This is a genomic window from Bradyrhizobium sp. CCGB20 (assembly GCF_024199855.1).
GTDB lineage: Bacteria > Pseudomonadota > Alphaproteobacteria > Rhizobiales > Xanthobacteraceae > Bradyrhizobium.
In genome coordinates, this window is the sequence record NZ_JANADN010000001.1 from 4,891,064 (window position 1) to 4,947,191 (window position 56,128).

General features: G+C 64.9%; 53 protein-coding genes (2 of these 53 cut by a window edge). 26 read left to right on the top strand and 27 right to left on the bottom strand.

Going from position 1 to position 56,128, the window contains the following annotated elements; translation table 11 throughout:
• Together NLM15_RS22560 and NLM15_RS22565 are read left to right on the top strand one after the other, a co-directional pair.
• A protein-coding gene (locus NLM15_RS22560; protein ID WP_254119527.1) for a TOMM precursor leader peptide-binding protein crosses the window boundary here: on the top strand, positions 1 to 72 show its 3' end. It extends 2,175 nt beyond the left edge of the window; 72 of the gene's 2,247 nt are visible here — the last part of the coding sequence; its start codon lies off the left edge, out of view; its stop codon occupies positions 70 to 72.
• 95 nt (positions 73 to 167) lie between these two features.
• Positions 168 to 1,544 carry a SagB family peptide dehydrogenase gene (locus tag NLM15_RS22565; protein WP_254124344.1) on the top strand — a complete coding sequence of 459 codons (1,377 nt, stop codon included), beginning with the start codon at positions 168 to 170 and terminating at the stop codon, positions 1,542 to 1,544.
• 46 nt (positions 1,545 to 1,590) lie between these two features.
• Here NLM15_RS22565 and NLM15_RS22570 read toward each other — a convergent pair whose 3' ends face one another.
• The 9 genes from NLM15_RS22570 to pncA all read right to left on the bottom strand — a co-directional run bounded on the left by NLM15_RS22570 (position 1,591) and on the right by pncA (position 12,241).
• On the bottom strand, positions 1,591 to 2,451 hold the full coding sequence (locus tag NLM15_RS22570) for an ABC transporter permease (protein WP_254119529.1): 861 nt from the start codon (positions 2,449 to 2,451) through the stop codon (positions 1,591 to 1,593).
• Entirely contained in the window at positions 2,448 to 3,377 is a 930-nt protein-coding gene (locus NLM15_RS22575) for an ABC transporter permease (protein WP_254119531.1), read from the bottom strand. Before NLM15_RS22575 ends, NLM15_RS22570 begins: the two co-directional genes overlap by 4 nt.
• Positions 3,377 to 4,369 (bottom strand): ABC transporter ATP-binding protein, encoded by a 993-nt coding sequence (locus tag NLM15_RS22580; protein WP_254119533.1) that lies wholly within the window; start codon positions 4,367 to 4,369, stop codon positions 3,377 to 3,379. Before NLM15_RS22580 ends, NLM15_RS22575 begins: the two co-directional genes overlap by 1 nt.
• A complete protein-coding gene (locus NLM15_RS22585) occupies positions 4,366 to 5,352 on the bottom strand; it encodes an ABC transporter ATP-binding protein (RefSeq protein WP_254119535.1) in 987 nt (328 codons plus the stop codon). The genes NLM15_RS22580 and NLM15_RS22585 overlap by 4 nt, the downstream gene beginning before the upstream one ends.
• The gene (locus NLM15_RS22590) at positions 5,353 to 6,990 is read right to left on the bottom strand and encodes an ABC transporter substrate-binding protein (RefSeq protein WP_254119537.1); all 1,638 of its coding nucleotides are present in this window, start codon (positions 6,988 to 6,990) and stop codon (positions 5,353 to 5,355) included.
• A 30-nt stretch (positions 6,991 to 7,020) separates the two neighbouring features.
• Entirely contained in the window at positions 7,021 to 7,836 is an 816-nt protein-coding gene (locus NLM15_RS22595; RefSeq protein WP_254119539.1) for a sugar phosphate isomerase/epimerase, read from the bottom strand.
• 471 nt (positions 7,837 to 8,307) lie between these two features.
• Positions 8,308 to 10,341 carry an NAD(+) synthase gene (locus tag NLM15_RS22600; protein WP_254119540.1) on the bottom strand — a complete coding sequence of 678 codons (2,034 nt, stop codon included), beginning with the start codon at positions 10,339 to 10,341 and terminating at the stop codon, positions 8,308 to 8,310.
• 141 nt (positions 10,342 to 10,482) lie between these two features.
• Positions 10,483 to 11,598, bottom strand: coding sequence for an alpha/beta fold hydrolase (locus NLM15_RS22605; protein ID WP_254119542.1), 1,116 nt, complete (start codon positions 11,596 to 11,598; stop codon positions 10,483 to 10,485).
• A gap of 16 nt (positions 11,599 to 11,614) precedes the next feature.
• Positions 11,615 to 12,241: a bifunctional nicotinamidase/pyrazinamidase gene (gene pncA, locus NLM15_RS22610; protein WP_254119544.1), complete on the bottom strand. Its 627-nt coding sequence runs from the start codon at positions 12,239 to 12,241 to the stop codon at positions 11,615 to 11,617.
• Between the two features lie 258 nt (positions 12,242 to 12,499).
• On the opposite strand from pncA, the gene glk reads away from it, so the two are divergent.
• The 3 genes from glk to NLM15_RS22625 all read left to right on the top strand — a co-directional run bounded on the left by glk (position 12,500) and on the right by NLM15_RS22625 (position 14,135).
• Positions 12,500 to 13,486, top strand: coding sequence for a glucokinase (gene glk / locus NLM15_RS22615; RefSeq protein ID WP_254124346.1), 987 nt, complete (start codon positions 12,500 to 12,502; stop codon positions 13,484 to 13,486).
• Positions 13,487 to 13,629: 143 nt separating this feature from the next.
• Positions 13,630 to 13,833, top strand: a complete 204-nt coding sequence (locus NLM15_RS22620) for a hypothetical protein (RefSeq protein WP_254119546.1) — start codon at positions 13,630 to 13,632, stop codon at positions 13,831 to 13,833.
• A 146-nt stretch (positions 13,834 to 13,979) separates the two neighbouring features.
• Positions 13,980 to 14,135 carry a hypothetical protein gene (locus tag NLM15_RS22625; RefSeq protein WP_254119548.1) on the top strand — a complete coding sequence of 52 codons (156 nt, stop codon included), beginning with the start codon at positions 13,980 to 13,982 and terminating at the stop codon, positions 14,133 to 14,135.
• An 80-nt stretch (positions 14,136 to 14,215) separates the two neighbouring features.
• Here NLM15_RS22625 and NLM15_RS22630 read toward each other — a convergent pair whose 3' ends face one another.
• The gene (locus NLM15_RS22630; protein ID WP_254119550.1) at positions 14,216 to 14,593 is read right to left on the bottom strand and encodes a response regulator; all 378 of its coding nucleotides are present in this window, start codon (positions 14,591 to 14,593) and stop codon (positions 14,216 to 14,218) included.
• A gap of 111 nt (positions 14,594 to 14,704) precedes the next feature.
• A complete protein-coding gene (locus NLM15_RS22635; protein ID WP_254119552.1) occupies positions 14,705 to 15,508 on the bottom strand; it encodes a Spy/CpxP family protein refolding chaperone in 804 nt (267 codons plus the stop codon).
• 482 nt (positions 15,509 to 15,990) lie between these two features.
• Between NLM15_RS22635 and NLM15_RS22640 the strand changes: the two genes are divergently transcribed.
• The 6 genes from NLM15_RS22640 to NLM15_RS22665 all read left to right on the top strand — a co-directional run bounded on the left by NLM15_RS22640 (position 15,991) and on the right by NLM15_RS22665 (position 22,222).
• Positions 15,991 to 17,331, top strand: coding sequence for an ABC transporter substrate-binding protein (locus NLM15_RS22640; protein ID WP_254119554.1), 1,341 nt, complete (start codon positions 15,991 to 15,993; stop codon positions 17,329 to 17,331).
• 153 nt (positions 17,332 to 17,484) lie between these two features.
• A complete protein-coding gene (locus tag NLM15_RS22645; protein WP_254119556.1) occupies positions 17,485 to 18,423 on the top strand; it encodes a carbohydrate ABC transporter permease in 939 nt (312 codons plus the stop codon).
• A complete protein-coding gene (locus NLM15_RS22650; RefSeq protein WP_254119558.1) occupies positions 18,423 to 19,334 on the top strand; it encodes a carbohydrate ABC transporter permease in 912 nt (303 codons plus the stop codon). The genes NLM15_RS22645 and NLM15_RS22650 overlap by 1 nt, the downstream gene beginning before the upstream one ends.
• A 17-nt stretch (positions 19,335 to 19,351) precedes the next feature.
• On the top strand, positions 19,352 to 20,452 hold the full coding sequence (locus NLM15_RS22655; RefSeq protein WP_254119560.1) for an ABC transporter ATP-binding protein: 1,101 nt from the start codon (positions 19,352 to 19,354) through the stop codon (positions 20,450 to 20,452).
• 34 nt (positions 20,453 to 20,486) lie between these two features.
• The gene (locus NLM15_RS22660; RefSeq protein WP_254119562.1) at positions 20,487 to 21,476 is read left to right on the top strand and encodes a hydroxyacid dehydrogenase; all 990 of its coding nucleotides are present in this window, start codon (positions 20,487 to 20,489) and stop codon (positions 21,474 to 21,476) included.
• A gap of 257 nt (positions 21,477 to 21,733) precedes the next feature.
• Positions 21,734 to 22,222 (top strand): hypothetical protein, encoded by a 489-nt coding sequence (locus NLM15_RS22665; protein ID WP_254119564.1) that lies wholly within the window; start codon positions 21,734 to 21,736, stop codon positions 22,220 to 22,222.
• Here NLM15_RS22665 and NLM15_RS22670 read toward each other — a convergent pair whose 3' ends face one another.
• Positions 22,223 to 22,720: a DUF1993 family protein gene (locus tag NLM15_RS22670; RefSeq protein ID WP_254124348.1), complete on the bottom strand. Its 498-nt coding sequence runs from the start codon at positions 22,718 to 22,720 to the stop codon at positions 22,223 to 22,225.
• A gap of 113 nt (positions 22,721 to 22,833) precedes the next feature.
• On the opposite strand from NLM15_RS22670, the gene NLM15_RS22675 reads away from it, so the two are divergent.
• From NLM15_RS22675 to NLM15_RS22685, 3 genes are all read left to right on the top strand, one after another.
• Positions 22,834 to 23,616: a transporter substrate-binding domain-containing protein gene (locus tag NLM15_RS22675; RefSeq protein WP_254119566.1), complete on the top strand. Its 783-nt coding sequence runs from the start codon at positions 22,834 to 22,836 to the stop codon at positions 23,614 to 23,616.
• Between the two features lie 272 nt (positions 23,617 to 23,888).
• Positions 23,889 to 24,770: a DUF2147 domain-containing protein gene (locus tag NLM15_RS22680; RefSeq protein WP_254119568.1), complete on the top strand. Its 882-nt coding sequence runs from the start codon at positions 23,889 to 23,891 to the stop codon at positions 24,768 to 24,770.
• 180 nt (positions 24,771 to 24,950) lie between these two features.
• Positions 24,951 to 25,307, top strand: coding sequence for a hypothetical protein (locus tag NLM15_RS22685; RefSeq protein WP_254119570.1), 357 nt, complete (start codon positions 24,951 to 24,953; stop codon positions 25,305 to 25,307).
• Between the two features lie 61 nt (positions 25,308 to 25,368).
• Here the strand turns inward: NLM15_RS22685 and NLM15_RS22690 are convergent, their stop codons facing one another.
• Entirely contained in the window at positions 25,369 to 25,773 is a 405-nt protein-coding gene (locus tag NLM15_RS22690; RefSeq protein WP_254119572.1) for a cupin domain-containing protein, read from the bottom strand.
• Between the two features lie 23 nt (positions 25,774 to 25,796).
• On the bottom strand, positions 25,797 to 26,495 hold the full coding sequence (locus NLM15_RS22695; protein WP_008129640.1) for a ribonuclease activity regulator RraA: 699 nt from the start codon (positions 26,493 to 26,495) through the stop codon (positions 25,797 to 25,799).
• 250 nt (positions 26,496 to 26,745) lie between these two features.
• Between NLM15_RS22695 and pxpB the strand changes: the two genes are divergently transcribed.
• The 3 genes from pxpB to NLM15_RS22710 are packed head-to-tail and all read left to right on the top strand — an operon-like array spanning position 26,746 to position 29,312.
• A complete protein-coding gene (gene pxpB / locus NLM15_RS22700) occupies positions 26,746 to 27,477 on the top strand; it encodes a 5-oxoprolinase subunit PxpB (protein ID WP_254119574.1) in 732 nt (243 codons plus the stop codon).
• Entirely contained in the window at positions 27,474 to 28,511 is a 1,038-nt protein-coding gene (locus NLM15_RS22705; RefSeq protein WP_254119576.1) for a biotin-dependent carboxyltransferase family protein, read from the top strand. Before pxpB ends, NLM15_RS22705 begins: the two co-directional genes overlap by 4 nt.
• A 33-nt stretch (positions 28,512 to 28,544) precedes the next feature.
• On the top strand, positions 28,545 to 29,312 hold the full coding sequence (locus NLM15_RS22710) for a LamB/YcsF family protein (protein ID WP_254119578.1): 768 nt from the start codon (positions 28,545 to 28,547) through the stop codon (positions 29,310 to 29,312).
• A 130-nt stretch (positions 29,313 to 29,442) separates the two neighbouring features.
• On the opposite strand, the gene NLM15_RS22715 is transcribed toward NLM15_RS22710, so the two are convergent.
• The 5 genes from NLM15_RS22715 to NLM15_RS22735 form a co-directional block, all read right to left on the bottom strand.
• Positions 29,443 to 29,595 carry a hypothetical protein gene (locus NLM15_RS22715; RefSeq protein ID WP_167561251.1) on the bottom strand — a complete coding sequence of 51 codons (153 nt, stop codon included), beginning with the start codon at positions 29,593 to 29,595 and terminating at the stop codon, positions 29,443 to 29,445.
• Between the two features lie 300 nt (positions 29,596 to 29,895).
• The gene (locus NLM15_RS22720) at positions 29,896 to 31,503 is read right to left on the bottom strand and encodes a sulfite reductase subunit alpha (RefSeq protein ID WP_254119579.1); all 1,608 of its coding nucleotides are present in this window, start codon (positions 31,501 to 31,503) and stop codon (positions 29,896 to 29,898) included.
• On the bottom strand, positions 31,500 to 33,281 hold the full coding sequence (locus tag NLM15_RS22725; protein WP_254119580.1) for a NirA family protein: 1,782 nt from the start codon (positions 33,279 to 33,281) through the stop codon (positions 31,500 to 31,502). Before NLM15_RS22725 ends, NLM15_RS22720 begins: the two co-directional genes overlap by 4 nt.
• Positions 33,282 to 33,617: 336 nt before the next feature.
• Positions 33,618 to 34,781 (bottom strand): CmpA/NrtA family ABC transporter substrate-binding protein, encoded by a 1,164-nt coding sequence (locus tag NLM15_RS22730; RefSeq protein ID WP_254119581.1) that lies wholly within the window; start codon positions 34,779 to 34,781, stop codon positions 33,618 to 33,620.
• Positions 34,778 to 35,368: an ANTAR domain-containing response regulator gene (locus NLM15_RS22735; protein WP_254119582.1), complete on the bottom strand. Its 591-nt coding sequence runs from the start codon at positions 35,366 to 35,368 to the stop codon at positions 34,778 to 34,780. The genes NLM15_RS22730 and NLM15_RS22735 overlap by 4 nt, the downstream gene beginning before the upstream one ends.
• A 111-nt stretch (positions 35,369 to 35,479) precedes the next feature.
• On the opposite strand from NLM15_RS22735, the gene rimO reads away from it, so the two are divergent.
• Positions 35,480 to 36,805, top strand: a complete 1,326-nt coding sequence (gene rimO, locus NLM15_RS22740; protein WP_254119583.1) for a 30S ribosomal protein S12 methylthiotransferase RimO — start codon at positions 35,480 to 35,482, stop codon at positions 36,803 to 36,805.
• A 36-nt stretch (positions 36,806 to 36,841) separates the two neighbouring features.
• Here rimO and NLM15_RS22745 read toward each other — a convergent pair whose 3' ends face one another.
• On the bottom strand, positions 36,842 to 37,783 hold the full coding sequence (locus tag NLM15_RS22745; RefSeq protein WP_254119584.1) for a hypothetical protein: 942 nt from the start codon (positions 37,781 to 37,783) through the stop codon (positions 36,842 to 36,844).
• Positions 37,784 to 38,083: 300 nt separating this feature from the next.
• On the opposite strand from NLM15_RS22745, the gene NLM15_RS22750 reads away from it, so the two are divergent.
• Both NLM15_RS22750 and NLM15_RS22755 read left to right on the top strand, forming a co-directional pair.
• Positions 38,084 to 38,725 (top strand): hypothetical protein, encoded by a 642-nt coding sequence (locus NLM15_RS22750; RefSeq protein ID WP_254119585.1) that lies wholly within the window; start codon positions 38,084 to 38,086, stop codon positions 38,723 to 38,725.
• Positions 38,726 to 38,996: 271 nt separating this feature from the next.
• Complete coding sequence (locus tag NLM15_RS22755) at positions 38,997 to 40,187, top strand: acetylornithine transaminase (RefSeq protein WP_254119586.1); 1,191 nt, start codon at positions 38,997 to 38,999, stop codon at positions 40,185 to 40,187.
• 55 nt (positions 40,188 to 40,242) lie between these two features.
• On the opposite strand, the gene NLM15_RS22760 is transcribed toward NLM15_RS22755, so the two are convergent.
• From NLM15_RS22760 to pcsA, 3 genes are all read right to left on the bottom strand, one after another.
• Positions 40,243 to 41,217: a quinone oxidoreductase gene (locus NLM15_RS22760; RefSeq protein ID WP_254119587.1), complete on the bottom strand. Its 975-nt coding sequence runs from the start codon at positions 41,215 to 41,217 to the stop codon at positions 40,243 to 40,245.
• A gap of 75 nt (positions 41,218 to 41,292) precedes the next feature.
• The gene (locus NLM15_RS22765; RefSeq protein ID WP_254119588.1) at positions 41,293 to 42,027 is read right to left on the bottom strand and encodes a TerC family protein; all 735 of its coding nucleotides are present in this window, start codon (positions 42,025 to 42,027) and stop codon (positions 41,293 to 41,295) included.
• Positions 42,024 to 42,791 carry a phosphatidylcholine synthase gene (gene pcsA, locus NLM15_RS22770; protein ID WP_254119589.1) on the bottom strand — a complete coding sequence of 256 codons (768 nt, stop codon included), beginning with the start codon at positions 42,789 to 42,791 and terminating at the stop codon, positions 42,024 to 42,026. The genes NLM15_RS22765 and pcsA overlap by 4 nt, the downstream gene beginning before the upstream one ends.
• An 87-nt stretch (positions 42,792 to 42,878) precedes the next feature.
• Between pcsA and NLM15_RS22775 the strand changes: the two genes are divergently transcribed.
• Entirely contained in the window at positions 42,879 to 44,063 is a 1,185-nt protein-coding gene (locus NLM15_RS22775) for a UbiH/UbiF family hydroxylase (RefSeq protein WP_254119590.1), read from the top strand.
• Positions 44,064 to 44,082: 19 nt separating this feature from the next.
• On the opposite strand, the gene NLM15_RS22780 is transcribed toward NLM15_RS22775, so the two are convergent.
• The gene (locus NLM15_RS22780; protein WP_254119591.1) at positions 44,083 to 45,036 is read right to left on the bottom strand and encodes an AEC family transporter; all 954 of its coding nucleotides are present in this window, start codon (positions 45,034 to 45,036) and stop codon (positions 44,083 to 44,085) included.
• Between the two features lie 106 nt (positions 45,037 to 45,142).
• Between NLM15_RS22780 and hspQ the strand changes: the two genes are divergently transcribed.
• Positions 45,143 to 45,475: a heat shock protein HspQ gene (hspQ, locus tag NLM15_RS22785; protein ID WP_254119592.1), complete on the top strand. Its 333-nt coding sequence runs from the start codon at positions 45,143 to 45,145 to the stop codon at positions 45,473 to 45,475.
• A 79-nt stretch (positions 45,476 to 45,554) separates the two neighbouring features.
• Here the strand turns inward: hspQ and NLM15_RS22790 are convergent, their stop codons facing one another.
• Positions 45,555 to 46,382 carry an invasion associated locus B family protein gene (locus NLM15_RS22790; RefSeq protein WP_254119593.1) on the bottom strand — a complete coding sequence of 276 codons (828 nt, stop codon included), beginning with the start codon at positions 46,380 to 46,382 and terminating at the stop codon, positions 45,555 to 45,557.
• A gap of 262 nt (positions 46,383 to 46,644) precedes the next feature.
• Here NLM15_RS22790 and NLM15_RS22795 point away from each other — a divergent pair, with 262 nt between their 5' ends.
• The 4 genes from NLM15_RS22795 (at position 46,645) to NLM15_RS22810 (ending at position 52,212) form a co-directional block, all read left to right on the top strand.
• Positions 46,645 to 48,507: an extracellular solute-binding protein gene (locus NLM15_RS22795; RefSeq protein WP_254124350.1), complete on the top strand. Its 1,863-nt coding sequence runs from the start codon at positions 46,645 to 46,647 to the stop codon at positions 48,505 to 48,507.
• A 4-nt stretch (positions 48,508 to 48,511) separates the two neighbouring features.
• A complete protein-coding gene (locus tag NLM15_RS22800; RefSeq protein ID WP_254119594.1) occupies positions 48,512 to 50,014 on the top strand; it encodes a class I adenylate-forming enzyme family protein in 1,503 nt (500 codons plus the stop codon).
• Positions 50,015 to 50,098: 84 nt separating this feature from the next.
• Positions 50,099 to 51,322, top strand: a complete 1,224-nt coding sequence (locus NLM15_RS22805) for a GGDEF domain-containing protein (protein WP_254119595.1) — start codon at positions 50,099 to 50,101, stop codon at positions 51,320 to 51,322.
• A 149-nt stretch (positions 51,323 to 51,471) separates the two neighbouring features.
• A complete protein-coding gene (locus NLM15_RS22810; RefSeq protein WP_254119596.1) occupies positions 51,472 to 52,212 on the top strand; it encodes a hypothetical protein in 741 nt (246 codons plus the stop codon).
• A 65-nt stretch (positions 52,213 to 52,277) separates the two neighbouring features.
• On the opposite strand, the gene NLM15_RS22815 is transcribed toward NLM15_RS22810, so the two are convergent.
• On the bottom strand, positions 52,278 to 53,420 hold the full coding sequence (locus NLM15_RS22815; RefSeq protein WP_254124359.1) for an acyl-CoA desaturase: 1,143 nt from the start codon (positions 53,418 to 53,420) through the stop codon (positions 52,278 to 52,280).
• Positions 53,421 to 53,715: 295 nt separating this feature from the next.
• Positions 53,716 to 56,128, bottom strand: partial view of a transcription-repair coupling factor gene (gene mfd, locus NLM15_RS22820; RefSeq protein ID WP_254119598.1) — the 3' portion only. Its footprint extends 1,106 nt past the window's final position; the window shows 2,413 of its 3,519 coding nt (coding positions 1,107-3,519); the start codon falls outside the window, past its right edge — the gene reads right to left on this strand; the stop codon is at positions 53,716 to 53,718.

Genomic DNA, 56,128 nt, shown 5'->3' on the forward strand with positions numbered 1-56,128 from the left:
CCGGTGAAGCTCGGATTGCTGGACGGGCCGCGACTGGAAAGCGATTTGACTGCATTCCTTCCACACACCTGAGGGGCTACTCTTTCGTGCGTGCTCCCAGGAAAAAGCCGACCAGGAAGATCGCGCCGGATCTTGCTGCCCGATTGAGCCATCGCTTCTCCCTCCAGATGCAGCCGGACGGAAACATCGCCGCCACTTTTGGCGACTATTCCGTCAACCTCGGACAATTCAGCGCGGCCGCGATGGACCGCGCGCGACTTCTGAGCACCGGTCTTCCGATCGCTTCGTTTGCAGGCAAGAGCATCCTCGCCAGGGAAATCGACGCTCTGGTGCATCGCCTGGCCCGGCAGGGGCTTCTGGAATACCGCCTCTCCTCCTCGCGTGATGAGCGGGACCTCGTGGTCATCGAGCCTCAAGTCCCCGACTACTGGCCGCGACGCGCGAAGCTGGGCAGCCGTGATACCGTCGTGTTGTCGCGCTTTGCCTATCTGCGCCGGCGCGGCAATGAGATGGTGCTGGAATCGCCACGCGCCGGCGCGCTGTTCCGGATTGGCGATCCCGCCATCGCCGCCACCCTTGCTGCGCTGTCACAGCCTCAGAGGATCGGCAAGCTCGACCGGAAGACACTCTCCTCCAACCTCCTTCTGCTCGAGCTGTTGCTGGAAAGCCAGATTCTGCTCAAGCTCGATGCGAAAGGCGGCGACGGCCTGCGAGTAGATGAAGGCGACGGCAATCTCGTTCTCTGGGATTTCCACGATCTGGTCTTTCACACGCGGAGCACGGAGGGCCGGCAAGCCAATCCGGTCGGCGCCGCTTTCAGCTATGCGAGCGTCGTTCCGCCGCTGCCTGCGGTGCGTCCGCCCTGGCCAGGCAGCAAGATCGACCTGCGCACATTCTCCCCCTCGGAGCCGAACTCTCTCTTTCCGAAGCTGTTGCGCGAACGCCATTCAACACGGGATTTCGACGACAAGAATCCGGTCACGCTCCGCGAACTCGCGCAATTTCTCGACACCACCGCGCGCGTTGTGTCCGAATGGAAGAGCGAACCGTATTTTGACGGCGGTCCGGAGGTCACATACAGCACGAGGCCTTATCCCTCTGCGGGCAGCGCGTACGAGCTGGAATTGTACCTGGCGGTCTCGAACTGCGAAGGGCTCGCGCGCGGACTCTACCACTACGACGCAGGCGGGCACGCGCTGGTCGCGATCCGCGCCACCGACCAACAACTCCAGGCGCTCTCGGTGGCAGCTCAGTTCGCCATGGACGCGCCCGGTGAGCCGCAAATCCTGATCACGATCGCGGCGCGCTTTGGGCGGGTCTCCTGGAAATACAGCTCAATTGCATATGCGCTGATCCTGAAGGATGTCGGCAGCCTGATTCAGACGTTTTATCTGGCTGCGACCGATATGGGCCTTGGTGGCTGCGCCATCGGGACCACCGACATCGATCTGTTCGCGAAGATGACGGAGCTGGAATTACATATCGAGGGCCCGGTCGGTCAATTCGCGCTCGGGCGCGGCAGGAAGCCGGAGGTCCTAGGCTAGAATCGGCGTCTGAGGGCAAATCGGCGCACGCATCGAGCCCGTCGCGCTATTGCAGCGTCGGATCGAGCCGGTCGCGCAGCCAGTCGCCGATCACGGAGACAGCGAGCGTGGTCACCACGATGGTGGTGGCCGGCGCCAGCATGATCCAGGGCGCCCGGGTCAGATATTCGCGGCCGTAGCCGACCATGTTGCCAAGGCTGGTCATGGGCGGCTGCACGCCGAGGCCGAGGAAGGACAGCCCCGACTCCATCAGGATCACCTCGGGGAAGACCAGCGTCGTCGAGACGATCAGGGTCGAGGCGATGTTGGGCAGGATGTGACGCAAGTAGATCCGCGAAGGCGTCGCGCCGAGCTGGCGGACCGCTGCGGCGTAGCCTTGCGCATTGGCGGAGATGGCGAGGCCACGCGCGATGCGGGCATAGCGCTCCCAGCCGAACAGCCCCATCAGGCCGATCAGCAGCGGCAGCGAATTGCCGAAGAAGGCGAGCACCGCGAGTGCCATGATCAGGAACGGCATGCTGGCCTGGAAGTCCGTCAGCATCAGCACGAGCTGCTCGACGGCGCCGCGGAAATGCGCAGCGAGGAAACCGAGCGTTGTGCCGACGATGGCGGAGATCGCCGTCGCGCCGAACGCGATCAAGAGCGAGATGCGGATGGAGACGAGAAGCCGCGACAGCACGTCGCGGCCGAGCTCGTCGGTCCCGAGCCAGTGCGCGACATTGCCGGGCGCAGAAAGCCGATTGCGCAGGTCGAGCTGGGTGTAGCCGTAGGGCGCGATCTTTTCGGCGAAAGCCGCGATCACCAGCATCGCGACGATCCAGCCGATCGCCAGTGCGACCGAGATCGGAATCGCCGGAAGGCTGATCCTGCGGCGGACGGCGGCGTCCTTCAGCGTCGCGTCGGTCATGCATGCGCTCCCTTCGCGCGCAGGCGCGGATCGAGGAAGCCGTAGAGGAAGTCGACGATGAGGTTCGATGTCACCATGGTCATCGCGACGAGCAGCAGGATGCATTGCACCACGGCGAGGTCGCGGTTGGCGACGGCAACGACCAGCAGGCGCCCTACTCCCGGCCAGGCGAACACGCTCTCGACCACGACCGCGCCCGCGATCAGCGTGCCCACCATGAAGCCCAGGATGGTGACGGTCGGGATCGCCGCGTTCGGAAGCGCATGCGAGGTGACAACTTTGCGCCACGGCACGCCCTTGGCGGAAGCCGTGCGGATATAAGGCTGGCCCAGCACCTCCAGCATCGCGCTGCGGGTGAAGCGCGCCAGCACCGCGGCGCCGCCAAGGCTCAACGTTGCGATCGGCAGGATGGCGTGACGCCAGCTGTCCTGCCCGCCCGACGGCAGCCAGCCGAGCTGCACGGCGAAGACCAGCACGAGCAGCAGCGCGAGCACAAAACTCGGCACGGTGAAGCCGGCAACCGCCGTCATCATCACGGCGCGATCAATCCCGGAGCCCCGGTGCAGCGCCGCGTAGATGCCGGCGGGAATGCCGAGCGCGACCTTGAAGGCGAACGCCGGCAGCGTCAGCGCCAGCGTCGCCGGAATCCGCTCCAGCACGAGCTCGATCGCAGGCCGCCCGTCACGCATGGAACGGCCGAGCTCGCCCTTTGCGATGGCGCCGAAGTAGTCGAGGTACTGGAACCAGATGGGGTCATCGAGGCCCCAGGCCTTGCGGAAGGCGGCGAGAACCTCCGGCGGCGCTTCCGGTCCCAAGATCATCAGCGCGGGATCTCCGGAGAGGCGCAGCACCACGAACGCGAAGGTGACGACAAGCACGATCGTCAGCGCCGCGCGTCCGATCCGAATGGCGAAATAGCGTCCCATCACGCCGCGTCCCGGGTTTCGACCTTCGGTCCGGTCACGAGGTGGCAGGCGACCTGCCTGTCGCCGCCGACGGCCGACAGCGCCGGCACCTCGCTCGCGCAGCGCGCGATCGCGCGCGGGCAGCGCGGATGGAAGGCGCAGCCCTTGGGGCGAGCCGCCGGGTTCGGCGGGTCGCCTGCCAGCACGATGCGACCGGCGCTGCGACGGCCCGGTGCCGGCGAAGCCGAGACCAGCGCCTGCGTGTACGGGTGTTCCGGGCGCGCGAAGAGATCGTCTGCGCTGCCGATCTCGACGATGCGGCCGAGATACATCACGGCGACGACATTGCTGATCTGCCGGACGACGCGGAGATCGTGGCTGATGAACAGCAGCGTGAGCCCAAGCTGCGCCTGGAGATCGCAAAGCAGGTTCACCACCTGCGCCTGGATCGAGACGTCGAGCGCGCTGACCGGCTCGTCGCAGACCAGGAAATCCGGCTTCGTCGCGAGCGCCCGCGCCAGCACGATGCGCTGGCGCTGCCCACCCGAGAGCGCGCCCGGATAGCGCGCGCCATGTGCCGGCGTCAGCTCGACCGCGCGCAGCAATTCGCGGACACGGTCCTCGCGTTCGGCGGCCGTACCGAGACCGTGAATATCCAGGGGCTCGCGGATCTGGGTCGCGACCGGCAACCGACGATCCAGCGCGCCAAGCGGATCCTGAAAGATCATCTGCATGCGCGCCCGCTGCGCGCGCCACGCAGCCGTCCCCGGCGCGGCCATCGGCTTGCCATCGAACCGCACTTCGCCACGGTCAGGCGGTTCGAGACCCAGCACGATGCGGCCGGTGGTGGATTTACCCGAACCGGACTCGCCGACGAGGCCAAGCGTCTCGCCCTTGGGGATGGTGAGCGACACGCCGTCGACAGCATGAACGGCCGTGCTGCGGCCGAACATTCCGGAGCGCATGGAGTAGCTGCGCGAGATCGAGGATACCTCGACGAGCGGCGCGCTCATTCGGCGGCGATCCCGAGCAGCGCGCGGCGCGAGGCCTCGGCGCGAATGCAGGCGACAGCGCGGTCGTTCGCGATGGGCGCCAGCGTCGGGGCTGCAAGGCCGCATGGCTCGGCTGCCAGTGCGCAGCGCGGTGCGAAGGCGCAGCCACTGGGCATGTGCGCGGGATCGGGAACCGTGCCGGGAATGGCCGTGAGGCGTCGGCGCGGTCCATCGAGCGGCGGCAGCGCGCCGATCAGACCTTGCGCATAGGGATGCACGGGATCGGCGAAGAGCTGGTTGCTAGGTGCCTGCTCGACGATGCGGCCGGCATACATCACCGCGACGCGGTCGCAATTCTCGGCGACGACGCCGAGATCGTGGCTGATCAGGACCATCGCCATGCTCATCTCGCGGCGAATGGTGGAGAGCAGCTCCAGAATCTGCGCCTGGATGGTGGCGTCGAGCGCAGTGGTCGGCTCGTCCGCGATCAGCAGATCGGGATTTCCGGCGAGCGCCATCGCGATCATGATGCGCTGGACCTGGCCGCCCGAGAATTCGTGCGGATAGGCTGACAACCGCCGCGCCGCATCGGGAATACCGACGAGATCGAGCAGCCGCCGCGCTTCGGCCTTCACCGCCCCGCCCGAGAGACCGCGATGCAACGCCAAGGCCTCGCAGAGCTGCCTGCGAATGGTGAGCACCGGATTGAGCGCGCTCGCGGGGTCCTGAAAAATCATGGCGACCCGCCCGCCCCGCACCTGGTCGAGCTCGGCGGCCGGCGCGCCGAGAATTTCACGGCCGTCAAGTCGAACCGAGCCCGACACGCGGGCGTGCCGCGGCAAGAGGCCGAGCGCGGCGAGCCACGTCACCGACTTGCCGGAGCCGGATTCGCCGACGAGGCCGACGGCCTCGCCCTTCTGCAAGATGAGATCGACACCGCGCAGGACAGGTACGCCGTTGAAGGCGACGCTGAGGCCCTGGATGTCGACCAGCGGCGTGACCATTTACGCCTCGAAATTGCCAGCGCGGAAATCCATCGCGAACGCCGGCGACGCCTTCCACTTGATCGATTTCGGCTTGGCCGTGAAGGTCGCGTTCTGGTGCAGCACCGTGTAAGCGGGATCCTCGCGCTCGGCGATCTCCAGCATGCGGTGGAACGCCTTCTTGCGAGCAGCGCGGTCGGTCGAGGTCTCCAGGAACTCGGAGAGCTTGTTCAGCTCAGCATTGGTCCATTCACCGATCTGCTGCTGCTGGCCGTTCGGGCCGTGCTGGGCGACCAGCGACGACACGGGATCATTGAAGGCGGCCGAGTTCGACCAATCGCGCACCGCGCGGGTCGGCGCACGCTCCATGATCTGCGACCAGTTCTCCTTGGTCTCGATCTGGACGTTGAGGCCGACCGACTTCCACATCTCGACCAGCACCTGCGCGGTCGCGACCTGGTTGGTGTAGTAGTTGTTGAGCAGGCGATAGGGAATCGGATCGCCCTTGTAGTTGGCCTGCTTCAACAGATCCTGCGCGAGCTTCGGGTCGTAGGCCGGCACGCTCCAGTCGGCGTTGAACATGTCGCCATAGAATTCCCACTGAAGGCCTTTCGGCACCCGGGTGCGGCCGGCCCACAGGCTGTCGACAATCGCCTGGCGGTCGATCGAATGGGTGAAGGCGCGCCGCACCAGCGGGTTGGCGAGCACGGCGTGGTTCTTGTCGAACACGGTCAGGCGATGGTTGAGGATGGTGCCACCCTGCACTTCGAACGCGGAGTTCTTCTCGATGCCGGCGATCTGGTCCGGCGGGATGTCGCAGGCGAACTGGTACTCGCCCGACAGCAGGCCGTTGATGCGGCTCGCGACCTCGGGCACTTCGAGGAAACGGATGCGCTTGAGCGGCGGACGGCCGCCCCAATATTCGTCATGCGCTTCGAGCGTCAGCGACACGTCGGGCTTGAGCTCGACGACCTTGTACGGGCCGGTCGTCACAGGCTTGCGCGCCCAGTCGAGATAGCTCGCAGATTGTTCCCAGGCGCGGCGGTTCATGATGTCGGAGCCGTAGCGTGACAGCCGGCCTTCGATCGTGACGTCGGGCGTCGCGTTGTAGAAGCGCACCGTGTACTTGTCGACGGCATCGACGCGCACGAGGTCCGGCCAGATGCGGCGGGCAACTGCCGGCACGTCCGGCGGCAGCTCCTTGCCCGGACGCGGCGTCGGGATCTTCTCGAAGGCCTGGATCGTGGAGCGACTCTTGGCCTCGGTCTCGCCGAACATGCGCTCGCGGCTGAAGGTGAAGACGACGTCCTCCGCCGTGAGCTCATCGCCATTATGGAACTTGACGCCCTGGCGCAGCTTCACCTCGACGGTCTGGTCGTCGATGCGGCGCCATTCGGTGGCAAGACCCGGTACGGCCTCGAGGCTGCCGCGCCAGTTCTTCGAGATCAGTCCCTCCCAGATCGAGGAGAAGAACACGCGCTCGCCGACGTTGGATTGCTCGCGCAGCACGTCGAGTACGTTCGAATTCGTCACCTTTTGCACGGCGATCGTCACCGACGGACGGTTGTCGGCCTGCCCGATCGCAAAGCGCGGCAGGAGAAGTGTGCCCGCGGCGGCGCCGCCAGACTTCAGGATGGTGCGACGGGTGAATTTGCTCATGACAATAGGCCCTGCCCTTGGTGAGGTCGGTTATTCAGCGAGACCGAGCGCGGCGAGATGGGCTGCGCCGGCGCGAACGTCGTCGTGGTTGCGGAGTTCGAGGATCAGCCGCGGATTCGAGGTCAGCCGGCCCAGCGCGCGGAACACGGCGACCCACGGGATGTTGCCCTCGCCCGGCGCCCAGTGCCGGTCGGCAAAGCCGTCGGTGTCCTGGAGGTGCACATGCGTCAGCATGTCGCCGGCGGTCTCGACGTAATAGTCGACCGGCGGCGCACCGGTGGAGATGTGCGCGTAGTTGGCGTGGCCGGTGTCGAGGGAGACGCGGACTTTGCTGCTCTCGAGCGCCCTGGCGAGGCGCACGCGGTCGCGCGGGTCCTTGTCCTCGATGTTCTCGATGACGATCTCGCAGCCGATGTTTTCAGCGCGCGCGATCACCTCGGCGAGCGTCGCCTTGACGCGTTCGACGATATTGGCGCGGTTGTCGGGGTAGAGATCGAGGTTGTTATGGTCCCAGGTCGTGAACGGCGAATGGATCACCATCTGCGTCGCACCGAGGAACTCCGCGGCATCGAGGCCCTGAAGCAGGCGCTTCGTCACCGCCTGGCGGATCATCGGATCGTGGCTGTCGATCTTGAAACCCCAGAACGGGCCGTGGATGCCGAGCCGGCCGGTATGGCCTGAGAGCATCTGCTTGATTTCGCCCGCCGTGCTGCGCCAGTCGCTGTCGAGCAGATCCGCACGGAAGAAATCCTGGATCTCGAGATCGCGCTGCCGTTCCAGAAGCCAGTCGCGGTGGGCGGGGATCGATTTGATGGACAATGCTGCGCCCAGCACCGGCTTCGACATGGCTTGCTCCTTGACCGTCAGCGATGACGGGAGCAGCGCTAGACCAGTTCAATGACAGGCCCGTGAAATGCTGGGGCAGCGACGATGCGCAGATGTGGACATCGCCCCGATCGCCTGCATCGAATTCAGGCAGCAGCAATCGAAGCGGATGCGGACGAATGCACCAGCGTGCAGCATCGAGCGCGTTCGTGTCCGTAGTGATCCGGAATGGAATCCTAACCATACTTCGCGTACATCGCGCACATCGATCGGCGGCCTTCCAAGGGCATCACCCTCTGATCGCGCACCACGGGGTTGGGGGACCACATGGGGCGGGGGGATCAAAGGCTGGGGCAAGGTGACGAGGTCCGGACTCCTAGGCACTCCGGACCTCGAAACTTTTCTGGATTGAACGCAACTTCGCGCCGCCGGCTCCATGAGCCGCGCGGCGCGAAGTCGTTTGAGGCGCCGTGTCTGCCCTCGTCTTGCCGATCAGTTCGGCACGTTCCGCTCGAGATCCTCAAGCCACGCCGCCGCACTTGAATCCGACGGCGCGCGCCAGTCACCACGCGGCGATAACGAGCCGCCGGCCGAAACCTTCGGGCCGTTCGGCATCGCCGAGCGCTTGAACTGGCTGAAAGCGAAGAAGCGGCGCAGGAACACCTCCAGCCAGCGGCGGATCTCCTTGAGATCGTAGGCCTTGCGCCGGTCGTTCGGGAACGCCGGCGGCCATTCGCCCTTGGCGACGTCCTTCCAGGCCTGCAACGCCATGAAAGCAATCTTGGACGGCCGCATGCCGAACCGCAGCGTGTAGAACAGGTTGAAATCCTGGAGCTCGTAGGGGCCGATGGAAGCTTCCGTGCTCTGCGGCTTCTCGCCGGGCTTGACGGGAACCAGCTCGGGCGAGATTTCGGCCGACAGGATCGAGGCCAGCGTCAGGTTGACGTCGTCGCTGAACTGTTTTGAAGCGATCACCCAGCGGATCAGATGCTGGATCAGCGTCTTCGGCACTCCGGCGTTGACATTATAATGCGCCATCTGGTCGCCGACGCCGTAGGTGCACCAGCCGAGCGCGAGCTCCGAGAGATCGCCGGTGCCGATGACGATGCCGCCGTGATGGTTGGCGAGCCGGAACAGATAGTCCGTGCGCAGGCCAGCCTGCACATTCTCGAAGGTGATGTCGTAGACCTTCTCGCCCTTGCCGAAGGGATGGCCGATGTCCTTCAGCATTTGCGTGGCGGTGGTGCGGATGTCGAGCTCCTGCCAAGTCGTCCGCAACGCCTTCATCAGCGCGAGTGCGTTGGTCTTGCTCTCGCTGCCGGTGGCAAAGCCCGGCATGGTGTAGGCGAGGATGTTTTCGCGGGGCAAGCCGAGCAGGTCGACTGCCTTGGCGGCAACGATCAGGGCGTGGGTGGAATCGAGACCGCCCGAGACGCCGATCACCACGCGCTTGGTTCCGGTCGCGCGCATGCGCTGCACGAGGCCGGCGACCTGGATGTTGTAGGCCTCGTAGCAATCCTGCTCGAGCAGGGTCTCGTCGCTCGGCACGAACGGGAAGCGCTCGATCTTGCGCAGGAAGCCGATGTCAGCGGCCGGCGGCTTCAGGGCAAAGGTGATCTTCCGGAAAAAGCCTTCGCGTTGCCGGCGATTGTCGTCGAACGTGCCCATCAGTGCGCGTTCCTGCCTGAGCAGGTCGAGATCGACGTCGGCATAGGTGATCTGGCCACCCTGGCGGAACCGCTCGCCCTCGGCCAGCAGCAAGCCGTTCTCATAGATCGAGGTCTGGCCGTCCCAGGCCAGATCCGTGGTCGATTCCCCTGCCCCGGCGGCTGAATAGACGTAGGCCGCAAGGCAGCGCGCCGACGTCGACTGGCAGAGCAGCGCGCGCGAACGCGCCCGGCCGATCGTGATCGGGCTGCCCGAGAGGTTGATCAGCACGCTCGCGCCGGCGAGCGCAAGCTCGGAGGCCGGCGTCACCGGGATCCACATGTCCTCGCAGATCTCGACGCCGACGGTCAGGCCCGGCACGTCATCGGCTGCGAACAGGAGGTCAACGCCGAACGGTGCGTGCAACCCGCCAAAGGCGACCGTCTCTCCGGCAATGCCGGCGCCGGAGGCGAAATGCCGTCCCTCGTAGAATTCGCGATAGGTCGGCAGGTAACTCTTGGGCACGACACCAAGGACGTTGCCGCGATGGATGACGACGGCGCAATTGTAGATGCGATTGCCGAAGCGCAGTGGCGCGCCGACGATCAGGACGGTCATCAGCGCCGTGGAGGCGTCAACGATGGCAACGAGTCCGCGCTCAACCGCATCGAGCAGCGGGTCCTGCTTCACCAGATCTTCGATCGCATAGCCGGACAGGCACAGCTCGGGAAACACGGCGACCGCCACCGACTGCTCGTGGCAGGCATTCGCGGCCGCCAGGATCGCCTTCGCATTGGCCGTGGGATCGGCCACATGGGACGTGGTGACACAGGCCGCCATCCGCGCAAATCCGTGGGCGTAGATCGAATGGAACGTCATCGAGCGCAGTACCCTTAATCTTGTCGCGGCCGCAGCCATCGGCTCCTGACCATATGTAGCCCATCGGGCCGGCCCGGTGCAGGCCATCCGCCGTCATGCATAACGGATTTGCATGTTCGCCCGGCCCGGCGCCCGGCGAAGTCAGGCACTGCGGGCCAGCACGCCGGACAGGTCGCTGCGCAGCCACTCGGCGATCCGGGGCCAGGCATGGGCGTGGGTGCGCAAGCCCATGAACAGGCCGAGATGAGTGCTGGGCTCGGAGGCCGCCGCAATGAAGGCGGGCGGCGTACCGAGCAGACCGGCGGTCGCAAGCGCCTGGCTGGCCGGCACGACATCGTCATCGAGCCCGGCCAGCAGGAAGACCGGCGCCTTGACGTCCTTCAGATCAACCTCGCGGCCGAGCGCCGTGAAGTTGCCATCGGCAATCCGGTTCTCCCGGAAGATCCGGTTGACGATCTCCAGATAATAAGTGCCGGGCAGGTTGAGGGTCTCCGCATTCCAGCGATCGAAACGCGCGAGCAGTGCCGCGCCCTCCTCGTCCGAGAGGTCCTTCTGCAACGCCGCCGCGATATCGTCGCGGGTTGGCGACTTGGACCAGAAGCGCAGCATCTCGTCGCCGCTGACATTGCCGCCGCCGCGCGCGACGAGCTGGTCGTAGACCGCCTCTGGCGCATTGCGAGCGAGCCGGGACAGCTCGGAGTCGATCGAGAGATCGACGGGCGCACCCACCAGCACCAGCCGCCGCACCTTGGCGGGAAAGCGCGCCGCGTAGAGCAGCGACAGCCATCCGCCCTGGCACAGGCCGACGAGATCGACCGGCGCGCCGATCTCGTCGATGGCGACGTTGAGATCGCTGAGATAGTTGTCGATCGAGAGATAGCGCATGTCGGGCGTGGCCGAGCGCCAGTCGGTGAGATAGATCCGGCCGATGCCGCCATTTTGCAGGGACTGCACCACGCTGTGGCCTGCTGCGAAGTCGGCGATCAGGGCCCGATGCAGCGCATAGGGCGCGCAGACCAGTGCCGGCTGGCCGGATCGCGTCCGCGTGCAATCGCGCAGGCGCATGGTCGCAAGCTCCAAGGCGACCGTGTTGGGCGTCGTCCACGGCAGAGTGCTCTCGTCCTGTTCCGGCGGACCACGCTCCAGCCACCAGAAGCAGGCATTCATCGCGAGCTTCGCCGCCGCAAACGGCCATAGCAGCGTATCATCCTGAGGACGATCCGATCCGCCCGGCGGTTTGCCGCTCTTCTCCACCATGACTAGCTCAAGGTCCTCACAGGAAGGCCTCCAGGCTGACGATCGAAATACCGCGCTCGCGAAAACTCCGATGGGTCGCGGCCACAGAGCCGTCGAGATCGATTCCGCGGCATGCATCCTCGATGACGGCGACCTCAAACCCCGCCTTGCGCGCATCTTCCGCCGAGAAGCGGACGCAGAAGTCGAGCGCCAGGCCTGCGACGAAGACGGTCTTCAGCTCGCGCTCGCGCAAATAGCCGAGCAGGCCCGTCGGCGTCCGGTGGTCGTTCTCGAACAGCGCCGAATAGGAATCGATGCCGCGGCGAAAGCCTTTGCGCACCACGAGGTTTGCCCTGCCGACGTCGAGCTCCCGGTGGAATTCGGCGCCCGAGGTGCCTTGCACGCAGTGCGACGGCCAGAGCACCTGGGTGCCATAGTCGAGCTCGATGGCCTGGAACGGCTGCCTGCCCGCATGGTTCGGCGCGAACGAGACGTGGTCACGCGGATGCCAGTCCTGGGTCAGCACCACATTGGTGAATTTTTGGGCGATCCGGTTGACGGCCGGGACAACCTTCTCGCCGCCGGGAACGGCGAGCGCTCCACCCGTGCAAAAATCGTTCTGCACGTCGATCACCAGCAGCACATCGCGGTCGGAAATCTTCATCGCAAGGTCCCGTTCCAGCCGTCCGGCGCGGCGGGCGCCGACCGCTCCAGTCCAATGTCGATCTTCCCGCGCGGCTTCGCAACCACCGACCGATGCGGCGGTATCGCGCCATAGTAGCCGGGATGCAACGGTTTGGCGTTGTCCGAGTTGACTAGGCTCACCCAAGGACGGATTCTCAAGCACGTTCGCAAATCGCGGACCGGATGGAGCGGAGGAAACGGTTCCCGCGAGCCTGCACGGCGCGGCAGCCACATGGTCATGAGTACCGGCAAGACAGGACAGATTCTTCTCGCCGATATCGGCGGCACCAATGCGCGCTTTGCGCTGAGCCAAAGCGCATCGAACAGCGGCGACCAGGCCGGCCCCATCGACTATGTGAAGGTCGCCGACTTCCCGACCGTTCGGGAAGCCATCGCCGACGTCCTCGCGCGCCAGCCTGGCGGCGAGCAGCCCAAAAGAGCCGTGCTGGCCGTCGCAGGTCCGGTGACCAACAACCGCTGCGTCATGACCAACAGCCCGTGGGTCATCGACGGCAACGAGCTCCAGCCGGCCCTCGGCTTCGAGAGCGTGCATGTGCTCAATGATTTCGAGGTGGTGGCCTGGTCCCTGCCCGCCCTGGAACCAGCCGATTTGATCCCGCTCGGGGGCCAGGACGGCCTCCCCGGAGAGCCGCTGCTGGTGGTTGGCCCCGGGACCGGCTTTGGCGTCTCCTGTCTGGTCGAGCGGCACGGCGCCCGGCTGGCGGTCGTCACCGAGGCCGGCCACGCGACTTTGCCGGCCGAGAACGAGCGCGAAGAGCGTGTGATCGCGTGCTTGCGCCGGCGTCTCGGCCATGTCTCCATCGAGCGCGGCGCGCTTTCGGGCTCCGGCCTGCAAAGCCTCTACGAGGCGCTGGCGGAGGTCGACGGCGCTCAGGTGCCGCACCGCGACGCCGCCGCCATCACCAAGGCGGCCCTGGAGGGCAGTTGCGAACTCAGCCGCGCGACGCTGGAGATGTTTTGCGCCATCCTCGGCTCGGTCGCGGGCAATCTCGCGGTGACCTTCGGGGCCCGCGGCGGCGTCTATATCGCCGGCGGCATCGTGCCGCGCTTTCCGGAGTTCCTCGCCGCGTCCGCGTTCCGGGCGCGCTTCGAAGCCAAGGGGCGCTTCCAGGATTACTTGCGCAACATCCCGACCAGGCTCGTCACGAAACCTGATGCAAGCTTCCTCGGCTTGAAGATGTTCGCCGACCACAATCCGGATTGAGGCGCGATCGCCCTCATCACGCGCCGGTTCCAGTAATACACAGATGATTGCAACGTGCCTGCGGTTCCACGCTGGATCGTGCTTGCCCGTTTGTATCCGATAAGAAACAATCCACGGATGTGGCGTAGTTGCGGGGGCGTGACATGCGTAAGCAAGACTTGGGTTTCGACTATCACCGCTATCACCGCCTGCTGACCGAGGCGGACGACGATGACAAGCGGCTGGCCCTGATCGAGCTCCTGATCGAGGAAAAAGCGCGCGACCGGCTGGCCGCGCAGCGCGCCTCTGATCGCGCCGCCATGACCGCCCATACCATTGCCACCGTGCTGAAGAACGGGCGCAACTGAGACTTGCGGGACCGTTTGCCGCTCGCGCAAACGCGCAAGCGATTTGCGATTCCGTTAACGATCCCTCGCAAGCTCACGTCAAACTTTTTGCTCTAAGAGTTCCCCCACCTGATGCAATTCAGGGGTCAACAAAGGGGGGAATGAACATGAGCATGATTTCGCTCGCCGCGATGCCGGCTGCCGTCGAAACGCGTTTCGCCGATTCTTCGTTCAAGACCATCTTGCTGTTCTGCTGCATGGGCCTGGTCGCCTCGTTCGGCCTGATGGCGCACGGCATCGACCTCAGCACCGGGCTGACCTGAGATCGCGACACATTTCTTTCGCCAAATGGCCGCCCCTTACGGGCGGCCATTTTCGTTGGCGATCTCAATGCGGCGCCTTCTCAGTGAGGCGCCTTGGCGATCGCGTCCGGAAACAGCGTGTCGATCATCGTCTTGAGCTGGTCGAGGGAAATCGGCTTGCGCAGGATCGGCCGGCGCCGGAGCAAGGACGGCAGCAGCTCCGGCCCGTAGCCGGTGGCGAACAGAAACGGCTTTCCGCGGCGCTCGATCAGGTCGGCGACGGGATCGACGTAGAGGCCCTTCAGATTGATGTCGAGAATTGCGAAATCGTATTGCGCCGTCATCGCGAAGGCGCTCGCGTCCCGGACATTGTCCGCTTCGGCGACGACATGGTGGCCGAGCTCCTCCACCATGTCGGCGATCATCATCCGGATCAACGCCTCGTCTTCGACCAGGAAAACGGAGAGTCCGTCCGCCATATCAACCCCGCAGTCAGCTAGCGAAGCTAATCATAACCGAATTGCGGAGAGGATTCACGAATTCGTGGCGGGCGCCGTTAATTCAGACGCCCGCAATCGGATTCAACTTGATCAATCCAGCCCGCGCTCGTGGCTGAGGCGCACCATTTCCTGGATGAAGACCTGCTTCTGCTTGTCGTCGAGGCTCGAATAAAGCGGCTCGGCGGCATCGGCGACGTTGCGCTGATCGGCGGCGCGGTCGATCAGGAATTGCGATTCGTTGCGCATCTGCTCGATGATGTCGTCAGGCGGATCCCGCTTGGCGCGGGCAATCCGCAGGTTGAGCCGCTCCGCGCCGTTATGCCCCAGGTAGTGCATGGCGCTCGAGAAGCCGAACCAGTGCTTCTCCTGATCGGGCGTCAGGTTCAACTCGGTTTTGATCCGCTCGATATAGGAATCGCTGTTGGCGACGATCTGCTCGGCGGTCTGTTGCGGCGCGCCGGGCTGGGTGAGGACGGTGACATCCTTGTCCTTGTTGTCTTGCGGCGCGTTCCTGGCTTCCTTGGTGGCCTTGGCGCCCTTGCCCGCCTTGGCACTCTTGGCGTCCTTGTCCTTGCCGGCGCCCGGCTGCTTGGAATCCTTGCCGGCGTCCTTGCTCGCATCCTTGTTGGCGTCCTTGGCCGCCGGCGGCGGCGCCTGGTTGTTATTGACGCCGAGCACGCCGGTGAAGACACCGACCACGCCGCCGATCGCACCTCCCAGCACGCCGCCAACGGGACCGGCCGCCTTGTTGCCGGCCGCGGCCCCATCCTGAACGCCTTTGACCAGGCCTTGTGCCTGCGCAACCGTGGCTGCGCCGAGCAGCAATGCGAGCACGGAGCCCAGCGCGAGCCATCGCCGCGGGTGAAGCCGCGCTGGCGGCGCCGGGTTGATCATTCTGGTCTCCATCGTCGATCCGATTATCCTGTCCGGGTGGGGGCCACCCGCCGGTTGCAACTCTATCGTTTCCGCCGCTTCGGGGTCCAGCCGCAGCCAACTGCAGTCCACGCCCGAAAAGCGTTTGGCGCGAAGCGGTTATGAAGGCTTATTCGAAACTGCGGCGTAATTGCGCACGATTTGTCCCGCGCTCCTTGCCCGAAGTGTGCGTCGCAAAAAGCGCGGCGGAGGTTCACCTCGGACGCGCATCGCGAGACGGCGCCGCCGCGTTCCCGGACGCAACGTTAGTTCTAGACGGCGAGCCGTTCGGCTTCCTCGACAGACGGGATCAATCATGATCTGATCGCGCTACCAATTTGCTGGCCGTTGCGCGATCGACCGCGAGGTAGCACAAGAAGAAACGCGAACAAGAAAATCAAAAACAAAACTCGGAATGCCAGAGGAAGCACCAGAACAATAAAACACCCAGGTGAGGAAACGAGATGTCACGCAAGACACTGACGCGACGTCAATTTGTGGCTGCCACTGCAATGTCCTCCGCGGCGCTGATCTCGGCGCCCTATGTCCGGGGCGCTTACGCCGCCGGCAAACTCTCGATCGGCTTCTGGGACCACTGGGTCCCCGGCGCCAACAAGGCCTCGACGGATCTGGTCAACGAATGGGCCGCAAAGGAGAAGGTCGAAGTCTCCATCGATTACATCACCAGCAACAACAAGAAGATCGAGCTGACCGCCGCGGCCGAAGCGCAGGCCAAGTCCGGTCATGACATTCTTCAGATGCCGAGCTGGTGGCCGCAGGCCTATGCCGAGAATCTCGAGCCGCTCAACGACGTCATGGAGCCGCTGCTCAAGCAGAACGGCGACGTGAACGGCACCGTCAAATATCTCGGACAGTCCGGCGGCAAATGGCTCGCGGTGCCTGCGACCCCCGGCAGCCAGATCAAGGGCCCCTGCTCCCGCATCGATCTGATGAAGAAGCATGCCGGCATCGACGTGCAGGAGATGTATCCGGCCGGCGGCCCGCCCAAGGTCGAGAACTGGACGATGGAGACCTTCCTGAAGGCGGCCGAGGCTTGCCACAAGGCGGGCTTCGCGTTCGGCATCGGCCTCGGTGAAACCACCGACAGCGTGGACACCGCCGGCGCGCTCTTCCAGTCGTTCGGCGCCGAGCTCGTCAATGCCAAGGGCGACATCACGGTGAAGACCGACCAGGTTCGCCAGGCCATGGAGTTCTACAAGAAGCTGATCGCGTTCCTGCCGCCGGACGCGCCGTCCTGGGACGACGCCTCGAACAACAAATGGCTGATCTCCGGCCGCGGCGCGATGATCCTCAATCCGCCGAGCGCCTGGGCCGTTGCCAAGCGCGACGCGCCGCAGGTCGCCGAACAGTGCTGGACGCACGGCTTCCCGTCGGGTCCCAAGGGGCGGTTTGCGCCGTACCTGCCCTACTTCTGGGGCGTCTGGAGCTTCGGCAAGAACAAGGAGGCGGCCAAGAGCCTGCTCGTTCACATGTCATCGCCAGCCTCGATCGAGAAATTCGTCGCGGTGAGCGGCGGCTACGACCTGCCGGCCTACGCGAACATGACCAAGTTCAAGACATGGGAGGAGGAAGGTCCGCCGAAGGGAACGCTCTTCCACTACCCGGACCCCTACAAGCATCAGACGCTGTCGATCGCAGCGTCGCCCGCGCCGCCGAAGATCGCGCAACAAATCTACTTCCAGGCGACGCTGACCAAGATGGCGCTGCGCTTTGCGCGCGGCGAAACCATGGAGCAGGCGCTCGCCTGGGCCGAAGGCGAGTGCGAAGGCTTCATGCGAAGCTGAGCGGGATGTGCCAGGGTGGCTCACGCCACGTGCGTGAGCCACCACACCCCGTCATCCGATCCGCATGACCGGGAAGCCGACCCAGATGGCGGGCTTCGCGGTTGCACAGTTTGCAAGAAGCAGACTCAATAGTGCCGACTTGAGGAAGCTGACATGGCCGATGTCGTCGTCGAGCAAGGTCGCGTCGTCCGTGCGACGGGCGCGAGGAAGGGACGAAGCCTGCGCAATGCGCTGGGGCGAAAATCGACGGTCGCATTCTTCCTGACTCTGCCGCTGATCCTCCTGATCGCACTGCTCGTGCTCTACCCCGCCTTTTACTCGGTTTACCTCGCGACGCTGAACAAGGCGATGACGAAATTCGTCGGCTTGAGCAACTTCACCTTCCTGTTCAAGCGCGAAACATTCTGGATGGTGGTGCGGCAGTCCTGCATCTTCGCGATCACCGCGGTGATCTTCAAGGCGTTGATCGGCTTCATCGTCGCGCATTTCGTCCACAACATCCCGGCCAAGGGCCAGCGCAAATGGCGCGGCATGTTGCTGGTGCCCTGGGTGATCCCTCCGGCGATGAGCACCCTGGCCTGGCTGTGGCTGTTCGATCCCTCCTACAGCGCCTTCAACTACACGCTCTCCTTCTTCGGCGTCGGGCCGATCCCGTGGCTTGGCGACACCTTCTGGGCGCGGTTCTCCGTCATCCTCGTCAACATCTGGTACGGCGCTCCGTTCTTCATGATCATGTATCTCGCCGCGCTGAAATCAGTGCCCGATCAGCTCTATGAGGCCGCCGCGATCGATGGCGCCAATTGGTGGCAGCGGATCTGGTACGTCACCTTGCCGATGATGCGCAACATCATCGCCATCACGACCCTGTTCTCCCTGATCGTGACCTTCGCCAACTTCGACATCGTGCGCATCCTGACGTCCGGCGGGCCGCTGGATACGACGCATCTGTTCGCCACATGGGCGTTCCAGGTCGGCATCCAGAGCAGCGACATTCCGCTCGGCGCCTGCGTCTCCCTGTTCATGGTGCCGATCCTCGCCGTCGCAGCGATCTTCATCCTGCGCGATGTCACCAAACGCGGGAACGAGGCCTGATGAGCACGCTTGCAATCGACAAGGGCGGACCGACGCGCAAGGTCAAGCTTGGCAGCATGAGCCGCGACCGCACCTGGGCCCTGCGCTGGTCCTATTTCTTCCTGGTGCTGTTCGCGATCTTCTTCCTGACGCCGCCGATCTACATGCTGATCACGTCGCTCAAGAGCAGCGCGGAAATATCGGCTGCGACCAACCCCTGGTGGGTGTTCCACCCGACGCTGTCGAACTATGTCGAGCTCCTGACCTCAAACCAGTTTCTGCGCTTCTTCTGGAATTCGTCGATCGTGTCGATCGTGGTCGTCATCATCACGATGCTGATCAGCATCCCCGCGGCCTTCGCGCTCGCCCGGATGAAGTTCTGGGGCTCGGCGACGCTGGCCACCGGCGTCTTCCTCACCTACCTCATCCCGGACAGCCTCCTGTTCATTCCGCTGTTCAAGACACTCGGGCTCGTCCAGGATCTGACCGGCATCACGCTGCTCAACAGATGGTACGTGCTGCTGTTCATCTATCCGACGCTGACGGTGCCGTTCTGCACCTGGATCATGATCGGCTATTTCGCCTCGATCCCGAAGGAGTTGGATGAGGCTGCCCTGATCGACGGCGCCTCCTGGCTCCAGACCCTGACGCGGATATTCATCCCCGTCGCGCTGCCCGGGCTGATCGCAGCGACCATCTTCGCCTTCACCGTGTCGTGGGCTCAGTTCCTCTATCCCCTCGTGTTCACGACGTCGGTGGACCAGCTCGTGCTACCGGTCGGCATCACCACCACGCTGATCAAGGGCGACGTCTTCAACTGGGGACAGATCATGACCGGTGCGCTGCTCGGCGCGGCCCCGCCGCTGATCATCTACGCCTTCCTGATGGACTACTACATTGCCGGCCTGACCGCCGGCGCAACAAAGGGTTGAATCGAGGGTGAAGTGCAATGGCCGATGTTTCCCTGCGTAAGGTGATCAAGCGCTACGACGATGTCGAGGCCGTGCGCGGCATCGACCTTGATATCGCCGACCACGAGTTCATCGTGCTGGTCGGCCCCTCCGGCTGCGGCAAGTCGACCACGCTGCGCATGATCGCAGGGCTCGAGGACATCAGCGACGGCGACATCATGATCGGCGGCGACGTCGTCAACGACGTGCCGCCGAAGGACCGCGACATCGCGATGGTGTTCCAGAACTACGCGCTCTACCCGCACATGACGGTCGCGGAGAACATGTCGTTCGGGCTGCGCCTGAAGCACTATCCCAAGGCGGAGATCAAGGCGCGGGTGACGGAAGCCGCCCGCCTTCTCGACATCACCGACCTGATCGACCGCAAGCCGAAGCAGCTGTCCGGCGGTCAGCGCCAGCGCGTCGCGATGGGCCGCGCCATCGTGCGCAATCCGAAGGTGTTCCTGTTCGACGAGCCGCTGTCCAATCTCGACGCCAAGCTGCGCGTGCAGATGCGGATCGAGATCAAGAAGGTGCACCAGAAGGTGCGGACCACGACGGTGTACGTCACCCACGACCAGGTCGAGGCGATGACGCTGGCCGACCGCGTGGTGGTGATGAACAAGGGCCGCATCGAGCAGATCGGCACGCCGAACGAGCTCTACCACAAGCCGGCAACGCGCTTCGTCGCCGGCTTCATCGGCTCGCCCGCGATGAACTTCATCCCGTGCCGGCTGGAGGATGCCGGCGGCACGCTCCAGATCCGCCTGAGCGATCGCATCGCCTTCGCGCTGCCGGCCGCCCGCGCCGCGCGCTACAACGCACTGCCGCGCACCGACCAGCTGCTGCTCGGCATCCGGCCCGAGCATCTCACCGAGTCGCACGCGCATCTCGGGCCGGGGATCGAGACCTTCGAGACCGTGCTCGACGTCACCGAACCAATGGGCATGGAGACGCTGGTCTATTTCGGCCTCGACGGCACACCCATCTGCGGCCGCGTCGATCCCAATGCCGGCGCCAAGGACGGGGCACCCATGCGTTTGGCGATGGACCTCAACAATATGCACCTGCTAAACGAGGCGACCGGCGCCGTGTTGTGATGCCGGTCCAAGAAACTCGCGCAGGCAGGAGACGATGGCGACCAACAAGAAGAAGATTTTCGTTACGCAAACCTTGTCGCAAGGGGCACGCGCCCTCCTCACCCAGCGGGACGATATCGAGCTCGTCGAGTTTGCGAACCTGATCTCGGCGAAGGACTTCGAGGCCTTGCTGAAGAGCCACGCCCCGGTTCACGGCGTGGCGCTCGGCGCCACCGCTTTCGGCGAGACCGAGCTCGAGGCATCCCGCGACATGAAAGTGGTGACCCGCATCGGCGTCGGCTATGACGCCGTCGACGTGCCCGCCCTCTCCCGCCGCAAGGTGCCGTTGATGGTCGCGGGCAGCGCGAACTCGCCCTCGGTCGCCGAACAGGCGCTGTTCATGATGCTGACGCTGGCCAAGCGCGCCAATGAGATGCATGCCTGCGTCAAGGACGGCCAATGGGCCAACCGGCTCGGCATGCTGCCGTTCGACCTCTACGGCAAGACCGTGCTGGTCATCGGCTTCGGCCGCATCGGCAGCCGCACCGCCAAGCGCTGCCAGGCAATGGAAATGAACGTGCAGGTCTACGATCCCTACAAGCCTGCCGCCGAGATCAAGGCTGCCGGCTGCGAGCCCGTCGCCGATCTCGATGCAGCGCTGCCCAACGCCGACTTCGTCACCATCCACTGCCCGAAGACCCCGGAAACCGTCGGCCTGTTCGATGCTGACAGGATCGGCCGGATGAAGCCGAAATCCTATCTCATCAACACCGCGCGCGGCGGCATCGTGAAGGAGGCCGCGCTCTACGACGCCCTGGTCTCCGGGAAGATCGCCGGTGCCGGTATCGACGTGTTCGAGGTCGAGCCGCCGCCGGTCAGCAATGCGCTGTTCGCGCTGCCCAACGTCATCATGGCTCCGCATGTCGCCGGCGTCACGGTGGAGGCGGTGAGCCGCATGAGCGAGCAGACTGCGCGCAACATCCTGAGCGTGCTAGACGGCGATCCGATCCGGCAGAACATCATCAATCAGGACGTGCTGGGCTGAAAAACCGACGGGCGGGCGGCTAAAGCGCGATGAATCGTCATCGCGCTTTAGGTTGTTGTTTGAGCATGATCTTTCTGGAAAACCGCTGCGCACTTTTCCGGATCATGCTTCGCCCGCCCGCCTTCGGATGGCCAGAATACGTCCCATTTTGGTGCAGATCGGGCCCCAACTCAGCCTTAATCAAACCCGCGTAATATATCCGGCCGCGGCGGCAGTGGGACAGACTAGCCGGCCGCGTCGAGCTGGAGGATGGACCCTTGTCAGAGATCGACCCGACCGACCACGCGCTCGCGACCATCGCAAGCATTCTGGAGCACCCCGAGCCCGTTCTCGTCGTCCGCGACACCGAAACGGAGACGGCCGCGGCTGCAGATGAGTATTCGGTCGCCGACGTGCACCCGGCCTCTGACGAGCATGAGGCCGCCGACGAGCATCCGGTGGTCGAGGAGCAGCCGCTGGTGCCGGAGCACACCGATGCCGACGGCTACAGCAAGGTCGGTCCCGGGCCGATGGTTGCGATCCGCCTGAAATGGACGGTCCATCGCGGCGATGACGGCCAGTTCTACGTCCACGAGACCATCGGCGAGCAGTCCGCGCCCGTGGTCAGCGGCCCGATGACGAGCGAAGCCGCGGTGCATTTCGTCGACACGCACGAGGATGAAGCCCATCGACGCTTCGAGGAGCTGCGCAGCGAGATCGCCGGCCGCAGCTCGCTCGCCGATTACGAACGCAAGGGCGAAGCTTAGTCACTTGCGCCCGAGATAATCCTTCTTCACGAGCTCGACGCCTGCGTGCCGGAGCAGGTCGTAGGCGGTCGTGACGTGAAAGAAGAATTGCGGGATGCTGTTGGTCAGCAGCAGCGTCCGCCCGGTGAAGGGCAGCTCTGTCCCGTTCTTCAGCCTGAAGAAGACCTTCAGCTCCGCAGCAGCGTCGATATCGGCGCGCGGCAAGCTCTCGATGAACTCGATTGAGGTCGCGATGCGCGCCTGAAGCCCGGCCATGTCGTGCTCCAGCGCCGGCAGTGCCACCGGCTCGCATTGCGCCAGCAAGGCCGGGGCGACCGTGGCATGGCGGCACGCCTCCCCCACCTGCTGCGCCAGATCGTACATGTTCGGCGCCATGCGCATACCGAGCAGGACGGCCGGATTGAACTTCCGGCTTTCGGCATAGGCGACGCCCTTGTCGAGCAGGACGGACATGTTGCGCAGATACGGCACGAAGACGCCGACCGAGGCGTCATACATCGAGATCGTCACGTCGAATTCCCTTCAATTCCGCCTCGCCAGCGACGGGCATCTGGTCTAAATCCAGGTCTCAAGAGCTGCACAATGACAGCTCGGGCATGGGTGGAAAAGAGATGATCGTTCGAATCGTGGCGGCTTTGGCCGTGGTCCTGCTGGCAAACGTCTCGGCTTACGCGCAGCAGCCGCCGCCCTCGCGTCTCGACGAGATCGTCAAACGCGGCACTTTGCGCGTCGGCATGACCGGCGACTACAAGCCTTTCACCTATCTGGACAAGACGACGCAGCAGTTCAGCGGCTTCGACGTCGACATGGCGGAGGCGCTCGGCAAGGCGCTCGGCGTCAAGGTCGAGTTCGTGCCGACGGCCTGGCCGAAGCTGATGAAGGACTTCGAGGCCGACCAGTTCGACATCGCCATGGGCGGCGTCTCGGTCACGTTCGACCGGCAGAAGAAAGGCTTCTTCTCGATGCCGATCATGCGCGAAGGCAAGACGCCGATCGCGCGCTGCGCCGACGTCGGCAAGTACCAGAGCATCGCCGATATCGACAAGAAGGGTACCCGCGTCATCGTCAATCCCGGTGGCACCAACGAGCGCTTCGCGCGCGCCAACATCAAGGACGCCGAGATCACCGTCTTCTCCGACAACACCGTGATCTTCGACGAGATCGCCAAGGGCAATGCCGACTTGATGATGACGGACGCCTCCGAGACCCGCTACCAGCAGAAGCAGCATTCAGGCGTGCTCTGCGCGGTGCATCCCGAAAAGCCGTTCGATTTCTCCGAGAAGGCCTACTGGCTCCAGCGCGACATGGCGCTGAAGGCGTTCGTCGACCAGTGGCTGCACATCTCGATGGAGGATGGCAGCTACAGGAAGATCTACGCCGCCTGGTTCGACTAGAGCGTTTTCGAGCGAAGCAGGTACCCGTTCGCGTAAAGAAAACGCGTCGATATAAGAACCTGGAGCCCCGTTCCGATTCCATCGGAACGGAAAAGGCCCCAGGCCCGCGTCCTCATGTCCCTTGCCTCGCCAAACTTTGGACCGGCTCCAGGCATATTGAACCCGGAACCGCTGGAACACGACTCATACGGTGACAGTGATCTAGATCACTTTTTGGGATCGAGCCGGGGCGTAGGCCTTGGTGCGGGGACCACCTGCTCAGGAGATGCGAAATGAGGAAGCTGTTGGCCACGGCCGCATTCCTTTTGGCGAGCACCGCTGCGCAAGCGCAGTACACTTTCGAATATGGCGGGCGCACGATCCGCATCGATCCGGACCGCGGTACGGTGCAGATTCCCGGCGTGTACGACAACACCGGCCAGGGCAAGGCGAAGAAGGCCAAGAAGAACGAGACGATCCCGGGCCAGCCGCCGCAACAGGCCAAGGCCGACCCGCAAACACCGGCCGCCGTCGCGCCGGCTCCCGCACCTATCGCAGCACCGCCCGCGGCCGAACAGGCCCCTGCGCCCGCAGCAGCAGCGCCTGCGGCTCCGCCCCCACCAGCTCCACCGCCGGCAGCGACCGCCAGCAATGCGCCTGCCGAAACGGCCGTGCTGCCGCCGCCTGCGCCGCCTCCCGCGCCGGCTCCGGTCGAGCAACAGGCTGCTCCCGCCGCGGCGCCGCCACCGGCTCCGACCGTCGCTGCCGCCCCCCCGGCACCGCCTCCGCCGCCCGTGCCGGCCCCTGCACCTGCACCCGTTCAGGCCGCCGCGGTCGCGCCGCCGGCTCCCGCAGCCGCGCCGACGCGCGACCTCAGTTCACCGCTCGGAATCTGGCTCACCGAGGAGAAGGAAGGCAAGGTCCGCATCGAGCAGTGCGGCACCAATCTGTGCGGCTATTCGGTCGACAGCAAATCGAACCAGAATGGCGAGCAGGTCCTGATCAACATGAAGCCCGGCAAGGATCAGAAATGGTCCGGCCGCATTCTCGACCCCAACTCCGGCTCGACCTACGATTCGACGATCGCCATGAAGGGCACCGACCGGCTGCGCGTGCAGGGCTGCGCCTTCGGCGGCATGTTCTGCGGCGGCCAGACCTGGACGCGGGTGAACTGACTTCGGGTATGACGCTCTGACGAAGACAAGGGGCCCGTCATGCGGGCCCCTTTGCTTTTGTCCGCCGTGTCATAGCGGGTGCGCCACCTCACACAGCCTCATGCGCGCGTGACAACCCTCACATCGCCGGTTCCACCGCCGGTGCCACGATCCCCGCACGGTCAACCCAAGGGGCGTGTCATGAACGGATTTCGCAAAGGTCTCCTCGCCGGCATGGTCGCCATCGCCGTACCGCTGACGCAGGCAGGCGCGACGACCTCCACCTTCGACGGCGCGTGGAATGTCCACATCTCATCATCGAGCGAGACTTGCGGCAACGGCGCAACGGTCTCGATCGGCATCAGCAACGGCCAGATCGCATCGAGCAGCGCTGCGGTTTCAGCATCCGGCCGCGTGGCCGATGCCGGCAGCATCAACGTCACCCTGAGCACCGGCATCAAGCGTGCCGTCGGCTTCGGCCGGCTCAGCGGCACCTCCGGCTCCGGCACGTGGCGCGGCGCCATGTGCACGGGCACGTGGACGGCGGAGCGGATTTAGCTCCAAGCCTTAGTTGGGCTACGCATCGCCCAGGGGCGATGCGTCCTGTCGGAGAACGGCGCTAGCCGAGCGGCGCCCCGTATTCCTCGTCCGTGACTGGCTCCAGCCAAGTCGAGAACTTTCCGTCGAGCGCTTCCTGCATGGCGATATGGCACATGCTGTTGTTCGGTGAAGCGCCGTGCCAGTGCAATTCCCCCGGCGGAATCCAGACGGTGTCGCCGGGGCGGATTTCCTGGACCGGGCCACCCTTGGTCTGGACGCGGCCGACCCCCGAAATCACGTAGAGCGTCTGCCCAAGCGGATGGTGGTGCCAGTTGGTGCGGGCGCCGGGCTCGAACGAGACGCGCGAGACGTTCAACCGCGCCGGCGCGGGCGCCATGTTGATGGGGTCCTGCAACACGGTGCCGGTGAAGTTTTCCTTGGGCGCGCGGCGGGTGGGCCGGGTGCCTGCAACAGTGATCTCCATGGGATTACCTCGCTCCTTCCCGATTACTTCTTGCTGGCGGCGTAACGTGCCTTGGTCTCGGCATTCATGGGATAGAGGCCCGGCAGCACGGCGCCGTTGTTCACCTCGTTGACGATCCAGGCTTCCATCCGCTCCTGCTCGACGCCCTCATTGAGCACGTGATCGAGCATCGCCTGCGGGATCAGCACGCAGCCGTCCTGGTCGGCCACGACGATGTCGTTCGGGAACACCGCAACGCCGCCGCAGCCGATCGGCTCGCCCCAGCCGACGAAGGTGAGGCCCGCAACCGACGGCGGCGCGGCATAGCCGTCGCACCAGACCGGCAGATTGGTGCCGAGCACGCCCTCGACGTCACGCACGACGCCATCGGTGACGAGTGCGGTGACGCCGCGCTTCATCATGCGCGCGCAGAGGATGTCGCCGAAAATGCCGGCATCGGTGATGCCCATCGCGTCGACCACTGCAATGCAGCCGTCCGGCATCGCCTCGATCGCAGTGCGGGTCGAGATCGGCGACGACCAGGATTCCGGCGTCGCGAGATCTTCGCGCGCGGGCACGAAGCGCAGCGTGAAGGCCGGCCCCACCAGGCGCGGCAGGCCCGGGCGCAGCGGACGCGCGCCGCGCATCCACACATTGCGCAGGCCCTTTTTCAGCAGGACCGTGGTGATGGTGGCAGTGGTGATGCCGGCGAGGGTCTTGCGGGCTTCGGGGGACAGCGACATGGAAACAGACGAGCTCCGGATGGGCGGGAAAGAACGCGCGCATCTTGCGAGCCGCGAGCCTTGCGTCAAGGGCCAAGAAGGGTCCGGCAACGCGGGCCTGCAGGGCTGTTATGCGACGCGATAACAACGCTTTATCGCGGACCCCTGCATAAATTTATTGGACTTGCCGGCGCATTTACGCGAAGCAGGGTTGAGGCGGAACTCAAGGTCGAGCGCCGCGCATTTCCTCCAGGCCCGATTTCGACAGCTCATGGCCGCGACGCTCCCCCCGCCCCGCCTTCTGCCCAGTGGCGACAGCGCCGTCACGGTCGAGTTCAGCCGCACCATCGACGATGCCGCCAACGAGCGCGTGCTCGCGCTCGACAAGGCGCTCGCAGCAAGCCCGATCGACGGCATCACCGAGTCCGTTCCGACCTATCGCTCGCTGCTGGTGCATTATGACCCCGGCAAGATCGGCTTCGACGCGCTCGGCGAGAGGCTGCTCGCGCTCGCCAGCCAGCCGCTGCCGCCGGCCACCAGGGCGCGACGCTGGCGCATTCCCGTCGCCTATGGCGGCGAGCACGGCATCGATCTGGAGGATGTCGCCAAGGCGCTGAGCACCACACCCGACGACATCGTCGCCCGTCACGCCGGTGGCGACTATCGTGTCGCCATGATCGGTTTCACGCCGGGCTGGTCCTATCTCAGCGGCCTCGACAAATCCCTGCACATGTCGCGGCGCCAGAGCCCGCGGCTGTTCACGCCCGCCGGCACGATCTCGATCGGCGGCATCCAGGCGGGAATCCAATGCCTGGCTGCCCCGAGCGGCTGGCACCTGCTCGGCCGCACGCCTGTCAGAACCTATCAGCTCCACCGGAATCCGACCTTTCTCACCGAACCCGGTGATCGCGTGACGTTTTTCGCCATCGATCACAAGACATTCGAGGAACTGGACCGCGCCGCCGAAGCCGGCGAGATCATTGCCGAGCAGGTGATCGCATGAGCGGGCTCGTCGTCGCCAGCATCGGTCCCGCAAGCTCCGTCCAGGACGGCGGACGCCACGGCGCGCAACGCTATGGCCTGACGGTCAGCGGTGCGATGGACCGTCTGTCGCTCGCGGCGGCGAATACGCTGGTCGGCAACGAGCCGTTCGCAGCCGCTGTCGAGATCGGCCCGTTCGGCGCCACGTTCACTGCCAAGGACGGCGCCGTGCGCGTCGCTATCGCCGGGGCGCCGCGCAATGCCGACGTCGCCGGGAAGCCGGTGGCGATGGACACCTCGGTGACGCTGAAGGACGGCGAGACGCTGACGCTGGGCTTTGCCCGCGGCGGTGCGTTCACCTATCTGGCGATCGAAGGCGGCATCAAGGGCGAGCCGGTGTTCGGCAGCCTCGCGGTCAATGCCCGCGCCGGTCTCGGCAGCCCTTACCCGCGCCCACTCCAGGCGGGCGACGAGTTCACCGTCGATGCCGCGAGCGGCGCGCCCGAGCTGCGCATCGAGCTGCCGAAGCCTGTGAGCGGTCCGATCCGCGTCCTGCTGGGGCCGCAGGACGACGAGTTCGACGATGCCAACAAGGCGCTGTTCCTCGACAGCGAGTGGAAGATCTCGGCGACCTCCGACCGCATGGGCTACCGGCTCGAGGGCCCCGCGATCAAGCATCTGCACGGCCACAACATCGTCTCCGACGGCACCGTCAACGGCAGCATCCAGGTCCCCGGCAACGGCTCGCCGATCGCGTTGATGATGGACCGCGGCACCTCCGGCGGCTATCCGAAGATCGCAACCGTGATCACGGCCGATGTCGGCCGCCTCGCGCAGACCTCGGCGGGAACCGCGTTCCGGTTCCTTGAGGTCACCATGGCCGAGGCGCAGGACGAGGCGCGCAAATTCGCGCAACTTATTCGCAATCTGCCCGATCGCCTGCGCTCCCCCGACACCGTCGAGCTCAACATCGAGGCGCTCAGCGATGCTAATGTTGCGGGCTATGCGGTCAGCGCCGTCGATGCCGGAACCTGGCAGGTCGTGGCGGAGCCGTAAGGGACAAGACGACCAGAGGCGGAGAGCACCCCCATGAAAACGATCGATCTCAATTGCGACCTCGGCGAAGGTTTTGGCGCGTGGGAGATGGGCAACGATTCCGCGATGATCGACCTTGCAAGCTCGGTCAACGTCGCCTGCGGCTTCCACGCGGGCGACCCCGACATCATGCGCCGGACGGTTGAGCTCGCGAAGGCGCGCGGCGTCTCGGTCGGCGCCCATCCCGGCTACCGCGACCTGCATGGTTTTGGCCGGCATCCGATCGCGGGCCTGAAGGCCTCCGAGATCGAGAATCTCGTCGCCTACCAGATCGGCGCATTGCAGGCGATCGCGACCGCGGCCGGGCACAAGGTGACGCATGTAAAGGCGCACGGTGCGCTCTCCAACGTTGCCTGCGAGGACGACATGACGGCCAAGGCGATCGCCGCGGGCATCAAGGCGGTCGATCCCAGCCTGATCTTCGTCGTGCTTGCCAACTCAAAACTGGTGAAGGCCGGCGAGGTCGCCAATCTGCCGATGGTGCACGAGGTGTTCGCCGACCGTGCCTATGAGGACGACGGCAACCTGGTTTCGCGCAAGAAGCCCGGCGCAGTGCTGCACGATGCCAGGGCGATCGCCGATCGCGTGGTGCGCATGGTGCAGGACGGCGCGGTGGTCTCGGTGACGGGTAAGGTGATCAAGATGCGCACCGACACGGTCTGCATCCACGGCGACACGCCCGGCGCGGTCGACATCGCGCGCGGCCTACGTCAGGCGTTAAAGGATGCGGGGATCGAGGTCGCGCCGTTCAAGCGCGGGTAAAGCGCAACAGGTGCCGTAGGGTGGGCAAAGCGAAGCGTGCCCACCAAATCGATTTCGTATGTTGAGACATGGTGGGCACGGCGCGCCAAGGGCGCGCCTTTGCCCACCCTACGAGAGCGGTGAAGCTTCGTTAGAACGGGTGTACCGACAACGTGCCGAACACGATGGCCGCGATGACGGCGAAGGCGCTGTAGAGCGCAACATGATGCATGCTCGCCCCGGTCCGCCGCGAGAGCGAGCGCGCATAGAAGTGCAGCCTGGCTTCCGCCGATAGTTCGCGCATGGTCGATCTCCAACGCCCCATTTGTGGGAGTATGAAGGATCAACCAGGGCGGGAGGCAAGACGGCGGCGGAAATAGCGATGCGCCTTCTCTGGAGAAGCCGCATCGCAGGCGCAAATTCTTCTGAAGTCCGGGTTCCGAGAATCTTATTCGTTAAGATCCGAGCGAACGGGAACCAACATCGATGACAGCGAGATGACAGCTCTTGTAGGGCGGATTAGCCGAAGGCGTAATCCGCCACTTCTGCATCGGCTGAAAAAGGTGGGTTACGCCTTCGGCTAACCCACCCTACGAAGCCGTCCCTAGTACACGTCAGCCTGGAAGCGGCCGGTCTTCTTGAGCTCGGCGACAAAACTGACGGCCTCATCCGTCGAACGCGCACCGAACTGGGCGACGATGTCGACCAGCGCGCGCTCGACGTCCTTGGCCATGCGCTTGGCATCGCCGCAGATGTAGAGATGCGCACCGTCGGCGAGCCAGGTCCACAATTCGCGGCCGACCTCGCGCATGCGGTCCTGCACGTAGAACTTCTTCTCGCCGTCGCGCGACCAGGCCAGCGACAGCCGCGTCAGTTGACCCGACGTCTTCATCGCATTGAGCTCTTCCTGGTAGAAGAAATCGCAATCGCTGCGCTGATGGCCGAAGAACAGCCAGTTCTTGCCGGGCGCGCCGGTCGCCTTGCGGTCGAGCAGGAAGGCGCGGAACGGCGCGATGCCGGTACCGGGGCCGATCATGATCACGGGCGTCTTCGGATCCTGCGGCAGACCGAAGCCGTGCGCCTTCTGCACATAGACCTTGAGCTTCTCGCCTTCAGCGATGCGCTCGCCGAGGAAGGTCGAGGCCACGCCGAGGCGCTTGCGCTTGCCGATCACGTAGCGCACGGAATCGACCGTCAGCGACAGTTTTCCGGGCGTCGCATTGTGCGAGGACGAGATCGAATAGAGCCGCGGCTGAAGCGGCTCCAGCGCCTCGACGAAGGCTTCGGGATGCGGCCGCGTGCCCGAAAACTTCTGCAGCGCCGCCATCACGTCGAGCGTCGCCGCATCGCCATCGGGATCCTCGCCCTGCGCCAGTGCCCGCGCCTTTTCGCGCTGCGCGCCGCCGGTGATGAAGGAGAGCAGCTCGAACAGCGTGTCGGGCGCCGGCGACAGCGAGACGTCGTCGATCAGCACCTCGCGCAGGGTCTTGCCATTGACCTTCGTGGTGTGGGAGGCGCCGAGCAGCGCGATGATCTGGTCGACGAGGCCGACCTCGTTGCGCGCGAACACGCCAAAACTGTCGCCGACGATATAGTCGAGCTTGCTCTCGGAGAGATCGAACTCGACGTGATAGGTCTCCTTCTCCGACTTTCCCTTGTTGAGCAGGCGCCGCGACAGGAACGTCGCCGCGACCGGATTGTCGCGCGAGCGGCCGGGCTCGGCGATCGTCACGGTCACGGCCGGCGCCGCCACGGCGTCCTGCTTGTCAGCCGCCTTGGCCGCGGGTGCCTTGTCCAGTTCCTCGTACAGCGACTTCAGCATCCGCGCGGTTTCCTTGCCGCCGGGGACGCAGAGGTTGAGCCGTGCTTCGCTGCGGCCCGCGATCGCCTCCGAATAATCGTGGCAATTGTAGCCGCACTGGCCGCAATCCTGCTGCGCCATCGCCGCCATCATCTTGCGGCGCACGGGACGGCCTTCAGCAAGCTTCATCCGGTCCGCAATCGGCATGGTCTGGTCGTGCCACGGCGCCTCACCGTCGTCGCCGTCGCCGGCCTGCATGACAGCGGCGCCCTGCTCCGCCGACAGGGGCGTTGCCACATCGGGCGACAGCAATCCGGCAAAGAAGCCGTTCAGCCAGGAGCGCTGCGCGTCCGAGAACGGTGCGCTGGCGGGAATGATGTCGAGTTTCGGCGGAGGCGTGATCTGGTTCATGCGGACACCTGTGCATCGGCAAGCTTGCGCAGCGTCTCGCCGTCATGGCGGCGCGCGAAGGACAGGAAGGTTTCGTCGGGAGACGAGCGATGAGCGATGTAGGCCTTGAGCAGTCCCTCGACCGTCTTCGGCGCGTCCTCGGCCTTGAGGTCGTGATAGACCTCCTGCCCGACATCGGCGTCGGGACCGAACCCGCCGCCGGTGAAGAGGTGATAGCCCTCCACCGTGTCGTCTTCATTCACCGGAACGCGCGCACCGATCAGGCCGATGTCGCTGATGTAGTGCTGCGCGCAGGAATGATGGCAGCCGGTGACGTGGATGTTGACCGGCTTGTCCATCGCGACGCGCGGCTCGCACCAGTCGCCGATCTCGGCAGCGTTGCGCTTGGTATTGGAAGCCGCGAAACGGCAGCCGGCATTACCGGTGCAGGCGATCAGGCCGGCGCGGATATGCGAGGCCTCGACGGCGAGCCCGATCTGCTTGATCGCAGCAGAGGCGAGCCCGACATTCTCGTCGCGCACGCCCGAGATCAGCAGGTTCTGCCAGACGGTCAGGCGGATCTCGCCGTCGCCGAGGTCCTGCGCCACCTTCGCGAGCCCCCGCATCTGGTCGCAGGTGATCTTGCCGAGCGTCAGCGAGACGCCGATCCAGTTGAGGCCGTCCTGCCTCTGCTTGTGCGCGCCGATATGCGCCATGCGGTCCGCGGCCGGCCGCGGGAGAAACGCCTCTTCCGGCACGCGGGTGAACGGCGTCTTCAGCCGTTCCTCGACCAGCTTGAGGAAGCCGTCATGGCCCATGCTGTCGAGCACGTATTTGAGCCGCGCCTTGTTGCGGTTGGTGCGGTCGCCATGGTCGATGAAGACGCGCACGATTGCGTCGGCAACGGCGGTCGCCTGCTCCGGCTTGACGATGATGCCGGAGTATTTTGCGAAATCCTTGTGGCCGGTGATGCCGCCGAGGCCGAGGCGAAACCAGACCCCCGGCTCGACGCCGAAACCGTCCTTCACCTCGAATGCGGTGAATGCGATGTCGTTGGTCTCCTCGAGCACCGCGATCCTGCCGGCACCGTCGAAGGCGACGTTGAACTTGCGCGGCAGGCCGTAGAGCGAGCGGTCGTTGAGGATGTGGTAGTGCCACTCCCGCGCATAGGGCCGGGTGTCGATCAGCTCCTGCGGATCGATGCCCGCCGTCGGCGTTCCCGTGACGTTGCGGATGTTGTCGGCACCGGAACCGCGCGAGCACAGGCCGAGGTCCTGAATGCCCTCGATCAGTTTCACGGCGTTCTTCGGCGGGATCTCGCGCAGCTGGAGATTGGCGCGCGTCGTGACGTGGCTGTAGGGCCCGCACAGCTCATCAGCGAGATCGGCAAGGCCGGATAGCTGCCAGTGCTTCATGATGCCGTTCGGAATACGCAGACGGCTCATGTAGGAGTCCTGCGTCGGCGCGACATAGAAGATGCCGTAATAGCGCCAGCGGAAATTGTCTGCCGGGCTCGGCGGCGCGTTGTCGAGCGCCTGCTGGCGCAGACGCGGATAGGCATCGAACGGATGCTCGTCGCGCTTGAACTTCTCCTGGTCGGCGAGCTTCTTGCCGGACGCGATGACCTTGTCCTGCGCCTTGATGTGTACGGCGTCGGGACCGGTCGGCTCGGCATTGGCCTTGCTGCTGCTGCCGCCGAGACCGCGACCGACCCGGCTGATCTGCAAACCGGTCGTGAAGCCTTCGAGATAGCGTTTCTGCTCGTCGGTAAAGTCGACTGCGAGCGTATCGATTTTCATGGTCGGTAACGAAGCTCCTGCGGCCACCTGAGTGGTATCGACGGACATTGGCGCGACCCGCGAGGAACTCGGCTGGCTCCTGGAGCCCGCTTCGTTACCCAACGGTCCGATCAGCTTCGTTGCTGCGGGACTCGGCTCAGCAGGCACCTGTGACAAGCTGGCCGCACTGCAACATTCAAGTTGCGTGCCAGCTTTGACGAAATAGAAAGATGTTTGATTTCAATAAATTAGAGACGCCGTCGGAAAATCCCGATTCCGGAACTCTTACGAAATTCGAGCAGCCAGCACAAAATTTAGACGATAATCCATGCTGCTCAAAAATGGTGCAGAGCCAAATCAGGCCCTCCAGCGCCCGACCTCGAAGGCCTCCAGATGCCCCCGAATGTTGTCTGGATCGAAGGCCGGGCCCGCAAACGCCCCGAAGGCCGCGGGGGCTTCCTCGGGCGGTTGGTGACCGAGGGCTGCGTCGTAAAGGTCGGGCCTGAACACGGCCATCGCCGTCTTGACGCCATCCGGGGTCAACGCGGTCTGCCCCCAACGCACCATCTGCGCGTAGAGCCACGCGGCCTGCACCGGCTCGGGGCGTCCTGCCCCTTCCCGTCCGACCAGGAGATAGCGGCCGCTCTCGCGCAGAGTGCCGTCGGGCGAAATCTTCAAGCGACCCGTGAGGGTTCGCTGAATGACTTCGGCATCGACACCGATCCGTTCCGGCTGTGCCAGGATCCGCGCTGCCTCGGTCAGGTTCGCTGGCTCCTCGATGAATGCGGCGCCCTTCACCGCCGCGCGCACCAGTGCCGCGACCACCTCCGGGTGCTTCTCGGCCCAGACCTGGCGAACCGCCAGCACCTTCTCCGCCGCGCGCAGTAGGATGTCGGAGACGAAATGCAGGATGTGGCCGATGCCGAGATCGACCGCGACCGAATTCCAGGGCGCGCCGACGCAGAACGCATCGACGTGACCATTGGCGAGGCTGTCGACCATGTAAGGCGGCGGCAGCACCACGAGGCGCACGTCCTCATCCGGATCGACACCTGCCGCCGCCATCCAGAACCGCAACTGGTAGTTGTGGGTCGAGAACGGGAACGTCATGCCGAAGGTCAAGGGATCGGCGCCTGCCTTGCGCCTGATGGCAACGACCTTCGCCAGTGCCTTGGCGGTGGCGAGCGGATCGAAGCGGTCGCCGTCGATCTCTTCCATCAGCGCAGCATGAAGGGCCGGCGAGACCGTGATCGCGTTGCCGTTGATACCGAGATTGAAGGGCGCTGCGATCGGTACCTTGACGTGGCCGAGCCCGAGCGAGGATGCGATCGCAACAGGCGCGAGCAGATGCGCGGCATCGAACAGGCCGATATTGAGCTTGTCGCGGACGTTGGACCAGGAGACCTCGCGCACCAGCTCGACCTCGAGCCCCTCGGCGGCGGCAAAGCCCTTGTCGACGGCGATGATCAGGGCGGCGGCATCGACCAGCGGAATGAACCCGATGCGAAGGGGTGCGGTCATTTCAGCATCTCCGACGCGGTGATGATCGACTGGGCGATCTCGCCGATTTTCTTCTTCTCGCGCATCGCGGTGGAGCGCAGCAGCACGTAGGCCTCGTCCTCGTTGAGGCCCTTCACCTTCATCAGGATTCCCTTGGCCTTCTCGATGATCTTGCGATCCTCGAGCTGCGACTTGGTGCGCTCCAGCTCCTCCTGGAGTTTTGCGAAGGCATTGAAGCGGGACACGCAGAGGTCGAGGATCGGCTTGATGCGCTCCTTCTTCAATCCGTCGACGATGTAGGCGGATACCCCCGCCTCCACAGAGGCCTGAATCGAAGATGAATCGCTCTGGTCCACAAACATGGCGATCGGCCGCTTCACGGCACGGCTGACCTGGAACATCGCCTCCAGCACGTCGCGGCTGGGGTTCTCCAGATCAATCAGGATGATTTCGGGGTCCACCGCATAAATACGGGCGAGCAGGCTCTGCATCTCGCGGATATGGACAATCTGCGTGAATCCGGCCTCCCGCAACCCCTCCTCGAGGATCGCAGCCCGGATCGGGCTTTCGTCGACAATCACGATTTTAGGCGACTGTTCGGCGCTCATAGCTCACTCACGACAGGTGATTCATCCATAGCACGCCGGAAGGCCATGCAAAGGGTTGTAATTATGGGCAATTGGGACTAGCTCAGGCCGGTCAATCAGGCAGATTTGGATATGGATCAGACGGCTGCGCCCAAGGTCAGCTTCGTGTCGCTCGGGTGTCCCAAGGCATTGGTGGATTCCGAGCGCATCATCACGCGCCTGCGCGCCGAAGGCTACGAGCTCGCCCGCAAGCATGACGGAGCCGACATCGTCATCGTCAATACGTGTGGCTTCCTCGACAGCGCCAAGCAGGAATCGCTTTCGGCGATCGGCGAGGCCATGGCCGAGAACGGCAAGGTGATCGTGACGGGCTGCATGGGCGCCGAGCCCGAGCAGATCGAGCAGGCCTATCCCGGCGTGCTCTCCATCACCGGCCCGCAGCAATATGAGAGCGTGCTGGACGCCGTGCACCGCGCGCTGCCGCCGGCGCATAATCCGCATGTCGACCTGGTGCCGCCGCAGGGCATCAAGCTGACGCCGCGCCACTACGCTTATTTGAAGATCTCCGAGGGCTGCAACAACCGCTGCACCTTCTGCATCATCCCGAAGCTGCGCGGCGATCTCGTCTCGCGCCCGGCCAACGACGTGCTGCGCGAGGCCGAGCGTCTGGTCGGCGCCGGCGTCAAGGAGCTGCTGGTGATCTCGCAGGACACCTCGGCCTATGGCGTCGATCTCAAATACGCCGAGAGCCCATGGAAGGATCGCCAGGTCCGCGCCAAATTCCTCGATCTCGCGCGCGAGCTTGGTGAGCTCGGGGCCTGGGTACGGCTGCAATATGTCTACCCCTACCCGCATGTCGACGAGGTCATCGCGCTGATGAACGAGGGCAAGGTGCTGCCCTATCTCGACATCCCGTTCCAGCATGCGAGCCCCGAGGTGCTGAAGGCGATGAAGCGGCCGGCGGCGCAGGACAAGACGCTGGCGCGGATCAAGCGCTGGCGCGAGGAATGTCCCGATCTCGCCTTGCGCTCGACCTTCATCGTCGGATTCCCCGGCGAGACCGATGCCGATTTCGCCTATCTGCTCGACTGGCTGGACGAAGCCGAGATCGATCGCCTCGGCTGCTTCAAATACGAGCCGGTCGCGGGCGCGACGTCGAACGCAATCGAGAACCCGGTGCCGGAAGAGGTCAAGCAGGAGCGCTACAACGCGCTGATGGCCCGCCAGCAGAAGATCTCCGCACGCAGGCTCAAGCGCAAGGTCGGCACGCGCCAGCAGATCATCATCGACGAAGTCGGCCCGACGGTTTCAAAAGGCCGCTCCAAGGCCGACGCACCCGAAATCGACGGCGCGGTCTATCTCTCCAGCCGCCGCCCCTTGCGCGTCGGCGAGATCGTCACCGCGAAGATCGAGCGCGCCGACCAATACGATCTGCACGGCAGCGTCGCGGGGTTCTGACGGCGCTCCGTCATTGCAATGACGGTGTGCAGGCAATCACGCCAGCCATTTCGGCACCCAGCGCTCCGGGCGCGGCGCGCGGGCGAGGTCGGCCTGTGCCTCGGATAGTTTCGCAGGCTCGCCGTCGATGCTCGGGCGCACGTCGTATTCGAAATTCGGCATGACGCGGCCATCGGCATAGAGGCCGAATTTCATCGCATACCACAGCCCGAGTTCGGGCTGTGCCTTGCGCATCTCCTCGCGCAGATCGCGCAGCAGGGATTCGATCGCGGCGGCTTCCTCGAACGGCTGCGGTCCACGCGTCAGGACGCGCGCCTCATACTGCTTGCCGACGATCGCGATCTCGAAGCGTGTCTGGTCCCAGGGCTTCTTGCCCTTGGGCAGATGTGCAGCCAGCCGCCAGCCGAGCTCGGCCATCAGGCGATGATTGGCCCAATAGTCCTCGCGATCCCGGCTCCATTTTTCCACGAAGCCGCGAAAGTCAGGCAGCTCCGACGAGTTGTCGTCGGGCGCCGCCGCCTCGCCGGTCGGCCGTCCGGCGAGCCACTGCGCGAGCTCGACCGTCTGGCACTCGACCTCGCCGTGCGGTTTCAGGTCGCTCCAGGCGTCCTCGAATTGCTGCGATGTCAGTTTTGCGAGCAGGCCATCGAGGCTCGGCGCCAGCAGCTCGTAGTCGCCCTCCGAGCCCAGTCCCACGATCGGCGGATTGTCGCGATCGAGACCGGCGCCATACCAGCCGCCGACGGCCGAGCCGTCCGGCAGCCGCATGAACAGCGAAAACCTGTCACGCAAGGGACTGCCGTCGACGATCGGCGCATGGTCGGAGAACTGGCCCTGGAGGGAGAAGCGGCCGACGCTGCCCCAGGGGCGCCCCTTCAGCCAGCCGGCGAAGTCGACCAAGAGGGATGGCGCCTCGATACCTGGCGGAAACGCGCCGCGAATGCTGTCAAGGTCGATCGGGTAGAGCGTATCTGACAAGGCTGAAAACTGTCTGGTTGGTCCCGCCCCTCTTGGTCTGAGCCGCGGTACGTTGGGTTCGAACCAATTCGCGTCGTTCGATCACAAACGCGCTAGAGGCTTGTTGGTTTCCATCGCGATACTCGGCGGGTTTCGACCGGGAGGGACGTTCGGTGAGGACTCAGTAATCCTCTACCACGACATCGTTCTGCAGCGCACCACTGCAAACGCGCTGCGATATGAAATTATAGTGCATTCACGCACCAGTCACGGACTCGGCCTAACTCTCCGCGCGCCTTTCAACGCGAGCGAGGAGTGATGATGAGCCGCCTCCCGGACATGCTGCGCACGCAGCGCTTCGACGACTACCGCTTCTACCACCAGAGCACCGTTAACCAGACGCTGCACCTCTTCAGCGCCGTCATCTTCCTCGGTTGCTATGCGCTGCTGTTCAGCGATCCCGCGCTCGCCGGCATCGTCGGCTGGCTCGCGATGCTGACGCGCCAGACCGGCCATTTCTTCTTCGAGCCGAACGGCTATGACGCCGTCAACGACGTCAGCAACGACTACAAGGAAGCGGTCAAGGTCGGCTACAATCAGACGCGCAAGATCATCCTGCTCCTGGTCTGGGGCAGCGCGCCGATTGCGCTTTACGCCTTCCCGACGCTGTTCGGACTGTTTGATCCGCCCGCCACCCGGCTCGACTACATCCGCCATGTCGGCGCGCTCTGGCTTGCGATCGGCATCAGTGGCGGCATCATTCGCATGCTCCAGCTGTTCGCGACGCGCGACGTCGCCACCGGGCTGGTGTGGGTGTTCAAAGTGCTGACCGATCCGTTCCACAACATCGCGCTGTACTGGTCATCGCCGCTCAAGCTCTTGCGCGGCGAGTTCATCGACACCGCAATTGCCGATGCGGATTGGGGCGACAAGGACGCCGGGGAAGCCGCCCATCCGACCTGACCGATACACGCTCGGCGAGCAACGCGCAAAACGCCCGCTTGACAAGCCCGGCCATTCAGCTGTAGGGACGCGCCCCATGATCAACGCTCGGACCCATCAGCGCACCGAAATGCTCCGTCGTCGCATCCGCGACGATGAGAAGGTGCGCCATGTCCGACGACGCCGCTGAATCATTAAAATTCAGCCGAGTTTTCGAGAAGGCCGCACCCGCAAGGTGCGGCCTTTCTGCTTTTTGCGCCCCTTTTCCCACCCGTCCCCACAGGAGTTCGACATGACCACGCATCCCTATGACGCGCTGATGGACATCACCGCACGGCCCAAGGCCGTGTTCGTCCGCGGCGCGGGCTCCTACCTCTGGGACGACAGCCGCAAGCGCTATCTCGATTTCGTGCAGGGCTGGGCCGTCAACTGCCTCGGCCACTCCCCTCCAGGGATCGCCGACGCGCTCAGCGCGCAGGCCAAGCGGCTGCTGACACCGAGCCCGGCCTTCTACAACGAGCCGAGTTTGAAGCTCGCCGAGGCGCTGGTCGCAAACAGCGCCTTCGACCAAGTGTTCTTCGCCAATTCAGGTGCGGAAGCCAATGAAGGTGCGATCAAGCTCGCGCGCAAATATGGCAGCCTGCACAAAGGCGGCGCGTTCGAGATCATCAGCTTCGAGGGCAGCTTCCACGGAAGGACGCTGGCGACGATGTCGGCCTCGGGCAAGAAGGCGTTCGAGCCGCTGTTCGAGCCGAAGGTCGCAGGCTTCAAGAAGGCCAAGCTGAACGATATCGCCTCGGTGGAGAAGCTGATCAACGACAACACGGTCGCGGTGATGCTCGAGCCGATCCAGGGTGAATCAGGCGTGTGGCCGGCGAGCGATCAGTTCCTGCAAGCGTTGCGCGCGCTCACCGAGGCGCATGGCTTGCTGCTCATTTTTGACGAGATCCAGACCGGCATGGGCCGGACCGGAAAACTCTTCCACTACGAGCACACCGGGATCGCGCCCGATATCATGACGCTCGGCAAGGGCATCGGCGGCGGCGTGCCGCTCGCGGCGCTGCTCGCAACCGAACGCGCCTCCTGTTTCGAGCACGGTGATCAAGGCGGCACGTTCAACGGCAACCCGATCATGTGCGCGGCGGGGCTCGCGGTGCTGGAGGAGATCGGCAAGCCGGACTTCCTCAAGGCTGTCACCGAGACCGGCCTGCTGCTCGAAAGCGAGTTGCAGAAAGTCTCGGCCCGGCATGGGCTCGGCGGCGTGCGGGGACGCGGCCTGCTGCTGGCGCTCGACCTCAAGCTGCCGATCGCGCCCGGCATCGTTGCGCAGGCGTTCGAAGCCGGCGTGCTCCTGAACGCGCCGCAGGTCGACACGCTGCGCTTCATGCCGGCGCTGAACGTCACGCGGGCCGAGATCGCCGAGATGATCGATTGTCTCGACGGGATCTTGACCAGGGCCGGCGCGGCACGGCGTGTGGCGTAAGTTGCTGCGTCATTCCGGGGCGGCTCGAAGAGCCGAACCCGGAATGACGAAAGACCTACGGCTTCAGGATCGACGCGCCGGTGGTCTTGCGGCTTTCGAGATCGGTATGCGCCTTCGCGGCATCCTTCAACGCGTAGGCGTGGTTGATCGGCACGTGCAGCTTGCCGTTGATGACAGCGGCGAACAGCGTGTCGGCGCCTTCCAGCAACTCCTTGCGCGTGCCGATGTAATCGTTCAGCTTCGGCCGCGTCGCAAACAGCGAACCGTGAGTGTTGAGCTCGGCGATCGAGAACGGCGGCACGGGACCTGAGGCATTGCCGAACGAGACGAACATGCCGCGCGGCTTGAGGCAGGACAGCGAGCCCGGGAAGGTCGCCTTGCCGACGCCGTCATAGACGACGTCGCAGCCCTCGTTGCGGCTGATCTGCTTCACGCGCGCGACGAAATCTTCTTCGTTGTACAGGATGACATGATCGCAGCCATTGGCCTCGGCGAGTTCGGCCTTCTCGCGCGAGCCGACGGTACCGATGACGTGGGCCCCGAGCGCCCTCGCCCATTGGCAGGCGAGCAGGCCGATGCCGCCGGCTGCGGCATGGACCAGCACGCGATGATGCGGTTCGACCTTGAAGGTCTTGTGCAGGAGGTACCAGACCGTCAGCCCCTTAAGCATCAGCACCGCGCCCTGCTCGTGGGTGATGTGGTCGGGCAGCTTGACCAGCTTCTCCCAAGGGATGTTGCGCTCGCCGGTATAGGCGCCGAGATTATGGTAGTAGGCGACGCGGTCGCCGGGATGGAAATGCGTCACGCCCGGCCCGACCGCGACGACCTCGCCCGAGGCCTCGTTGCCGGCGATGAAGGGCAGCCCAGGCGCCTTGTAGAGGCCGGTGCGATAGTAGACGTCGATGAAGTTCAGTCCGACCGCATGCTGGCGGATGCGCACCTCGCCGGTAGCCGGCGCCGGAACATCGACGCTCTCATAGACCAGGGCCTCGGGGCCTCCGACCTTGTGCACACGGACGGCTTTGGTCATCACCTGACCTCCTCTTCTCGCGGCTCAACGAAAGACATCGCGCCGGCCTTGTCAACTCGACGCCGGCTGGAACGGCTAAACGGACGGCTTGCGGGCTTTCCTGCGGTTGCGCTTCGCCAGCACGTTGAAGAATTCCACCGCCGCCGAGAACGCAATTGCGAAATAGATGTAGCCGCGCGGAATGTGGAATTGGAATCCGTCCGCGACCAGCGCGACGCCGATCAGCACCAGGAAGGCCAGCGCCAGCATCTTGGTGGTCGGATGCTCCGCGACGAATCGCGACACCGGCCCCGACGAAATGTACATGACCAGGCAGGCGATCACGACGGCCGCGATCATGATCTCGATGTCCTGCGCCATGCCGATCGCGGTGATGATCGAGTCCAGCGAGAACACGATGTCGATGACGATGATCTGCATGATCACCCAGAAGAAGGCGTTGCCGCCGGACTCGCGGTCGCCCTCGCCGTCATCGGCCTCGACTTCGGCGTGGATCTCGTGCGTCGCCTTGGCGATCAGGAACAGGCCGCCTCCGATCAGGATGAGGTCGCGCCACGAAAAGCCGTAGCCTGAAAACGAAAACACCGGCGCGGTCAGGCCGATCAGCCAGACCAGCAGGCTGAGCAGGATGATGCGGAAGATCAGCGCCAGCGCGAGCCCAATCTGGCGGGCGCGGTGGGCCTGCTTCTCGGGGATGCGCGAGACGATCACCGACAGGAAGATGACGTTGTCGATGCCGAGCACGATCTCGAGCGACGTCAAGGTGAGCAGCGCGGCCCAGGCTTCGGGGCTGGTCAACAAATGCATCATGCGAAGGATCTTGCCAGGCGGATCAATGCGTCGCTGAAGCTGATCCAGAGCGCGATGGCGCAGAGCACGATTGTCACGCCGGTGCCGACGCGAAAATCCATCTCCAGCGTGTAGAGCCCGAGCAGCGCCCAGATCGCGATCAGCGACATCGTCAGCCAGCGCAGCCGCACGACCCGGACCGGATGCAGCACGTGGAACGGCACGAAGGTCAGCACCACCAGGGCCGCGACCAGCAGCGTCGATGCCAGCGGCGGCCAGTGCAGCAGGAACAGATAAAACGCCGCCGCGTTCCACAGCGCCGGAAAGCCGCGAAAATGATTGTCGTCGGCCTTCATGCGCAGATCGGCGAAATATAAGGCGCTGGTGACGATGATGGCGATGCCGAGCAGCGGCGCCGCAACCGGCAGCAGCAGCCCGCTCGCCACGATCGCATAGGCCGGCACGAAGACATAGGTGACGAAATCGACCACGAGATCGAGCACGTCGCCCGACCAGTTCGGCTGCACATCCTTGACGTTGAGCCGGCGGGCGATCGGCCCGTCGATCGCATCGATGATCAGGGCGACGCCCAGCCACTGAAACATCGCCGCCCAGTGCTCGCGCACGGCCTCCAGCATCGCCAGCAGCGCGATGGCCGCGCCGAATGCGGTGAAGATGTGCACCGAGAAGGCCGCGGCGCGGATCGCCGGTCTCGGCTTCAGGGAATCCTCGTGGGTATCCATGGCTTCTGCTATCAGAACGAGACCGGTTTGCACATCCGCCATTGCGGCGCTCGGTCGCACAATTCGTCATAAAATCAGGGAAATATAGGTGGGCTTGAATTTGCCGCGGGCCGTGTCAAATGTCGTTCCATGACAGACGCATCGACACTTTTTGACGCGGCCGTGATCGGCGGCGGGCCGGCGGGACTGGTAGCGGCCATCGCGCTTGCGCAGGCTGGCGCGCGGACCGCGCTGGTGGCCCGGCGCGTACCCTATGCCGACAATCGCACCACCGCGCTGCTCGGTGCCTCCATCGAGCTCCTGGAGAGCCTCGACGTCTGGCCGCGCTGCAAGGACAAGGCGGCAGCCCTCGAGGTCATGCGGCTCGTCGACGACACCGGCCGGCTGTTCCGCGCGCCGGAGGTCCGGTTCTCCTGTCACGAGATCGCGCTCGATGCCTTCGGCTACAACATCGACAACCGTTCGCTGATGCTGGCGCTGGAAGAACGCGCGGCCGAATTGCCCCACCTCGAACGCTTCGACGACGAGGCCGAAAGCGTCGTCATCGAAGCCGACGACGTTGCGATCCGCACCGCGTCCGCGCAATTCCTTACGGCCCGGCTCGTGGTCGGCGCCGACGGCCGGCACTCACTGTGCCGCGAAGCCGCCGGCATCGCGGTGACCCGGCGCGACCTGACGCAGACCGCGCTGACCTTCAACGTCGGCCACGCGCGCCCGCATCGCAACGTCTCGACCGAGTTCCACACGCCGCACGGTCCGTGCGTGTTCGTGCCCCTGCCCGGCGACCGCTCCAGCATCGTCTGGGTCGCGGCCCCCGCGGAAGCCGAGCGGCTTCGCGGATTGAGCGATGAGGAGCTGTCCGCCGCGATCGAGAAGCAGTCGCATTCCATTCTGGGACGCATGACGGTCGAACCGGGCCGCAACCTGTTCCCGCTTGCGATCGAACGTCCAAAGTCCTTCGGCCGCGACCGCATCGCGCTGGTCGGCGAAGCCGCCCATGTGGTCCCGCCGATCGGCGCCCAAGGCCTCAACCTCGGTCTACGCGATGCCGCCGACATCGCCCGCCTCGCGGGCGAGGCCATCGCTGCGGGTCAGGATCCCGGAGCGGACGACGTGCTGACACGCTACGACCGGGCGCGGCGTCCGGACATTTTGAGCCGGACGTTTGCGATCGACATCGCCAACCGCTCTTTGCTCAACGATTTCCTGCCGCTCCAGCCGGTCCGCGCCGTGGGCATGCAGCTGCTCGGCGCCATCGGCCCGCTCCGGCGTTTTGCGATGCGCGAGGGCCTGACGCCGACCTGGCGAAGGTAGCTCTGCGGCGAAAGACCGCTCAGGGAAACGCCAGCCGGCCGGTCTGGATCGCCCACATCACGCTGGTCAGCGTGACCACGGACGCGAAGGTCCCGAGCAGCACCGCGACCGAAGCAGATTCGATCCAGGCGTCGTTCTGCCGGGCAATGACGAACACGTTCAGCGCCGGCGGCAGCGAGGCCATCAGCACCGCGGTCGCCGCCCATGGCTGCGCGAACGGACCGAACGCCAGCATCAGACCGAACGCGGCAAGCGGGTGGATCAACAGCTTCACCGCGATCACGCCGGGCACCTCCCACGGCACCCGGTTGAACGGGCGGAGCGCCACGGTCACGCCGAGCACGAACAGCGCGGTCGGCGCGGCTGCGTTCTGAAGGAAGATGATGGTGCGGTCGAGCGCGACCGGCAGCTCGATGTGAAGTGCCGCCACGGCCGCGCCAAAGCAGGCCGACATGATCAGCGGGTTGAGCACGATCTGCTTCAGCACGACGCCGAAGGCATGCACGATCGAAGGATGGTCGCGGTCGGAGAGCTCGATCAGCAGCGGCACGATCGTGAACAGGAAGATGCTGTCACAGCAGAAGATCAACGCGGTCGGCGCCGATGCCTTGGTCCCGAGCACGGCAAGCGCCAGCCCCGGTCCCATATAGCCGATATTGCCGTAGCCGCCGGAGAGACCCGCGAGCGTCGCCTCGCGCAGCGTCAGCCGTCCGAAAATCTTGCCGACGACCAGCGCCAGCGTGAACGCTGCGACCGTCGCCAGCGTGGTCGCGATCAGGAACGGCGGGTTGTTCAATTCCGCAAACGGTGTCTTCGACATGATCGCGAACAGCAGCGCCGGCAGCGACACGTAGAGCAGGAAGAAGTTCATCCAGGCGAGGCCCGATTCCGGTAGCGATTTGGCCTTGCCGCAAGCAAATCCGACGAAGATCAAGCCAAAATAAGGTAGCGCCAGATTGAGGATATCGACCATTGATGAAGTGTTTTCTGAAGATTTGGGGGCTATCCGCCCCGCAAGCGAAGGTTAATTCCAGATCAGGGCACTAGCATCGGCCACAATCCTGGTCTATCGACGGGGAATGATTAAAGCGAGGACCGCCAAATTCCAGATCGGACAGGTCGTGCGCCACCGGATCTTCTCGTTCCGGGGCGTGATCTTCGACATCGATCCGGAGTTCAACAACACCGAGGAGTGGTGGCTGTCGATCCCTGAAGAGGTGCGGCCGCACAAGGACCAGCCGTTCTACCACCTGCTCGCGGAGAACGCCGAGTCCGAGTACGTCGCCTACGTATCGGAACAGAATCTGGTGCCGGACGATTCCGGCGAACCGGTCCGCCATTCCCAGGTCGCCGAGATTTTCATCAAGAACAAGGACGGCGGTTACCGCCCGCGGAACCCGTCGCTGAACTGAATTTCGCTGCCGGCAAGCGGCCAGCAAAAAAGGCGCTCGAAGTGAGCGCCTTTTTCATGTCTGGACGTCCGTCGCCCGATTACTTCTGAGCGGTCGGAGGTGCGCCGGGCGCACCGCCCTGCTGCTCGAGCTTCTTGCGCTGCTCGTCGGCCTTCTTCTGAAGCTCTTCCTGGAGCTTCTTCTGGGTTTCCTCGAACACCTTCGGATCGGTCGGCGGACCGTCATAGGCCTTCTGGAATTCGCCGGCGAGCGGCAGCGGCAGCGTCAAGGGCGCGCCGTTGGCATTGATCGCCTGGACAACGAGGTTCTGGCCCTTCTTCATGCTGTTGATGAGCTCGGGGCTGGCCTCATAATCCGACATGCAGCCGTTCTGGAAGCAGATCACATACGGTTGCTGCAGCGGCGCATTGTTGTCCACGATGATGCGGGTGCCGTGCACGAGCTGCATGCCGAGCGGCAGCGTCACGCGCAGGATCTTCTTGGGCTCGCCTTCCGGCTCGATGATGACGGCGGCAATGACCGGCTGGCCCGACTCGATGCGGCCGTCCTTGCCGGTGAAGCAGACCTGCTTGGCGTTGGCGTCCTGGCCCTTGAGGCAGAACTTGGTCCAGGGGGCGTAGATCAGCTGGATCTGCTGATCGGCCGGCTGGGCCGCGCCCTGCTGCGCCGGAGCGCCCTGCGCGGGAGCCTGCTGGGCGGGGGCCTGAGCGGAGGGCGCCGGAGCCTTGGGGGCAGCCTTCGGAGCGGCTTTCGGGGCCGGAGCCGCCTTGGGCGCGGCAGGCGCACCGGGGGCCGGCGCCGGGGTCTGGGCCTCGGCGGCAAATGGAACGGCCAATGCCGTCGCCGTCAACAAGGCGAGAAGTCGCCCGCGCGGCCGGACGGACGCGGCCAAGTAATGGAAATTCATTGCGGAAAACCCTTTCTGAACGGGAAGTGCCCGAACCGCTCTGCAGCGACGAACCTAGCCGCGTTTGGGCGCGGCTCTCTCCCCGTCAATTGAGGCGGATAGGTGACGGGCTCGACGCTCTTGCGCGATCGCCCGCCTTCTAAGCGGGGCCGTCGAAAAGATCAATGCCGACAAGCGTCTTTGGCCGCGTTGGTGCCAGCGTCCCACCAAATTCCCTGTGATAGGATTCAGGTCCCGGCGGTCCTCGAATCAACGTGTGCCGATGTTCATGTTCCAGCGCCTTCTCGAGGGCCTTCGTGCGAGGTTCCTTGCGAGCCTTGGCGTCCGCCTCTGCGCCCTTGTCCTTGCTGCCGGGCTCCCGGCAAGCGGCGTATGGGCCGAGGGAGCCCATGCCATCGCCATGCACGGCAAGCCGGCGCTGCCGCCTGATTTCACCCACATGCCCTATGCCAATCCTGATGCGCCCAAGGGCGGCCGGCTGACCTGGGGCATTCTCGGCACCTTCGACAGCCTTAATCCGTTCATCGTGAAGGGATTGGCGGTGCAGCCGATCCGCGCCTACGTGGTCGAGAGCCTGCTGGCGCGCGGCCAGGATGAGCCGTTCACGCTGTACGGCCTGCTCGCCAAGACCGTCGAGACCGATGCGGAGCGGAGCTACGTCACGTTCCGTCTCGATCCCCGCGCCCGCTTCTCCGACGGCAAGTCGGTACAAGCCGAGGACGTGCTGTTCTCCTGGCAGCTCCTGCGCGACCATGGCCGTCCCAACCTCCGGCAATATTACGCCAAGGTCGCCAAGGCCGAGGCGCCAGATCCCCTCACCGTCCGTTTCGACCTCACCGGCGCCAACGACCGCGAGCTGCCGCTGATCCTCGGCCTGATGCCGATCCTGCCGAAGCATGCAGTGGATGTTGCGACCTTCGAGGAGACGACGCTGACGGGGCCGATCGCCTCGGGGCCGTATCGGGTCGCGGCGGTGAAGCCCGGCGCCAGCGTGACCTTGACCCGCAATCCCGATTATTGGGGCCGCGACCTGCCGATCAATCGCGGGCTCTACAATTTCGACGAGATCAGGCTCGACTATTTCCGCGAGGCCAACGGCCAGTTCGAAGCCTTCAAACGCGGCCTCTATGATTTCCGCGTCGAGCACGAGCCGCTGCGCTGGCACGACGGTTACGACTTTCCGGCCGTCAAAAGCGGCGAAGTGATCCGCGACACCATCAAGCCCGGCGTGCCGCAGCCTTCCGAATTCCTGGTGTTCAACACGCGCCGTCCGATCTTCGCCGACATCCGCGTGCGCCGGGCACTGACGCTGCTGCTCGATTTCGAGCTGATCAACCGCAACTACTTTTTCGGTCTCTATTCGCGCGTCGCTGGCTATTTTGCGGGTTCGGATCTCTCGGCCTACGGCCGGTCCGCCGATGCGCGCGAGCGCGAGCTGCTGAAATCCTTTGCCGCGCAGATTCCGCCCGACATCATGGACGGCAGCTACCGCCTGCCGGTGACCGACGGCTCGGGGCGCGACCGGACCACGCTGCGCGCGGCGCTCAAGCTGCTGTCGGACGCCGGCTATGATCTCGACGGCACGGTGCTGCGCAACCGCGCGACAAAAGCCCCCTTCACCTTCGAGATGCTGGTGACGACCCGCGACCAGGAGCGCATCGCACTCGCGTTCCAGCGCGACCTCAAGCGCGCCGGCATCGCGCCGACCGTTCGCGCGGTCGATCCCGTGCAGTTCGACCAGCGCCGGCTCGCTTACGAGTTCGACATGATCCAGAACCGCTGGGATCAGTCGCTGTCGCCCGGCAACGAGCAGTATTTCTATTGGGGCAGCGCGGCCGCCGACAATCCGGGCACCCGCAACTACATGGGCGCCAGAGATCCCGCCGTCGATGCCATGATCGGCGCTCTCCTGGAGGCCCGTGATCATACGGCCTTCGTCTCGGCGGTGCGGGCGCTCGACCGCGCCTTGATCTCCGGTTTCTATACAATCCCGCTGTTTAACGTATCCGAGCAATGGATCGCGCGCTGGAATCGGATAGAACGGCCGAAGGCCACCGCGCTGTCCGGCTACCTGCCGGAGACCTGGTGGTCGAAGGGGCAGCCGCAAGCCGGTCAAGCAAAGTGACGCCGTGAATCAGCCAGCCGTATCGCCGACGCTCGACACGCTGTTTCAGCGCACGCTGATGCGGCAACCGCACGCGCCCGCTCTGCTCGATCCCCTCAACAAAGCCCGCGTGACCGGCCACCAGCCGCGCCGGATGACTTACGCCGAGGCCGACACTGCCATCGAGGCCCTGTCGGCGCATTTCGTCGAATCGGGGCTGCCGGCCAACTCCGTCATCGCGATCCAGCTGCCTGCTACGGTCGAATTCGTGCTGACCGTGCTCGCCGCGCATCGCGCCGGGCTCGTCGTCGCCGTGCTGCCGCTGCTGTGGCGCCATGCGGAACTGACCGCCGCGCTGAACCGCACCGCGGCGCGCGCCATCGTCACCATGAGCAAGGTCGACGGCGTCAGCTATTCCGACCTCGCGATGCATGCCGCCGCAGAGGCCTTCTCGATCCGTTACGTCTGCGGTTTCGGAGCCGACCTGCCCGAGGGCATGGCCTCCCTCGACGACGTGCTGGCCCGCCCGCCCGGCACCACCCGCACCGTGATCCAGGACGGCCGCAAGGCGGCGATGATCTCCTTCGACGTCACCGCGGAAGGCTTTCGCCCGGTGCCGCGGCCGCATTTCAGCCTGATCGCCGGCGGGCTCGCGATGTCGCTGGAGGCCGACATCAAGCAGGGCGCGACCGTGATGGCGGCGTTCGCGCCGATGTCGTTCGCAGGCCTCGCTTCCTCGCTCGCGGTGTGGCTGCTCTGCGGTGGCACGCTGGCGCTGCATCATCCCTTCGAGAACGAGGTGCTGGAGCAGCAGATCAACGAGCACGCATGCGAGGTGCTGATCGCCCCCGCGCAGCTCGCGCTGCGCCTGGGCGATTCCGATCTCGCGGCACGGCTGCCGAGCTTGCGCAACGTCATCGGCCTCTGGCGCGCACCCGAGCAGGTGGCGGCGAGCGATGCCTGGATTGCGCCGCATGCACCGCTGACCGACGTCTATCTATTCGGCGAGGCCGGTCTGTTCGGCGCCCGCCGCGGCGAGGACGGCATGCCCGTTACGGTGATGCCCGGGCCGCACGGCGCCCCGCGTGAGCAGTCCGGCTCCTCCATCGCCGGCGAGATCCTGCTGACGCCCAAGGGCACGCTCGGCCTGCGTGGGGCGATGGTGCCGATCGCGGCCTACGCGCCGCCGCAGCCGGTCGGCGACACCCTGATGACGCAGCCGCCGCGCGATTATGTCGACACCGGCTATGCCGCGCGGCTCGACCGTCCGAGCGGCGCGATCTGCATCACCGCGCCGCCCTCCGGCATCATGGCCGTCGGCGGCTACCGCTTCCTCTCCAACGACCTCCAGGAATGGGCGCGCCGGCTCGGCCAGGGCGCCCTGCTCACCGCGCTGCCCGACCGGCTCTCGGGCCACCGGCTCGCAGGCCGGGCCCAGGACAATGCCCGCGCCCGCGAAGCGCTCAATGAACTCGGGCTTAACCCCCTGATGGTCGAGGCTTTTCGCGACCGCTCGGGGCCGGTTTAGGCGCAGTTTCGACCCGTCCATTGACGCTGCATTAAGGCGACCGGACTAGATTGCGCAGCATCTGTTGCGTGATCAGAGTTTGCGATGTCCCAGGCGGGCCCGATCCTGTTTGTGTCCAATGCCCAGCGGCCGCCTTGCATTGCGGCTCTGGACGAGGCCCGTCTCTTCCCCGTCGTCGACACCGACTGGGCCAGCGCGGCGCGCGCGGTCGAGCAGGTGCAGCCGGCCGCGGTTCTCGCCGCGATGCATGCCGGGCACGAGCCCCATCTGGCGCCGCTCGCCAGGAAGATCGCGGGCCAATCGCCCTATCTTCCCTTCGTGGCGCTCGATGCTGCCGGCACGCTGCCGCAGAACGCCCTGCCCTTCTCCTCGCGCGGCGGCAATTCCGACCGCCTCGTCGCGCGGCTCCGCGCCGCGCTGCGCGTACGGACCCTCCATGCGACGGTTCTGCGCCGGCTGCCGGAGGCGAAAGTCGGGTTGCCGGAGAGTGATCCGGCACGCGATGCAACCGTGCTCCTGATCGGCCGCGGCGCAGCCTATCCTGCGCTCTCCGTTGCACTCGGCGAGCGCGTCGGCGTCGTCGGCGCGCTCTCGATCGAGGCCGCGGCCAAGCATCTCAACACCCGCGATATCGACGGCGTCGTGCTCGCCGAAGGATTTACCGCGCGCGTCACCGACGCCTTCCTTACCGTGCTCGCCGAAGACACCCGCTTCCGCAGCCTGCCCGTGGTCGTCACCGCGCACCAGCTCACGCAGACGTACGACCTGCCCAATCTCGAACTGATCCCGGGCGAGCCGGCGAGGGTCGCCGCCAACGCGCTGCCGCTGATCCGCCAGCACGCGATGGAAGCGCAACTGAGTCGCACGCTGCGCTCGATCGATGCCGGCGGCTGGCTCGATCCGCGCAGCGGCCTGCTCACGGTGGAAGCCTTTGCCCGCGATTTCGCCAAGGCGGTCGAGCAGACACTTGCTCGCGGCGGCGGCCTCTCCGTGGCGCGCTTCGCCTTCGAGCCCGGCAATTCCCGCGCCCAGCTCGACGCGGCCCGCATCCTGAGCCGCCTGATGCGGCAGATGGATTTTGGCGCGGCACAGAAGGACGGCTCGGTCATCGTCGTGTTCGCGGAGACCGATTTCCGCACCGCCCACATGATCGCGCGCCGCCTCTCGGCGGTGATGCGGCACACCTCGAACGGCAAGCACGAGATGCGCAGCGATCCCGTGGTCAGCGTGGACTCGCTGTCGCCGTCGGATACGGCGCGGTCACTGCTCGGGCGCCTCTCAGCCGACGCGTCCCGCGCGGCGTCGTAGTCACAACCTCGCTGCCGTAGGAGGGCAAAGGCGCATCTGCGCCGTGCCCACCATCCTTCCAAGACGACAGAAGCGATGGGCACGCTTCGCCTTGCCCACTCTTGCAATAGCGCAATCGGCTATCATTGGCGTGTCCCGTGAGGAATGTCATGCAGTTCGTTCATAGGCTCGCGGCCCTCATCTTTCTCATGCCAGTGAATCTGGTTGGAGCTGCGCTGGGCGAAGAGGTTCCGCGACAGCCCGACGGTAGATTTTTGATCCAGTTGAAGGATGTGCTCGTGGCTCTCCCGGAGGAGAATTCGACAAGGACGATGACCACGTTCGCCGTATCGACGCCGCCCGGCAAAAGCCCACTCGAATTTACTCTTACTGACCTGGTTGGCGCCCCCGGTCGTTATTCCGCAACGTTGCGGTCGTCCGCATGGAGTTCCGTCCGCGTTTCACAGACGCGCCCGCGCGAAATGCTGGGCGAACAAGTCGCGAAAGGCGTCACCGGCGTGGGCATCCTCAGTGGCTTGGACACGAATTGCGAAGCCTGGCTGCCCCAGTGGGCGCGCTATCGTGAAGCCGCTCTGGGTCTGCCGGCGGACCAATACGGTTGGACCAGGCAGGACAATCACCGGAGCCCTCCAACGAGCGCCTTCATCAAGTTTCTCGACCGGGGCGAACGCGCGACAAGTCGATACTACCCGCTCGATTGCGATTTCTCGGGAAACTGCCTGCTCAAGGCCTGCCGTAACGGCCTGACCGCCTGGATTCGGATCAATTCGTCCAACAAGGGTCAGGGCGAGGACTATTCAGTAAAGGACTTCGATCAGCAGATCGCTAGCGGGGTCAAGCTACTGGAGCGGATGGTCGTGAATCGGCCTGTCGATCTCGCCCATCCTTAGTTGTGAGGCCGGCGTCGTAGTCATCCGCCGGCATTCCCTGATCTCACGAACTCCCCTTACGCGCGCTAACCGCCGCCATTCGCTCCCGATTTCGGGGCCGCCGCCAGGGCGGGAGCGGGAGTGGGAGCAGCCAGGAGAAAGCCAACAGTCTCGTTCAGGAGCTCGTGGGCACGGTCGACAATGTCGTCCAGGGACATCGTCTTCGCGAACATGCGCTGCGCCTCGGCCAGCAACTGCTCGCGGGTCGGCATGCTGGACAGGCGCAGATCGGCACGGTGCTGCAACAGCGTGATCGCGTCCCGGACCGACAATTCGGTCTCATGGATCGACGTCCTGATCGCCGACGCGATGTGTTCGGGATTGAAGCGCGCAGCGAGCTGCTCGGCCGCCTGCTTGACGACGCGCGATCCCAACTGGTGCTCGTTGCGCAGAACCAGCTTGGGCGGCGTCTTCAAATCCCGGACGATCCCGACCCAGGACAGGGCCACCAGGACATAATAGGTCAGATCGATCTCATACCAGTAGAAGCCCTGCCGGGCGCTGGCCTGATAGGCGTGGTGATTGTTGTGCCACCCCTCACCCATCGTGAAGAATGCAAGCAGCCAGTTGTTGCGGGAGTCGTCGCCGGTCACATACCGCTTGCGTCCGTGAACATGCGCGAGTGAGTTGATGCAGAACGTGGCGTGGTACACAAGCACGGTGCTCCAGAGGAAGCCAACCACGAGCCCGGACCATCCGGCAACGAGGAAGCAGAGGCCCGCGAGCACGAATGCCGGCAGAAGCTCCAGCCTGTGCAGCCACATCAACTCGGGATACGATGCCAGATCCGCGACTTTCACCAGATCGGTTGCATCGTGCTGCCGGTAGAAGATCCAGCCGACATGACTGTAGAGGAAGCCCTTGTGGCGGGGCGAATGCACATCCTTCGCCGTATCCGAGTGCAGATGATGATGGCGATGCTTGGCCGCCCACCAGAGCACGCTCTTCTGGGCGCTGCTCTGGGCAAGGAAAGCCAGGATGAATTGAAACACCCGGCTGGTCGCGTAGGAGCGATGCGAGAAGTACCGATGATATCCGGCGGTGATCCCGAACATGCGCAACCAGTACAGAACCACGCAGATGGTAGCGGCTTGCCACGAGACGCCCGACCAGATCGCTGCGACGCATCCTGCGTGGACCAATACAAACGGCAGGACCTGCGGGTACATGACGTCGTCGTGTTCGTCGTCGTGTTCCCGGCCGGGATCGATATTGATAGACAAGCTCGCCACCTCAGCATTTCAATGGGCGGGTTAGCCCGCTTTGCGGTACAAAAAAACCGCGGCCGGTAAACCAGTCGCGGGTCACACGAATCAGGTCGTCAGTCAGCACGCTAGCAGCGGCGAGGCCAAGTCGTTCGGCCGAACTCGATGAATCGAACATGGCTGGCGTTCGATCATTCCGCAAGTGGCCATATGCCGCTGTTTTCGTATCCAAATACCGCGCCGGTGGCGCTCGGAGCAGCTAGGCCGCCTTCTTGCTCTGCGCCAGTTGCGCGAGCTGACGCATGATTTCGGTGGTGCCGGCGAGACGCTCTTCCGGCGTCTCCCAGTCCTGCAGGAACACCACCTTCATGTCCGGCCGGACCTTGGCGGCCTGACCGTAGCTGCGGATGAACGACACCAGGCGGTCGGGATAGGCGAACGAATTGTCGCGGAAGGCGATGACGGCGCCCTTCGGGCCGGCGTCGATCTTCCCGACATTGGCCTTGCGGCAGAACGCCTTGATCGCGGCGACCTTGAACAGATAGCGCACCTCGTCCGGCAGCACGCCGAAACGGTCGCGCATCTCCGCGCCGAAGTTCTCGATCTCCTCCTCGGTGTCGAGATCGGCCAGCCGCCGGTACAGCGACAGCCGCACCGAGAGGTCGCCGACATAGTCTTCCGGAATGAGCACGGGCATGCCGATGGTGATCGACGGCGACCAGCGGTCGGCGGCGGGCTCGGACACGCCGGCCTTGAGGTTGACGATCGCCTCCTCCAGCATCGACTGGTAGAGCTCGAAGCCGACCTCCTTGATGTGGCCCGACTGCTCCTCGCCGAGCAGGTTGCCGGCGCCGCGGATGTCGAGATCGTGCGAGGCGAGCTGGAAGCCCGCGCCCAGCGTCTCCAGCGATTGCAGCACAGTGAGCCGGCGCTCGGCTTGCGCGGTGATCTTCTGCTGCGCCGGCAGCGTGAACAGCGCGTAGGCCCGCAGCTTGGAGCGGCCGACGCGGCCGCGGAGCTGATACAGCTGCGCCAGGCCGAACATGTCGGCGCGGTGCACGATCAGCGTGTTGGCATTGGGAATGTCGAGGCCGGATTCCACGATCGTGGTCGACAGCAGGATGTCGAACTTGCCGTCGTAGAACGCGGTCATGATGTCTTCGATCACCGCCGGCGGCATCTGGCCGTGCGCGACCGCGACCTTCATCTCCGGCACGTTCTTGTCGAGGAAGTCCTTGACCTCGGCGAGGTCGTCGATGCGCGGCACCACGTAGAACGCCTGCCCACCGCGATAGCGCTCGCGCAGCAGCGCCTCGCGGATCATCAGCGGATCATGCGGGGCCACGAAGGTGCGCACCGCGAGGCGGTCGACCGGGGGCGATGCGATGATCGAAAGCTCGCGGACGCCGGTCAGCGCCAATTGCAGTGTGCGCGGGATCGGGGTCGCCGACAGCGTCAGCACATGGACCTCGGCACGAAGCGCTTTCAGCCGCTCCTTGTGGGTGACGCCAAAATGCTGCTCCTCGTCGACGATGACGAGGCCGAGGTCGCGGAACTTGATGGCTTTACCAAGCAGCGCATGGGTGCCGACGACGATATCGACCGAACCGTCGGCAATGCCCTTCTTGACCAGGTTCAGCTCCTTGGTCGCGATCAGGCGCGAGGCCTGCGCCACATTCACCGGAAAGCCCTTGAAGCGCTCGGTGAAGGTTTTTGCGTGCTGGCGCGCCAATAGCGTCGTCGGCACCACGACCGCGACCTGCTTGCCTTCGAGCGCGACGGCAAAGGCCGCGCGCAGCGCGACCTCCGTCTTGCCGAAGCCGACGTCGCCGCAGATCAGCCGGTCCATCGGACGGCCGAGCTCGAGGTCTTTCAGGGTGGATTCGATCGCGCCGAGCTGGTCCTCGGTCTCGTCATAGGGGAAGCGTGCGCAGAACTCGTCGTAGAGGCCCTGCTGCACCGGCAGCTTCGGCGCCTCGTGCAGATGACGCGCGGCGGCGATCTTGATCAGCTCGCCAGCAATCTCGCGGATGCGGTTCTTGAGCTTTGCCTTGCGCGTCTGCCAGCCGGAGCCCCCCAGACGATCGAGCTCGACCGTGGTCTGGTCGGAGCCGTAGCGTGACAGCAGCTCGATGTTCTCGACCGGCAGGAACAGTTTTGTCTCGGCGGCATAATGCAATTCGAGGCAGTCATGCGGCGCGCCGGCGACGTCGAGGGTTTGCAGGCCGATGAAGCGGCCGATGCCGTGATCGACGTGGACCACGATGTCGCCGGCGGTGAGGCTCGTCACCTCCGAGATGAAATTGTCGAGCTTGCGGCTGGCCTTGCGCGGCCGCACCAGGCGGTCGCCAAGGATGTCCTGCTCGCTGATCAGCGCGATCTCGTCGGTCTCGAAACCGCTCTCCATGCCGAGCACGGCGAGCATGGTCTCGTTGCGCGGGGTCGCCTGCACCGTCCGCCAGCTGTTGACGCTGGTGGTGTGGGTCAGCTTGTGGTCGCGCAGCATCGAGGTCATGCGGTCGCGCGAGCCTTCGCTCCAGAGCGCGATCACCACCTTCTTGCGCTCCGCGTGCAAAGCCATCACGTGGCTGACCACGGACTCGAACACGTTGACGGTGGTGTCATTGCGTTCGGGTGCGAAGTCGCGGCCCTTGCGCGCGCCGGCATCGACG

Coding starts and splice junctions, on each gene's coding strand:
- NLM15_RS22565 (WP_254124344.1), top strand. CDS start 168: ATGCAGCCGGACGGAAACATCGCCGCCACTTTTGGCGACTATTCCGTC.
- NLM15_RS22570 (WP_254119529.1), bottom strand. CDS start 2,451: ATGACCGACGCGACGCTGAAGGACGCCGCCGTCCGCCGCAGGATCAGC.
- NLM15_RS22575 (WP_254119531.1), bottom strand. CDS start 3,377: ATGGGACGCTATTTCGCCATTCGGATCGGACGCGCGGCGCTGACGATC.
- NLM15_RS22580 (WP_254119533.1), bottom strand. CDS start 4,369: ATGAGCGCGCCGCTCGTCGAGGTATCCTCGATCTCGCGCAGCTACTCC.
- NLM15_RS22585 (WP_254119535.1), bottom strand. CDS start 5,352: ATGGTCACGCCGCTGGTCGACATCCAGGGCCTCAGCGTCGCCTTCAAC.
- NLM15_RS22590 (WP_254119537.1), bottom strand. CDS start 6,990: ATGAGCAAATTCACCCGTCGCACCATCCTGAAGTCTGGCGGCGCCGCC.
- NLM15_RS22595 (WP_254119539.1), bottom strand. CDS start 7,836: ATGTCGAAGCCGGTGCTGGGCGCAGCATTGTCCATCAAATCGATCCCC.
- NLM15_RS22600 (WP_254119540.1), bottom strand. CDS start 10,341: ATGACGTTCCATTCGATCTACGCCCACGGATTTGCGCGGATGGCGGCC.
- NLM15_RS22605 (WP_254119542.1), bottom strand. CDS start 11,598: ATGGTGGAGAAGAGCGGCAAACCGCCGGGCGGATCGGATCGTCCTCAG.
- pncA (WP_254119544.1), bottom strand. CDS start 12,241: ATGAAGATTTCCGACCGCGATGTGCTGCTGGTGATCGACGTGCAGAAC.
- glk (WP_254124346.1), top strand. CDS start 12,500: ATGAGTACCGGCAAGACAGGACAGATTCTTCTCGCCGATATCGGCGGC.
- NLM15_RS22620 (WP_254119546.1), top strand. CDS start 13,630: ATGCGTAAGCAAGACTTGGGTTTCGACTATCACCGCTATCACCGCCTG.
- NLM15_RS22625 (WP_254119548.1), top strand. CDS start 13,980: ATGAGCATGATTTCGCTCGCCGCGATGCCGGCTGCCGTCGAAACGCGT.
- NLM15_RS22630 (WP_254119550.1), bottom strand. CDS start 14,593: ATGGCGGACGGACTCTCCGTTTTCCTGGTCGAAGACGAGGCGTTGATC.
- NLM15_RS22635 (WP_254119552.1), bottom strand. CDS start 15,508: ATGATCAACCCGGCGCCGCCAGCGCGGCTTCACCCGCGGCGATGGCTC.
- NLM15_RS22640 (WP_254119554.1), top strand. CDS start 15,991: ATGTCACGCAAGACACTGACGCGACGTCAATTTGTGGCTGCCACTGCA.
- NLM15_RS22645 (WP_254119556.1), top strand. CDS start 17,485: ATGGCCGATGTCGTCGTCGAGCAAGGTCGCGTCGTCCGTGCGACGGGC.
- NLM15_RS22650 (WP_254119558.1), top strand. CDS start 18,423: ATGAGCACGCTTGCAATCGACAAGGGCGGACCGACGCGCAAGGTCAAG.
- NLM15_RS22655 (WP_254119560.1), top strand. CDS start 19,352: ATGGCCGATGTTTCCCTGCGTAAGGTGATCAAGCGCTACGACGATGTC.
- NLM15_RS22660 (WP_254119562.1), top strand. CDS start 20,487: ATGGCGACCAACAAGAAGAAGATTTTCGTTACGCAAACCTTGTCGCAA.
- NLM15_RS22670 (WP_254124348.1), bottom strand. CDS start 22,720: ATGTATGACGCCTCGGTCGGCGTCTTCGTGCCGTATCTGCGCAACATG.
- NLM15_RS22675 (WP_254119566.1), top strand. CDS start 22,834: ATGATCGTTCGAATCGTGGCGGCTTTGGCCGTGGTCCTGCTGGCAAAC.
- NLM15_RS22680 (WP_254119568.1), top strand. CDS start 23,889: ATGAGGAAGCTGTTGGCCACGGCCGCATTCCTTTTGGCGAGCACCGCT.
- NLM15_RS22685 (WP_254119570.1), top strand. CDS start 24,951: ATGAACGGATTTCGCAAAGGTCTCCTCGCCGGCATGGTCGCCATCGCC.
- NLM15_RS22690 (WP_254119572.1), bottom strand. CDS start 25,773: ATGGAGATCACTGTTGCAGGCACCCGGCCCACCCGCCGCGCGCCCAAG.
- NLM15_RS22695 (WP_008129640.1), bottom strand. CDS start 26,495: ATGTCGCTGTCCCCCGAAGCCCGCAAGACCCTCGCCGGCATCACCACT.
- pxpB (WP_254119574.1), top strand. CDS start 26,746: ATGGCCGCGACGCTCCCCCCGCCCCGCCTTCTGCCCAGTGGCGACAGC.
- NLM15_RS22705 (WP_254119576.1), top strand. CDS start 27,474: ATGAGCGGGCTCGTCGTCGCCAGCATCGGTCCCGCAAGCTCCGTCCAG.
- NLM15_RS22710 (WP_254119578.1), top strand. CDS start 28,545: ATGAAAACGATCGATCTCAATTGCGACCTCGGCGAAGGTTTTGGCGCG.
- NLM15_RS22715 (WP_167561251.1), bottom strand. CDS start 29,595: ATGCGCGAACTATCGGCGGAAGCCAGGCTGCACTTCTATGCGCGCTCG.
- NLM15_RS22720 (WP_254119579.1), bottom strand. CDS start 31,503: ATGAACCAGATCACGCCTCCGCCGAAACTCGACATCATTCCCGCCAGC.
- NLM15_RS22725 (WP_254119580.1), bottom strand. CDS start 33,281: ATGAAAATCGATACGCTCGCAGTCGACTTTACCGACGAGCAGAAACGC.
- NLM15_RS22730 (WP_254119581.1), bottom strand. CDS start 34,781: ATGACCGCACCCCTTCGCATCGGGTTCATTCCGCTGGTCGATGCCGCC.
- NLM15_RS22735 (WP_254119582.1), bottom strand. CDS start 35,368: ATGAGCGCCGAACAGTCGCCTAAAATCGTGATTGTCGACGAAAGCCCG.
- rimO (WP_254119583.1), top strand. CDS start 35,480: ATGGATCAGACGGCTGCGCCCAAGGTCAGCTTCGTGTCGCTCGGGTGT.
- NLM15_RS22750 (WP_254119585.1), top strand. CDS start 38,084: ATGAGCCGCCTCCCGGACATGCTGCGCACGCAGCGCTTCGACGACTAC.
- NLM15_RS22755 (WP_254119586.1), top strand. CDS start 38,997: ATGACCACGCATCCCTATGACGCGCTGATGGACATCACCGCACGGCCC.
- NLM15_RS22760 (WP_254119587.1), bottom strand. CDS start 41,217: ATGACCAAAGCCGTCCGTGTGCACAAGGTCGGAGGCCCCGAGGCCCTG.
- NLM15_RS22765 (WP_254119588.1), bottom strand. CDS start 42,027: ATGATGCATTTGTTGACCAGCCCCGAAGCCTGGGCCGCGCTGCTCACC.
- pcsA (WP_254119589.1), bottom strand. CDS start 42,791: ATGGCGGATGTGCAAACCGGTCTCGTTCTGATAGCAGAAGCCATGGAT.
- NLM15_RS22775 (WP_254119590.1), top strand. CDS start 42,879: ATGACAGACGCATCGACACTTTTTGACGCGGCCGTGATCGGCGGCGGG.
- NLM15_RS22780 (WP_254119591.1), bottom strand. CDS start 45,036: ATGGTCGATATCCTCAATCTGGCGCTACCTTATTTTGGCTTGATCTTC.
- hspQ (WP_254119592.1), top strand. CDS start 45,143: ATGATTAAAGCGAGGACCGCCAAATTCCAGATCGGACAGGTCGTGCGC.
- NLM15_RS22790 (WP_254119593.1), bottom strand. CDS start 46,382: ATGAATTTCCATTACTTGGCCGCGTCCGTCCGGCCGCGCGGGCGACTT.
- NLM15_RS22795 (WP_254124350.1), top strand. CDS start 46,645: ATGTTCATGTTCCAGCGCCTTCTCGAGGGCCTTCGTGCGAGGTTCCTT.
- NLM15_RS22805 (WP_254119595.1), top strand. CDS start 50,099: ATGTCCCAGGCGGGCCCGATCCTGTTTGTGTCCAATGCCCAGCGGCCG.
- NLM15_RS22810 (WP_254119596.1), top strand. CDS start 51,472: ATGCAGTTCGTTCATAGGCTCGCGGCCCTCATCTTTCTCATGCCAGTG.
- NLM15_RS22815 (WP_254124359.1), bottom strand. CDS start 53,420: ATGTACCCGCAGGTCCTGCCGTTTGTATTGGTCCACGCAGGATGCGTC.